Annotated in this window: 50 protein-coding genes, 3 pseudogenes and 1 riboswitch (2 of these 54 running past the window's edge); of the genes and pseudogenes, 30 read left to right on the top strand and 23 right to left on the bottom strand. The window is 67.0% G+C overall.

What is annotated here, in order from left to right; translation table 11 throughout:
* Positions 1–200, top strand: partial view of a hypothetical protein gene (locus tag CYU59_RS06210; protein WP_292980401.1) — the 3' portion only. The gene continues 727 nt to the left of window position 1, outside the view; only the last 200 of its 927 coding nucleotides appear in the window; its start codon lies off the left edge, out of view; it ends in the stop codon at positions 198–200.
* Positions 201–368: 168 nt separating this feature from the next.
* On the opposite strand, the gene metE is transcribed toward CYU59_RS06210, so the two are convergent.
* Positions 369–2,642, bottom strand: a complete 2,274-nt coding sequence (gene metE / locus CYU59_RS06205; protein WP_292980399.1) for a 5-methyltetrahydropteroyltriglutamate--homocysteine S-methyltransferase — start codon at positions 2,640–2,642, stop codon at positions 369–371.
* 126 nt (positions 2,643–2,768) lie between these two features.
* Positions 2,769–2,980, bottom strand: a riboswitch (cobalamin riboswitch).
* 65 nt (positions 2,981–3,045) lie between these two features.
* On the bottom strand, positions 3,046–3,708 hold the full coding sequence (locus CYU59_RS06200) for an NAD(P)H-binding protein (RefSeq protein ID WP_292980396.1): 663 nt from the start codon (positions 3,706–3,708) through the stop codon (positions 3,046–3,048).
* Between the two features lie 168 nt (positions 3,709–3,876).
* Here CYU59_RS06200 and CYU59_RS06195 point away from each other — a divergent pair, with 168 nt between their 5' ends.
* Both CYU59_RS06195 and CYU59_RS06190 read left to right on the top strand, forming a co-directional pair.
* Positions 3,877–5,022 carry a thiolase family protein gene (locus CYU59_RS06195; protein WP_292980393.1) on the top strand — a complete coding sequence of 382 codons (1,146 nt, stop codon included), beginning with the start codon at positions 3,877–3,879 and terminating at the stop codon, positions 5,020–5,022.
* Positions 5,019–5,810, top strand: coding sequence for an enoyl-CoA hydratase-related protein (locus tag CYU59_RS06190; RefSeq protein ID WP_292980391.1), 792 nt, complete (start codon positions 5,019–5,021; stop codon positions 5,808–5,810). Before CYU59_RS06195 ends, CYU59_RS06190 begins: the two co-directional genes overlap by 4 nt.
* Before the next feature lie 61 nt (positions 5,811–5,871).
* Here CYU59_RS06190 and CYU59_RS06185 read toward each other — a convergent pair whose 3' ends face one another.
* Both CYU59_RS06185 and CYU59_RS06180 read right to left on the bottom strand, forming a co-directional pair.
* On the bottom strand, positions 5,872–6,372 hold the full coding sequence (locus tag CYU59_RS06185; protein ID WP_292980388.1) for an isoprenylcysteine carboxyl methyltransferase family protein: 501 nt from the start codon (positions 6,370–6,372) through the stop codon (positions 5,872–5,874).
* A 3-nt stretch (positions 6,373–6,375) separates the two neighbouring features.
* Positions 6,376–7,416: a type III polyketide synthase gene (locus CYU59_RS06180; RefSeq protein ID WP_292980386.1), complete on the bottom strand. Its 1,041-nt coding sequence runs from the start codon at positions 7,414–7,416 to the stop codon at positions 6,376–6,378.
* 263 nt (positions 7,417–7,679) lie between these two features.
* On the opposite strand from CYU59_RS06180, the gene CYU59_RS06175 reads away from it, so the two are divergent.
* The gene (locus tag CYU59_RS06175; protein ID WP_292980383.1) at positions 7,680–8,837 is read left to right on the top strand and encodes an NAD(P)H-binding protein; all 1,158 of its coding nucleotides are present in this window, start codon (positions 7,680–7,682) and stop codon (positions 8,835–8,837) included.
* A 61-nt stretch (positions 8,838–8,898) separates the two neighbouring features.
* On the top strand, positions 8,899–9,618 hold the full coding sequence (locus CYU59_RS06170) for a CPBP family intramembrane glutamic endopeptidase (protein WP_292980381.1): 720 nt from the start codon (positions 8,899–8,901) through the stop codon (positions 9,616–9,618).
* Between the two features lie 10 nt (positions 9,619–9,628).
* Here the strand turns inward: CYU59_RS06170 and CYU59_RS06165 are convergent, their stop codons facing one another.
* A complete protein-coding gene (locus CYU59_RS06165) occupies positions 9,629–10,435 on the bottom strand; it encodes an enoyl-CoA hydratase (protein ID WP_292980379.1) in 807 nt (268 codons plus the stop codon).
* A gap of 96 nt (positions 10,436–10,531) precedes the next feature.
* Between CYU59_RS06165 and CYU59_RS06160 the strand changes: the two genes are divergently transcribed.
* Together CYU59_RS06160 and CYU59_RS06155 are read left to right on the top strand one after the other, a co-directional pair.
* On the top strand, positions 10,532–11,605 hold the full coding sequence (locus CYU59_RS06160; RefSeq protein WP_292980377.1) for a CaiB/BaiF CoA-transferase family protein: 1,074 nt from the start codon (positions 10,532–10,534) through the stop codon (positions 11,603–11,605).
* Positions 11,606–11,680: 75 nt separating this feature from the next.
* Positions 11,681–12,433: a 3-hydroxyacyl-CoA dehydrogenase gene (locus tag CYU59_RS06155; protein WP_292980375.1), complete on the top strand. Its 753-nt coding sequence runs from the start codon at positions 11,681–11,683 to the stop codon at positions 12,431–12,433.
* Positions 12,434–12,575: 142 nt separating this feature from the next.
* Here the strand turns inward: CYU59_RS06155 and CYU59_RS06150 are convergent, their stop codons facing one another.
* Positions 12,576–12,707 carry a hypothetical protein gene (locus tag CYU59_RS06150; protein ID WP_292980372.1) on the bottom strand — a complete coding sequence of 44 codons (132 nt, stop codon included), beginning with the start codon at positions 12,705–12,707 and terminating at the stop codon, positions 12,576–12,578.
* Between the two features lie 302 nt (positions 12,708–13,009).
* Here CYU59_RS06150 and CYU59_RS06145 point away from each other — a divergent pair, with 302 nt between their 5' ends.
* The 3 genes from CYU59_RS06145 to CYU59_RS06135 are packed head-to-tail and all read left to right on the top strand — an operon-like array spanning position 13,010 to position 16,726.
* Positions 13,010–15,385 carry an MMPL family transporter gene (locus CYU59_RS06145; RefSeq protein ID WP_292980369.1) on the top strand — a complete coding sequence of 792 codons (2,376 nt, stop codon included), beginning with the start codon at positions 13,010–13,012 and terminating at the stop codon, positions 15,383–15,385.
* Positions 15,375–16,082 carry a TetR/AcrR family transcriptional regulator gene (locus tag CYU59_RS06140; protein WP_292980366.1) on the top strand — a complete coding sequence of 236 codons (708 nt, stop codon included), beginning with the start codon at positions 15,375–15,377 and terminating at the stop codon, positions 16,080–16,082. The genes CYU59_RS06145 and CYU59_RS06140 overlap by 11 nt, the downstream gene beginning before the upstream one ends.
* On the top strand, positions 16,079–16,726 hold the full coding sequence (locus tag CYU59_RS06135) for a class I SAM-dependent methyltransferase (protein WP_292980364.1): 648 nt from the start codon (positions 16,079–16,081) through the stop codon (positions 16,724–16,726). Before CYU59_RS06140 ends, CYU59_RS06135 begins: the two co-directional genes overlap by 4 nt.
* A 27-nt stretch (positions 16,727–16,753) precedes the next feature.
* Here the strand turns inward: CYU59_RS06135 and CYU59_RS06130 are convergent, their stop codons facing one another.
* Entirely contained in the window at positions 16,754–17,467 is a 714-nt protein-coding gene (locus CYU59_RS06130; RefSeq protein WP_292980361.1) for an NAD-dependent deacylase, read from the bottom strand.
* A gap of 127 nt (positions 17,468–17,594) precedes the next feature.
* Here CYU59_RS06130 and CYU59_RS06125 point away from each other — a divergent pair, with 127 nt between their 5' ends.
* A complete protein-coding gene (locus CYU59_RS06125; RefSeq protein ID WP_292980472.1) occupies positions 17,595–17,960 on the top strand; it encodes a GntR family transcriptional regulator in 366 nt (121 codons plus the stop codon).
* Here CYU59_RS06125 and CYU59_RS06120 read toward each other — a convergent pair.
* Positions 17,945–18,490 carry a DUF1697 domain-containing protein gene (locus tag CYU59_RS06120; protein ID WP_292980358.1) on the bottom strand — a complete coding sequence of 182 codons (546 nt, stop codon included), beginning with the start codon at positions 18,488–18,490 and terminating at the stop codon, positions 17,945–17,947. The two genes, CYU59_RS06125 and CYU59_RS06120, sit on opposite strands and share 16 nt — an antisense overlap.
* Positions 18,491–18,537: 47 nt before the next feature.
* Between CYU59_RS06120 and CYU59_RS06115 the strand changes: the two genes are divergently transcribed.
* Positions 18,538–18,981 (top strand): PPOX class F420-dependent oxidoreductase, encoded by a 444-nt coding sequence (locus tag CYU59_RS06115; protein ID WP_292980355.1) that lies wholly within the window; start codon positions 18,538–18,540, stop codon positions 18,979–18,981.
* A gap of 10 nt (positions 18,982–18,991) precedes the next feature.
* Entirely contained in the window at positions 18,992–19,189 is a 198-nt protein-coding gene (locus CYU59_RS06110; RefSeq protein WP_292980352.1) for a DUF5302 domain-containing protein, read from the top strand.
* Here the strand turns inward: CYU59_RS06110 and CYU59_RS06105 are convergent.
* On the bottom strand, positions 19,186–19,605 hold the full coding sequence (locus CYU59_RS06105) for a DUF4345 domain-containing protein (RefSeq protein ID WP_292980349.1): 420 nt from the start codon (positions 19,603–19,605) through the stop codon (positions 19,186–19,188). The two genes, CYU59_RS06110 and CYU59_RS06105, sit on opposite strands and share 4 nt — an antisense overlap.
* Before the next feature lie 134 nt (positions 19,606–19,739).
* Here CYU59_RS06105 and CYU59_RS06100 point away from each other — a divergent pair, with 134 nt between their 5' ends.
* A complete protein-coding gene (locus tag CYU59_RS06100) occupies positions 19,740–20,324 on the top strand; it encodes an HhH-GPD-type base excision DNA repair protein (protein WP_292980471.1) in 585 nt (194 codons plus the stop codon).
* Positions 20,324–20,470, top strand: coding sequence for a DUF1059 domain-containing protein (locus tag CYU59_RS06095; protein WP_285190709.1), 147 nt, complete (start codon positions 20,324–20,326; stop codon positions 20,468–20,470). The genes CYU59_RS06100 and CYU59_RS06095 overlap by 1 nt, the downstream gene beginning before the upstream one ends.
* Positions 20,471–20,660: 190 nt before the next feature.
* Here CYU59_RS06095 and CYU59_RS06090 read toward each other — a convergent pair whose 3' ends face one another.
* Both CYU59_RS06090 and CYU59_RS06085 read right to left on the bottom strand, forming a co-directional pair.
* A complete protein-coding gene (locus tag CYU59_RS06090) occupies positions 20,661–21,641 on the bottom strand; it encodes a hypothetical protein (protein WP_292980340.1) in 981 nt (326 codons plus the stop codon).
* Positions 21,642–21,713: 72 nt separating this feature from the next.
* Complete coding sequence (locus CYU59_RS06085; protein ID WP_292980337.1) at positions 21,714–22,493, bottom strand: hypothetical protein; 780 nt, start codon at positions 22,491–22,493, stop codon at positions 21,714–21,716.
* A gap of 145 nt (positions 22,494–22,638) precedes the next feature.
* Between CYU59_RS06085 and CYU59_RS06080 the strand changes: the two genes are divergently transcribed.
* A complete protein-coding gene (locus CYU59_RS06080; protein WP_292980468.1) occupies positions 22,639–23,904 on the top strand; it encodes a mannosyltransferase in 1,266 nt (421 codons plus the stop codon).
* On the opposite strand, the gene CYU59_RS06075 is transcribed toward CYU59_RS06080, so the two are convergent.
* Positions 23,891–24,175 carry a 4a-hydroxytetrahydrobiopterin dehydratase gene (locus CYU59_RS06075; protein ID WP_292980334.1) on the bottom strand — a complete coding sequence of 95 codons (285 nt, stop codon included), beginning with the start codon at positions 24,173–24,175 and terminating at the stop codon, positions 23,891–23,893. The genes CYU59_RS06080 and CYU59_RS06075 overlap by 14 nt on opposite strands.
* A 26-nt stretch (positions 24,176–24,201) precedes the next feature.
* Between CYU59_RS06075 and CYU59_RS06070 the strand changes: the two genes are divergently transcribed.
* A complete protein-coding gene (locus tag CYU59_RS06070) occupies positions 24,202–24,591 on the top strand; it encodes a (deoxy)nucleoside triphosphate pyrophosphohydrolase (RefSeq protein WP_292980331.1) in 390 nt (129 codons plus the stop codon).
* Positions 24,592–24,645: 54 nt separating this feature from the next.
* Complete coding sequence (locus CYU59_RS06065; protein ID WP_292980328.1) at positions 24,646–25,716, top strand: hypothetical protein; 1,071 nt, start codon at positions 24,646–24,648, stop codon at positions 25,714–25,716.
* 6 nt (positions 25,717–25,722) lie between these two features.
* Here CYU59_RS06065 and CYU59_RS06060 read toward each other — a convergent pair whose 3' ends face one another.
* Both CYU59_RS06060 and CYU59_RS06055 read right to left on the bottom strand, forming a co-directional pair.
* Positions 25,723–26,769 (bottom strand): hypothetical protein, encoded by a 1,047-nt coding sequence (locus CYU59_RS06060; protein WP_292980326.1) that lies wholly within the window; start codon positions 26,767–26,769, stop codon positions 25,723–25,725.
* A 349-nt stretch (positions 26,770–27,118) separates the two neighbouring features.
* Positions 27,119–27,286 carry a hypothetical protein gene (locus CYU59_RS06055; RefSeq protein WP_292980323.1) on the bottom strand — a complete coding sequence of 56 codons (168 nt, stop codon included), beginning with the start codon at positions 27,284–27,286 and terminating at the stop codon, positions 27,119–27,121.
* A gap of 63 nt (positions 27,287–27,349) precedes the next feature.
* Here CYU59_RS06055 and typA point away from each other — a divergent pair, with 63 nt between their 5' ends.
* Positions 27,350–29,239, top strand: coding sequence for a translational GTPase TypA (gene typA / locus CYU59_RS06050; protein ID WP_292980321.1), 1,890 nt, complete (start codon positions 27,350–27,352; stop codon positions 29,237–29,239).
* Positions 29,240–29,460: 221 nt separating this feature from the next.
* The gene (locus CYU59_RS06045) at positions 29,461–31,320 is read left to right on the top strand and encodes an ABC transporter family substrate-binding protein (RefSeq protein ID WP_292980319.1); all 1,860 of its coding nucleotides are present in this window, start codon (positions 29,461–29,463) and stop codon (positions 31,318–31,320) included.
* Between the two features lie 195 nt (positions 31,321–31,515).
* Here the strand turns inward: CYU59_RS06045 and CYU59_RS06040 are convergent, their stop codons facing one another.
* Positions 31,516–32,112: a TetR/AcrR family transcriptional regulator gene (locus tag CYU59_RS06040; RefSeq protein WP_292980316.1), complete on the bottom strand. Its 597-nt coding sequence runs from the start codon at positions 32,110–32,112 to the stop codon at positions 31,516–31,518.
* A gap of 129 nt (positions 32,113–32,241) precedes the next feature.
* Between CYU59_RS06040 and mshB the strand changes: the two genes are divergently transcribed.
* From mshB to CYU59_RS06025, 3 genes are all read left to right on the top strand, one after another.
* Positions 32,242–33,150 carry an N-acetyl-1-D-myo-inositol-2-amino-2-deoxy-alpha-D-glucopyranoside deacetylase gene (mshB, locus tag CYU59_RS06035; protein ID WP_292980313.1) on the top strand — a complete coding sequence of 303 codons (909 nt, stop codon included), beginning with the start codon at positions 32,242–32,244 and terminating at the stop codon, positions 33,148–33,150.
* 95 nt (positions 33,151–33,245) lie between these two features.
* On the top strand, positions 33,246–33,629 hold the full coding sequence (locus CYU59_RS06030; protein ID WP_292980465.1) for a hypothetical protein: 384 nt from the start codon (positions 33,246–33,248) through the stop codon (positions 33,627–33,629).
* Between the two features lie 117 nt (positions 33,630–33,746).
* Complete coding sequence (locus CYU59_RS06025; RefSeq protein WP_292980311.1) at positions 33,747–36,326, top strand: bifunctional FO biosynthesis protein CofGH; 2,580 nt, start codon at positions 33,747–33,749, stop codon at positions 36,324–36,326.
* A gap of 78 nt (positions 36,327–36,404) precedes the next feature.
* On the opposite strand, the gene CYU59_RS06020 is transcribed toward CYU59_RS06025, so the two are convergent.
* Both CYU59_RS06020 and CYU59_RS06015 read right to left on the bottom strand, forming a co-directional pair.
* Positions 36,405–38,423, bottom strand: a complete 2,019-nt coding sequence (locus CYU59_RS06020) for an NADPH-dependent 2,4-dienoyl-CoA reductase (RefSeq protein ID WP_292980309.1) — start codon at positions 38,421–38,423, stop codon at positions 36,405–36,407.
* Positions 38,420–38,962, bottom strand: a complete 543-nt coding sequence (locus CYU59_RS06015; RefSeq protein WP_292980307.1) for a PadR family transcriptional regulator — start codon at positions 38,960–38,962, stop codon at positions 38,420–38,422. Before CYU59_RS06015 ends, CYU59_RS06020 begins: the two co-directional genes overlap by 4 nt.
* A gap of 203 nt (positions 38,963–39,165) precedes the next feature.
* Here CYU59_RS06015 and fdxA point away from each other — a divergent pair, with 203 nt between their 5' ends.
* From fdxA to CYU59_RS05985, 6 genes and pseudogenes are all read left to right on the top strand, one after another.
* Positions 39,166–39,489 carry a ferredoxin gene (fdxA, locus tag CYU59_RS06010; protein WP_292980304.1) on the top strand — a complete coding sequence of 108 codons (324 nt, stop codon included), beginning with the start codon at positions 39,166–39,168 and terminating at the stop codon, positions 39,487–39,489.
* 23 nt (positions 39,490–39,512) lie between these two features.
* A complete protein-coding gene (gene dapC, locus CYU59_RS06005; RefSeq protein WP_292980301.1) occupies positions 39,513–40,601 on the top strand; it encodes a succinyldiaminopimelate transaminase in 1,089 nt (362 codons plus the stop codon).
* Between the two features lie 9 nt (positions 40,602–40,610).
* Positions 40,611–42,446, top strand: coding sequence for an acyl-CoA dehydrogenase family protein (locus tag CYU59_RS06000; protein ID WP_292980298.1), 1,836 nt, complete (start codon positions 40,611–40,613; stop codon positions 42,444–42,446).
* Between the two features lie 154 nt (positions 42,447–42,600).
* Positions 42,601–44,520 (top strand): annotated as a pseudogene (locus tag CYU59_RS05995) (APC family permease); the annotation flags it as partial.
* A gap of 139 nt (positions 44,521–44,659) precedes the next feature.
* Positions 44,660–46,582, top strand: a pseudogene (locus CYU59_RS05990) (APC family permease); the annotation flags it as partial.
* Positions 46,583–46,644: 62 nt separating this feature from the next.
* Positions 46,645–48,975 carry an amino acid permease gene (locus CYU59_RS05985; protein ID WP_292980293.1) on the top strand — a complete coding sequence of 777 codons (2,331 nt, stop codon included), beginning with the start codon at positions 46,645–46,647 and terminating at the stop codon, positions 48,973–48,975.
* A gap of 21 nt (positions 48,976–48,996) precedes the next feature.
* On the opposite strand, the pseudogene CYU59_RS05980 reads toward CYU59_RS05985, so the two are convergent.
* Together CYU59_RS05980 and CYU59_RS05975 are read right to left on the bottom strand one after the other, a co-directional pair.
* Positions 48,997–50,450, bottom strand: a pseudogene (locus CYU59_RS05980) (NAD(P)/FAD-dependent oxidoreductase).
* A 39-nt stretch (positions 50,451–50,489) separates the two neighbouring features.
* Positions 50,490–51,848: an HNH endonuclease signature motif containing protein gene (locus CYU59_RS05975; protein ID WP_292980290.1), complete on the bottom strand. Its 1,359-nt coding sequence runs from the start codon at positions 51,846–51,848 to the stop codon at positions 50,490–50,492.
* A 133-nt stretch (positions 51,849–51,981) separates the two neighbouring features.
* Here CYU59_RS05975 and CYU59_RS05970 point away from each other — a divergent pair, with 133 nt between their 5' ends.
* Entirely contained in the window at positions 51,982–53,244 is a 1,263-nt protein-coding gene (locus CYU59_RS05970; protein WP_292980462.1) for an alpha/beta hydrolase, read from the top strand.
* Here the strand turns inward: CYU59_RS05970 and cysC are convergent.
* The 4 genes from cysC to CYU59_RS05950 form a co-directional block, all read right to left on the bottom strand.
* Positions 53,241–55,166, bottom strand: coding sequence for an adenylyl-sulfate kinase (cysC, locus tag CYU59_RS05965; RefSeq protein WP_292980287.1), 1,926 nt, complete (start codon positions 55,164–55,166; stop codon positions 53,241–53,243). The two genes, CYU59_RS05970 and cysC, sit on opposite strands and share 4 nt — an antisense overlap.
* 87 nt (positions 55,167–55,253) lie before the next feature.
* Positions 55,254–56,171 carry a sulfate adenylyltransferase subunit CysD gene (cysD, locus tag CYU59_RS05960; protein ID WP_292980285.1) on the bottom strand — a complete coding sequence of 306 codons (918 nt, stop codon included), beginning with the start codon at positions 56,169–56,171 and terminating at the stop codon, positions 55,254–55,256.
* Entirely contained in the window at positions 56,168–56,971 is an 804-nt protein-coding gene (locus CYU59_RS05955) for a Stf0 family sulfotransferase (protein WP_292980282.1), read from the bottom strand. The genes cysD and CYU59_RS05955 overlap by 4 nt, the downstream gene beginning before the upstream one ends.
* 86 nt (positions 56,972–57,057) lie before the next feature.
* Positions 57,058–57,671 carry the 3' portion of a helix-turn-helix domain-containing protein gene (locus CYU59_RS05950; protein ID WP_292980279.1) on the bottom strand. It continues 970 nt past the right edge of the window, so 614 of the gene's 1,584 nt are visible here — the last part of the coding sequence; its start codon lies beyond the right edge, outside the window; it ends in the stop codon at positions 57,058–57,060.

Raw genomic sequence — 57,671 nt, 5'->3', positions numbered from 1 at the left:
TTTCCTACGCCGGGATACTCTCGACGCTCGAAACCGGCATCAGCCCAGGCCTTCTCGACGAACTCCTGGTCCAATTGCCGCAGGAGATCGCTCAGACGCTGGCGGGCGACGGAACGCCTGCCACGCTGGCGGCCGACTGGAGCGCGCTGCTGGCCGAGTTCGCGCCCAACCTGGCGGCAGACGCGTTGGCGGGTCTGTAGCCGACGCGCCGCCGGACGCGGGCCGCCGAGCGTAACGGGCCGCCAAACACGGGCCGCCGAGCGTAACGCCACTGCGAGAAATCGATCCAAAAATCGCGCTGGCGTTACGCTCGGCGTGCTAGCCGCTCGGTCAGGCGCTACCCGCCGCTCGGCGTGCTAGCCGCTCGGTCAGGCGCTGGCCCGGACCTTCTTGGTCGCTTCGACCAGGTTGGCCAGCGACGCGTTCACCTCTTCGGAGTTACGGGTCTTGAGGCCGCAGTCCGGGTTGACCCAAAGCCGCTCTGCTGGAATCGCTTTCAGCGCTTCGTGCAGCGACTTGGTGATCTCGTCGGTGCTCGGCACTCGCGGCGAGTGGATGTCGTAGACACCCGGACCGACGCTGTTGGAGAAGCCGATCGAGTTCAGGTCGTCGAGCACCTCCATGTGCGAGCGGGCCGCCTCGATCGACGTGACGTCGGCGTCCAGGTCGGCGATCGCCCCGATCACCTCGCCGAACTCCGAGTAGCACAGGTGCGTGTGGATCTGGGTGGAGTCCGCAACGCCCGACGTCGCCAGCCGGAACGCGCCGACCGCCCAGTCCAGGTAGGCCGGCTTGTCAGAGTTGCGCAGCGGCAACAGTTCCCGCAGTGCGGGCTCGTCGACCTGGATCACCGCGATGCCGGCGTCCTGCAGATCCACCGTCTCGTCGCGGATGGCCAGCGCCACCTGATTGGCGGTGTCGGCCAGCGGTTGGTCATCGCGGACGAACGACCAGGCCAGGATCGTCACCGGACCGGTAAGCATTCCTTTCACCGGCTTGTCGGTCAGCGACTGGGCGTACTTGGCCCACTCCACCGTCATCGGCTGCTGGCGGGTGACGTCGCCGTAGAGGATCGGCGGGCGCACGCACCGGCTCCCGTAGGACTGCACCCAGCCGAGTTTGGTGGCGAAGAACCCGTCCAGTTGCTCGGCGAAGTACTGCACCATGTCGTTGCGCTCCGGCTCGCCGTGCACCAGCACGTCCAGGTCCAGCGACTCCTGCAGCTTGATCACGTCGGCGATCTCGGACTGCATCCGGCGGGTGTACTCCGACTCGTCGATCTCGCCGGCGACCAGCGCGGCACGGGCCTTGCGGATCTCCACGGTCTGCGGGAACGACCCGATCGTCGTCGTCGGCAACGGCGGCAGGTGCAGCCGCTCGATCTGCGCCTCGCGGCGTTCGGCGGCCGGGCCACGTTCTGTGCCACCGGATTCCGCGATCGAGTCGAGGCGCTCGCGCACCTGGGCGTTGTTCAGCCGCGGGTCCTTCTCGCGCGACGCGACCGCCGCGTTCGACTCGGCGACTTCGTCGGCCACCGCGTCACGGCCGTCCTTGAGCGCCTTCGCCAAGGTGGCCACCTCGTGCACCTTCTCCGCGCCGAATGCCAACCAGCTGCGCAGCGCATCGTCCAGGTCGGTCTCGGGCTCCAGCGAGTAGGGTACGTGCAACGTCGAGCACGAGGTCGAAACCGCAAGCGAGCCAACCGAACCCAGCAAGCTCGCCAGCGTCCCCAGTGCCGCCTGCAGGTCGGTGCGCCAGATGTTGCGGCCGTCGACGATGCCGGCCACCAGAGTCTTGCCGGCCAGCTCGGTCACCGAGGCGATCGCGGTGCCGGCGTCGTAGACGAGGTCGACTCCGATCGCCTCGACGGGTGTGCGGGCCAGGGCGGCCAGTGTGTCGCCGGGATCGCCGAAGTAGGTGGCCACGTGAATGGCCGGCCGGTTGTCCACTGCTCCCAGCGTGCTGTAGGCACGCTCGGCGAGCGTGGCGGCATCGGCGGAGATGTCGGTCACCAGTGCGGGCTCGTCGATCTGCACCCACGCCACACCCTTGTCGGCGAGCTGTCCGAGCAGTTCACCGTAGAGCGGAACCAGTTCGTCGAGTCGGTCGATCGGGGCGCCTGCGCCGTCGACAGCCTTGCTGAGCAACAGAAAGGTGATCGGGCCGACGATGACCGGACGGGCCGGAATGCCCTGCTCCTGGGCCTCTTTGAGCTCGGCGAGCACCTTCTCGGGGTGCAGCGAGAACTCGGTGTTGGGACCGATCTCGGGGACGATGTAGTGGTAGTTGGTGTCGAACCACTTCGTCATCTCCAGCGGGGCGATATCGCCGGTGCCTCGAGCCGCCGCGAAGTAGCGGTCCAAGTCATCGGTGACGGCCTGCACGCGGGGCGGTAGGGCGCCCAGCAGCACGGCGGTGTCCAGCACCTGGTCGTAGTAGGAGAAGGTGTTCACCGGCACCGAGTCGAGCCCGGCGTCGACCAGTTGTGACCAGGTGTCGCGGCGGATTGTCGCGGCGACCTCTTCCAGCTCGGATCGGCTGGTGTTGCCTTTCCAGTAGCTCTCGGTGGCGCGCTTGAGTTCTCGCTTCGGCCCGATGCGGGGTGAACCGGTGATGGTGGCGGTAAAGGGTGTTGCGGTCACGGTTTTCGTCTTTCATTCGACGGGGTGGTCACCGCCAACGGACGCACAACCGGTCCGGCGCAGTGCACAGCACTGCAACCATTACGGCCAGACGCCCATTCCACGAGGCGGTGAGCCGCCAGGCGCGGCGCGCCCGGCACATTCGGCAGGTCTTCGGACTCACAGGCATGCACCGGGTGGTGCTCCTACTGGCCGTCGCTTCCCGGTCTGGTGACCAGTGCTATTGACGACGTTCGTTCCTGCATACCGCTGCGGGACAGTCCCGGACTCGCACCGGGTTCCCTCTTACGAAGCAGATCTAACTTGCCTCGCTCGGTGCCGAACCCATCGCGCACGACAGGATCGGCAGACCGACTGCAAGGTGGACATTACCTGCTAGACGGCGACGATTAGGTTCGCCGTCCTAGCGGTCGCCGCTACCGGCCAGCGCTTCGGCAATCGGTGTGTCGCCGTTGTTGAAGTCGATGGTTCGGCGGATTGTCGACGGATCGGCCAGCGCCGCAGCCGCCACCAGCGCGACATCCTCCCGGGAGACCTCCGCATTGTCGGCTGCGCCCGGACCCACCGCGATCCGTCCGGTCGCGGGGGTCAGCGTCAGACGGCCCGGGCCCAACACGGTCCAGTCCAGGTCGCTCGCGCGCAGATGAGCGTCCGCGGCCGCCTTCGCCTCGGCATACGGGAAGAACGAGTTGTCCTCCGCTACACCGTGATCGGGTCCGGCGCCGAAGTAGGACACCATCACGAACCGCGGGACGCCGGCCTGCGCGGCGGCGTCGATCACCCGGATCGCGGCGTCGCGGTCGACGGCGTAGGTGCGGGCCGGATCGCCACCGCCGGCGCCCGCGGCGAACACCACCGCGTCCTGGCCTTTCACCACGTCCGCAAGGGCGACGGTGTCCAGGTGTTCGATATCGGCCTCCACCGGATGGGCGCCGGTGGCGGTGATGTCGTCGGCGTGACCGGAATTGCGGATCACCGACGTCACCTCGTCACCTTGTTCACTGAGGATCCTGGCCAGATGCAGGGCGACCTTGCCGTGGCCGCCGACGATGACGATGCGGGACATGACTTCCAAAGTACGGATTCTGAGGCTACTTACCAGTAGGGGACCCCGGCGGCGGGCCAACTAAGCGGTTGGTCAACAATCAGTCCAAGTCCGCGCGACGACGATGCAGACCACTGGGTCTGAGGAGGAGTCGGGCAAATAGGCCGGAGTATCAAAGGAGATAGTGCCATGGCTGAAGCCGTCATCGTCGAGGCAGTTCGTACACCAGTCGGGAAGCGAAACGGCGGGTTGTCCGGCGTTCACGCGGCCGACCTGTCCGCGCAGGTGCTCAACGCCCTCGTCGAGAAGGCCGGCGTCGACCCGGGCCTCGTCGACGACGTGATCTGGGGCTGCGTCATGCAGGCCGGCGAGCAGTCGATGGACATCGGCCGCACCGCGCTGTTGGCCGCGGGGTGGCCGGAGACCGTTCCCGGCGTGACCGTTGACCGGCAGTGCGGATCCAGCCAGCAGTCGATCCACTTCGCCGCCGCCGGCGTGGTTGCCGGGCATTACGACGTGGTGGTCGCCGGTGGCGTCGAGTCGATGTCGCGGACGCCGATGGGTGCCTCGCTGGCCAACGGCGGAAACCCGTTCTCGCCGGGCTTCAAGGCCCGCTACGACCGGACGCCCAACCAGGGCATCGGCGCCGAGATGATCGCCGAGCAGTGGGGATTCGACCGGACCACGGTCGACCAGTTCTCGCTCGGCTCACACGAAAAGGCGGCCGCGGCACAGGATTCCGGTGCGTTCGACGATCAGATCGCGCCGATCAAGGACCAGGATGGCAACCCGGTGCTCAAAGACGAGGGCATCCGTCGCGGCACCCCGATCGAGAAGATGGCGCAGCTGAAGCCGGCGTTCAAAGAGGACGGCGTCATCCACGCCGGTAACTCGAGCCAGATCTCCGACGGATCGGCCGCACTGCTGTTCATGTCGGCGGAGAAGGCAAAAGAGTTGGGACTCAACCCGATTGCCAAGGTGCACACCGCCGTGCTGGCCGGTGCCGACCCGGTGATCATGCTGACCGCGCCGATTCCGGCCACGCAGAAAGCACTGAAGCGTTCCGGGCTGTCGCTGGAGGACATCGGTGTCTTCGAGGTCAACGAGGCGTTCGCGCCGGTACCGCTGGTCTGGCTGAAAGACATCGGCGCCGACGAGAAGAAGCTCAACCCCAACGGCGGGGCGATCGCGCTCGGCCACCCGCTCGGCGGATCCGGTGCTCGGATCATGACCACGATGCTTTACCACATGCGGGACAAGGGAATTCGTTACGGCCTGCAGACCATGTGCGAGGGTGGCGGCCAGGCCAACGCCACCATCGTGGAGCTGCTGTGACCGAACCGGCCGCGGTGCTCACCGAGCGCCGCGACGACGTCCTCGTCATCACCATCAACCGCCCGGAAGCCCGCAACTGCGTCAACGGCGCCGTCAGCATCGGCGTGGGTGACGCGCTCGAGCAGGCACAGCACGATGCCGACGTCCGTGCGGTGGTGATCACCGGTGCCGGCGACAAATCCTTCTGTGCCGGAGCGGATCTCAAGGCCATCTCGCGCCGCGAGAATCTGTACCACCCGGACCACGGCGATTGGGGTTTTGCCGGTTACGTCCACCACTTCATCGACAAGCCGACGATCGCCGCGGTCAACGGCACGGCGCTGGGCGGTGGCACCGAGCTGGCCTTGGCCAGTGACCTGGTGGTGGCCGAGGAACGCGCGCAGTTCGGGTTGCCGGAAGTCAAGGTCGGCCTGCTCGCCGGCGCGGGCGGAGTGTTCCGCATCGCGCAGCAGCTACCCCGCAAGGTCGGCATGCAGATGCTGCTCACCGGCGAGCCGATCAGCGCCCGGGAGGCCGCCGACTGGGGGTTGATCAACGAGGTCGTCGCAGACGGCACGGTGCTGGAAGCCGCACTGGCGCTTGCCAAGCGGATCACCGTCAACGCGCCGCTGTCGGTGCAGGCCAGCAAGCGGATCGCCTGCGGTGCCGACGACGGTGTCATTCCCGACGAAGAGCCGAGTTGGGCGCGCACCACGCGTGAATTCGGCACGCTGTTGCGCACCGAGGATGCCAAGGAAGGACCGTTGGCGTTCGCCGAGAAGCGACCTCCGGTCTGGAAGGCGCGCTGAAAACCGCAATCGCGTAGCGCGCCAACATGTTCGCGGCGCGGCGATCAGCCGCCGACTCGATTCACGCGTAACCGAGCGCGGAGTTTTCCACCCGGATCCGCACGGTCAGCAGCAGCGCGTTGGCCACCGTGAAACCGATCGCGGTCAGCCATGCCGTGTGGATCAGCGGCAGCGCAAATCCCTCGACGACGACGGCGACATAGTTCGGGTGGTGCAGCCAGCGGTACGGGCCGCGCCGCACCAGCGGCGCCTCGGGCAACACGATCACCAGCGTGTTCCACCGGTGGCCCAGCGTCGCGATGCACCACCAGCGCAACACCTGAGTCGAGACCGCCAGGGCCAGCATCGGCCAGCCCAGCCACGGCAGGAACGGCCGGTGCAGCGCCCAGACCTCGGCGACGCAACCGACCAGCAGGGCGGTGTGAATGGTGACCATCACCGGGTAGTGGTTGTGCCCGAATTCCTTGCCGCCGTTGGCGAAAGCCCGCCGGGCGTTGCGCTTGGAAACGACCAGCTCCGCCACCCGCTCGACACCGACGGCAAGGATCAGCAGGTAGTACACGGCCTACCAGCCGAGCAGCACGAGTTCGGAGCAGAACGCCGGACCCATTGCGATCATCAGCCCGAACGATCCCGGCGGCGGCGGGTCGGCCATATTCCTGCGCAGCACGTCGAGCACCGACACTGACGACAGATTCGCGTTCTCGCGCAACGAGTTTCGAGTGTGGTCCATCGCCTCGGCCGGAAGGTCGAGGGTGTTCTCGATCGCCTCGATGACCTTCGGCCCGCCGGGGTGGCACACCCAGGTCGAGATGTCTTTCGGCGTCAGGCCGTGATCGCCCAGGAAGTGGCGCACATCGTCACCGACGTATTTCTCGGCGACGGTCGCGACCTCGGTGGACAGCTTGATCTTGAAGCCGTTGCTGCCGATGTCCCAACCCATGACGTCTTCGGTGTCGGGGTAGATGCGGCTGCGGGTGGCCAGGACCCTGGGCCCGGCAGCCGTGCGGGCGGACCCCTCGGCGACGACTGCCGCCGCGCCGTCCCCAAATAGGCTGGCGGCCACCAGGTTCGCCACCGAGAGGTCGTTGCGCTGCAGCGTCAGCGAGCACAGCTCCACGGCCAGCAGCACCGAGACCTGGTCCGGGAAGGCCAGGAGATAGTCGTGCATCCGAGCCACGCCCGCGGCGCCGGCCACGCATCCCAGGCCGAACAGTGGCACCCGCTTGACGTCGGGTCGCAGCCCGAGTCGGGTGGCCAGCCGGGCCTCCAGCGTGGGCACCGCCAACCCGGTCACCGTTGTCGAGAACACCACGTCGACCTCGGACGGCTGGATGCCAGCCGTGTCCAGGGCTGTCCGGATGGCGCGCTCGCCCAACCCCAGCGCCACCTCGATGAATATGTTGTTGGCTTCGGTGAAGCCACCGAGCTTGCCGTATTCGGCCAGCGGCAGCGCGATCCGGCGCCGCTGCACTCCGGCACTGGCGCCGAAGCGATCGAAATCTTTACCGCCGAAACCGGTCAGCCCGGAGATCGCTTCCGCCTGACTGACTTGGTGAGGCGGGAACTCGACAGCCACGGAAGAGACAGAGGGAGTTGATGACATGTTGGCTTTCACCCCTTGCGATTCGGGCGAAACTGGACGCGTTCGCTCACGTTAAACGTCACGGTCGGACAGCTCAATTGGTTCAGGCCGATTCATGGGATCCCGACTCGTAGCGCATTGGACAGAACGTTCAGCTCGTCGAGTGGCATGTGAGAACGGCCACTTCGGTTTGCCGGTGGGGGCGCGGGGCAACACGAGAGTCAATACGCGCGTTCATCCCGGTCGGTAGGTTGAACGTTCATTCCGATCGATAGGTTGACATTGTGCGAATACTGGTGACCGGCGCAACGGGATATGTGGGATCGCGACTGGTCACGGCTCTGCTGAGAGCAGGGCACGATGTCGTTGCGGCCACCCGCGACCCGGCCCGTCTCGCGTCCTTCGGATGGTCCGGCGACGTGACCGCGGTGAAATTGGATGCGGCCGACGCCGACTCGGCACGAGACGCGCTGACCGACGCGGGCCAGGTCGACGTCATCTACTACCTGGTGCACGCCATCGGCCAACCCGGTTTCCGCAAAGCCGACCGCGCCTCGGCCGAGAACGTCGCCGTCGCGGCCAAGGACGCCGGGGTGCGCGCGGCCAAGGACGCCGGGGTGCGCCGCATCGTGTACCTCGGTGGGTTCGTTCCCTCCGACGAAGGCCTGTCCGAGCATCTGGCCAGCCGAGCCGAGGTGGCCGAGGCGCTGAGCGTCGAGGGTGGCGCCGACGTGGTGTGGCTGGGCGCCGCGGTGATATTCGGCGCCGGTTCCACGTCGTTCGAGATGATGCGTTACGTCGCCGACCGTTTTCCGGTCATCCCGATTCCGTCCTGGATGGAAAATCCGATCGACCCGATCTCCATCACCGATGTGCTGTACTACCTCGTCGCGGCCGCCGACCCGGACCGGGTGCCGGCGGGCTCCTACGACATCGCCGGTCCGGACACCACGTCCTACCGCGACATGCTGAAGACTTACGCGCGGGTCGCCGGCGTCTGGCAGACCGGCCTACCGGTGTGGGGTATCGACACCAAGCTGGCATCCTGGGTGACCGGTATCGCCCTTCCAGTGCCCGACGGACTGGCTGCCGACCTGGTCGAGTCGCTCGACTACCCGATGCGAGCCAGCGGGTCCGGTCTCCGCGATCTGGTCCCCGATCCACCGGGTGGATTGATGACGATCGAGGATTCGATCGGCCGCGCACTCTCGAGCGGCCGGCCGCGTCCGGTCAACGCCCTCGTCGACCCCCACCACCTCGCCGACAGCGATCCCGTCTGGGCGGGCGGCGATACGTTGCGGATACGACGGCTGGCGAGCAAGGTGACCCCAGCGGTCGTGCGACCCGGCCTCGGCTTGGTGGGCGCTGTCTCGGGTCCGATCGCCGGTGCGATCCGCACCGGGCTCGATATCTTGATCACGCTCACACCGAAGGTGCATTAGACATGACCCGCGCTGCGGTGCTCCAGTGGCGCGGTCAACGAAGTCAGGAGGAGCAGCGCACGTGACAGACCTGAGTCCCCAGCCCAGCGCTCTGGAAGAGATTCGCCGCGGCATCGTCAATGTCGCTGTGCCGCACAACGAACCGCCATCGACGGTGCGGCGGCGACGGATCGTCGTCTCGGTCGTCATGGTGCTCGGTGTCGCATCGCTGGGGCTGGCACTGCGCAAGCATCCCGGAGAACAGGCCTTCTACTGGTGGTCGCTGGCGCTGACGGGCATCTGGGCGGTCGGCGCTTTCGCCTCCGGGCCGCTGCACCTCGGCGGAGCCCGCTGGCGTGGTCGCAATCAGCGGCCGGTGGTCAGTGGCACGGTCATCGGGCTGCTGCTCGGTGGTGTGTTCATCCTCGGCGGATTCGTGGTCCGCGAGATTCCGGCGATCGCCGAGTTCGTCACCCGGTTACTGGAATACAGCAACCGGGGATCGTGGCGGCTGACCCTGACGGTCGCGCTGCTGGCGGCGGTCGCCGAGGAGATGTTCTACCGCGGCGCGCTGTACACCGCGTTGGGCCGGCACCATCCGTTGCTGATCTCGACCGTCATCTACGCCCTGGCCACGCTGGGCAGCAGCCGCAACCCGATGCTCGCCTTCGCCGCGATCATCCTGGGCACCGTCTGCGCGCTCGAGCGCCGGGCCACCGGTGGGGTCCTGGCGCCGATCCTGACCCACTTCGTCTGGACGCTGGTCGTGCTGCTGGGGCTGCCGCCGCTGTTCGGTCTCTAGCCGTCGGTGCTCACATATCTGTGAAGTCCGGCGTCCGGCGCTGCTGGAAAGCCCTTGCGCCCTCCCGGAAGTCGTGCGACTGCAGCAGCAGTGACTGACCTTCCAGTTCGCGCTGCAGCGTCGGCTCCAACTCGGTCAGCGTGGCGGCGTTGATCGCCTGCTTGGTCTTGGCGAACGCCACCGCGGGGCCGGCCAGCAAGCGGGACACCACCTCGTCCACCGCGGCGTCGAAGTCGTCGGCCGGATAGACGGCGGTGATCAACCCGGCGGCCAGCGCGTCAGCGGCCGGCAGCCGCTCGGCCAGCAGAGCCATTCGCATCGCACCGATACGGCCGATGGCCGCGGCGATCAACGCCGACGCTCCGCCGTCGGGCATCAGGCCGATTTTGGTGAAAGCGAGCATGAAAAACGCTTTGTCCGAAGCCAATACGAGGTCGCAGGCCAATGCGATCGAGACGCCGATACCTGCCGCCGGACCCTGGACCACCGCGACGACCGGGCGGGGCAGCGCCGTGATCGCACGCACCAGCCGGTTGGCCGCCAGGATCAATTCCGCACCGGTGCCGTCGACATCGTCGGCGCCCATCCCGGCTCCGGAGCAGAAGCCACGGCCGGCGCCGCCGAGACGCACCACCTTCACTCGGGGGTCGTTGGCCGCTTGTTCCAGCGCATCGGCGAGCCCCTCGAACACCGGCAAATTCAGCGAATTCAAGCTGTCGGGACGGTCGATCGTCACCGACAACACGCCGTCGGCGAGACTCACCGCCAGACCGTCGACGGGTGCCAGGGCGTCGATTCCGGAATCGATGGCTGTCATGCGATCGACTGTAAGCCACCGGGGTGCAGCCTCGTTCGGCCCGACTGTCAAGATGCTTGGAATACGCGCGGGTGTCGACAGAGAGGTCGGGAGATCATGGCGGGTCCGCTGTCAGGGTTGCGAGTCATCGAGCTCGCCGGGATCGGGCCCGGCCCGCACGCGGCGATGATTTTGGGCGACCTGGGCGCTGACGTCGTGCGCGTCGATCGACCCGGTGCCAGTGGCTCCGACCCGATGCTGCGCAACCGGCGGTTCGTCATCGCCGACCTGAAGTCCGACGAGGGCCGCGACTTGGTGCTCAAGCTCGTCGCCAAGGCCGACGTGTTGATCGAGGGCTACCGGCCGGGGGTTACCGAGCGGATGGGACTGGGCCCGGACGACTGCGCCAAGATCAACGAGCGGCTGATCTACGGCCGGATGACCGGCTGGGGTCAGACCGGTCCGCGCAGCAAGCAGGCCGGTCACGACATCAACTACATTTCGCTCAACGGCGTGCTGCACGCGATCGGGCGCGCGGGCGAGCGGCCGGTTCCGCCGCTGAACCTGGTCGGCGACTTCGGCGGCGGCTCGATGTTCCTGCTGCTCGGCATCCTGTCGGCGCTCTTCGAGCGACAGACGTCCGGCAAGGGCCAGGTGGTCGACGCCGCGATGGTGGACGGGTCCTCGGTGCTGGTGCAGATGATGTGGGGGATGCGGGCGCTGGGCATGTGGACCGACGAGCGCGGCACCAACATGCTCGACACCGGAGCGCCGTACTACGACACCTACGAATGCGCCGACGGCCGTTACGTGTCGGTGGGCGCCATCGAGTCGCAGTTCTACGCGGCAATGCTGGCCGGACTCGGCCTCGACCCCAAGGACCTGCCGGAGCAGAACGACCGGAGCCGCTGGCCCGAGTTGCGCGCCGCGTTCACCGAAGCGTTCGGCAGCAAGGATCGCGACCATTGGGCCAAGGTGTTCGCGGACTCGGATGCGTGTGTGACGCCGGTGCTGGCGTTCGGCGAGGTCGAGACCGAACCCCACATCACCGAGCGCAACACCTTCTACCAAGCCGGCAACGGACTGCAGCCGCTGCCGGCGCCGCGGTTCTCCCGGTCGCAGCCGAACCAGCCGAAGCCGCCCGGCCAGCCGGGAGCCGACACCGAGACCGTCCTCAACGACTGGGTATAGTCCCGGCCACTCAGTGGGTCGAATTCGCCGACGCGGAAGCCGCCGACGTCCGACCCGACCGAAAGGAACCTCTTCGTGCAGATCACCGATGCCGTGGCGCTGGTCACGGGCGGAGCATCCGGCCTGGGCCTGGCCACCACGCGACGGCTGCTCGACGCCGGCGCTCAGGTTGTTGTGCTCGATCTCAAGGGCGAAGAGGTCGTCCGTGAGCTGGGCGACCGGGCGCGGTTCGCGCCCGCCGACGTCACCGACGAGAAGGCGGTGACCGCGGCGCTCGACATCGCCGCGTCGCTGGGACCGTTGCGCATCGTGGTCAACTGCGCCGGCACCGGCAATGCCGTCAAGACGCTGGGCAAGGACGGGCCCTTCCCGCTGGATGCGTTCCGCAAGGTCGTGGAGATCAACTTGATCGGCACCTTCAACGTGCTGCGGCTCGGCGCCGAGCGGATCGCGCAGCAGGACCTAGTCGGGGAGGAGCGCGGCGTCATCGTCAACACGGCATCGGTGGCGGCCTTCGACGGTCAGATCGGTCAGGCCGCCTACTCGGCGTCGAAGGGCGGCGTGGTCGGCATGACGCTGCCGATCGCCCGTGACCTGGCAAGCAAGGGCATCCGGGTGGTGACGATCGCCCCGGGACTGTTCGACACCCCGCTGCTGGCGGGCCTGCCGGAGCCGGCGCGCGAGTCGCTCGGTAAACAGGTGCCGCACCCCAGCCGGTTGGGCAACCCGGATGAGTACGGCGCGCTGGCGGTGCACATCATCGAGAATCCGATGCTGAACGGTGAGGTCATCCGGCTGGACGGCGCGATCCGGATGGCCCCACGCTAACTCGCCCCCGGTTCGTCGGCCACGAAAAAGCCCCCGCGCTCGGCGGGGGCTTTTTGCAAATAGGTCAACACCAAAGGTCGAAACGAGGCTTGACTTCGCCTCAACATCGTCACGCTCCGGCACGGAGCGCGCGTCGCGCGGATTAGCTCGCGTTCGGCAGCGGGTGCCAGTCGTCGAGCTGCTCCGAGCACTCACCCTCGACCAGGACGTCGCCGTGGTAGAGAGCCTCGAAATCAACTTTGATCACGTCGGCACTGGAGTCATCGATCCACATGTAACTGAGCGTATGGGCAACGTTTAAGGAATCTTTGAGTCACGATTCGGAAAATCCTGGCATTTGTTACCGCTCGGTAAGGCTCGCCGGGCCGGACGAAGCGTCCGGATGCTTGGAAGTGACCTATTGGGCAGACGTTCAACCACTTATGCTCCGCAAATGTCCTGCGTATCGGGCGCCGCGTTGAACCGCTGCGGTTCTCCGTCCCGTTCCCTCTGGTGAGGCGTTGACCGCGCTCTCGGAGGTTGCATGGGTAACTTATCGCTGATAAGTTACCCATGATATTAAGCGGAGGAACGCCTATGCTGCAGCGAATCGCCCGTCTTGCCATTGCGGCGCCTCGGCGCATACTCGCGGCTGCGGTGTTGGTCCTGGTCGCCGCCGCGGTGTTCGGCCTGCCCGTCGCCAAGAGCCTGTCCGCGGGCGGATTCCAGGACCCGGCTTCGGAGTCGGCGCAGGCGATCAAGCTGCTGACCGACAAGTTCGGCCAGAGCGATCAGCAGCTGGTCATGCTGGTGACGGCGCCGGCCGGCGCGCAAAGCGCAGCGGCTCGCCAGGTTGCCACCGATATCGTCACGCAGGTCCAGGGTTCGGACGGCGTCTACAACGTCGTCTCGGCGTGGACCGGGCCTGACCCTGCGCATCTGGTTCCGAATCTGGTCAGCAAGGACGGCAAGTCCGGCCTGATCGTCGTCAATCTCAAAGGCGGCGAGAACAACGCGCAGAACTACGCCAAGCAGATCGCCGCGCGCGTCGTCCACGATCGTGACGGCGTCACAGTCCGCGCCGGGGGTGCGGCGATGGTCTACCAACAGATCAACCGCCAGAACGAGCGCGACCTGTTGCTGATGGAGTCGCTGGCGATCCCGCTCAGCTTCCTGGTGCTGGTCTGGGTGTTCGGTGGGCTGCTGACCGCGGCCCTGCCGGTGTGTCTGGGCGGCTTGGCCATCGTCGGGTCGATGTCCGTACTGCGGCTGATCAGTTTCAGCACCGACGTGTCGACGTATGCGCTGAACCTCAGCACTGCGCTGGGCCTGGCGCTGGCCATCGACTACACGCTGCTGATCATCAGTCGCTACCGCGACGAGCTGGCCGACGGCAGCGCCCCGGACGAGGCGCTGATCCGGACCATGGCCACCGCAGGCCGCACCGTGCTGTTCTCGGCGACCACCGTTGCGCTGTCGATGGTCGTGATGGTGCTTTTCCCGATGTACTTCCTGAAGTCGTTCGCGTATGCGGGCGTGGCCACGGTCGCATTCGTCGCGGTGGCCGCGATCCTGGTGACCCCGGCTGCGATCGTGCTGCTCGGGCCGCGCCTGGATGCGCTGGACGTGCGCAAGCTCGGCCGTCGGATATTCGGCCGGCCTGACCCGGTGCCCAAACCGGTGGAGGAATTGTTCTGGTACCGGTCGACCAAGTTTGTGATGCGACGAGCCATCCCGATCGGGCTGGTCGTCGTCGCGCTGCTGCTGATACTCGGGCTGCCGTTCCTCGGGGTGAAGTGGGGCATGCCGGACGACCGGGTGCTGCCGACGACCGCCTCGGCACATGCAGTCGGTGATCAGTTGCGACACGATTTCGCCGACGACTCGGCGACCGCGGTGTCTGTTGTCGTCCCGGATGTTCGAGGGGTGCGTCCGGGCGACCTCAGCCGATACGCGGCCGACCTGTCACGGGTGGCCGATGTGTCGGCAGTCTCGGCACCGACCGGGACGTTCGTTCGCGGTAACCCAGTGGGCCCGCCGTCGGCCGCCACCGGGCTGGCGCACGACAGCGCGTTCTTGACGGTCGCCAGCGACGCGCCGCTGTTCTCGACGGCTTCTGACACCCAGCTCGACCAGTTGCACGCAGTGCCCGGTCCGGCCGGCCACTCGGTGCAGCTCTCCGGAATGGCCCAGATCAATCGCGACAGCGTGCATGCCATCACCACCCGCCTTCCGCTGGTGCTGGGTCTGATCGGCATCATCACGTTCGCTTTGCTGTTCCTGCTCACCGGCAGCGTGTTGCTGCCGGTAAAAGCGTTGGTGTGCAACGTCTTATCGCTGACGGCGGCATTCGGCGCGCTGGTGTGGATCTTCCAAGACGGTCATCTCGGGGCGATGGGCACCACCCAAAGTGGAACAGTGGTGGCCAACATCCCGGTGTTGTTGTTCTGTGTGGCGTTCGGGCTTTCGATGGACTACGAAGTGTTCCTGGTTTCCAGGATTCGTGAGTACTGGCTGACCGCGGTCGCCTCGCACCCGACGCCGCCGGACGACCGGACCAAGCGCGCCGACAACGACGAGAGCGTCGCGCTCGGGCTGGCCCGCACCGGACGGGTCGTCACGGCGGCGGCTCTGGTGATGTCGATTTCGTTCGCGGCGCTGATCGCCGCGCAGGTTTCCTTCATGCGGATGTTCGGTACCGGCCTGACACTGGCCGTGCTCGCCGACGCGACGCTGGTGCGAATGGTGTTGGTGCCGGCATTCATGCACGTTCTGGGCCATCGGAGTTGGTGGGCGCCCCCGCCGCTGGTGTGGCTGCATGAACGCTTCGGGATCAGCGAATCGGAATCCGTCGTGGTGCACAACCCGGCCGATTCGGCGAGCGGACGACACGCTCGCCGCCAGGATCAGGTCGGCGCCGCTGCGCCCCGCGCCTCGACAGCCCCGGCCACGACGGTCGCCGATGGTCGCTGATCCTTCGACAGAGCACCTTCGCAGAAGGCGGGCCCCACGGGGGTCCGGCGATCTCCTGCGTGACGAAATCCTCGATGCCGCAACCGAACTCCTGCTCGATATCGGGCACGCCAAGGCAGTCTCGATCCGCTCGGTGGCCGAACGGGTGGGAGTGACGCCGCCGTCGATCTATCTGCACTTCCAAGACAAAGACGCACTGTTGGATGCGGTGTGCGCACGCTACTTCGAGAAGCTCGACGAAGCCATGCAGCGCGTGTCGGCTGCACAGTCCAGCACTGTCGACGTGCTTCGCGCACAGGGTCTGGCCTACGTCCAATTCGCCGTCGAAAACCCCGAGCTGTACCGGATCGCGACGATGGGTGAATGGAAATCCAACAGCGATGTCGATGCGGCGCTTGCCAGTTCGGCGTTCGAGCACATGTGTGTGACGGTCAAGGAGCTGATGGCCGAGGGAGTGTTTCCCCCCGGCGACGCGACCGGGGTGGCGCTGGAATTGTGGAGCGCCGCACACGGAGTGGCCGCGTTGCTGATCGCCAAGCCGCATCTGCCGTTCGGTGATGCCGAGGCATTCACCAACCGGGTGCTGCGTGCCGTCTTCTCCGGGAATATGGTGACCGGACTGGTCGGCGCCGATGCGACACCGCAGCAGGTCGTGGAACGCTTGACGGCGCTGGGGTCGAAAGGCTGGTCGCAATGACGTCATCTACGGCGGAGACCGTTCATCATCCGTTCTTCGCGCGGCTGTGGACCACTATCGCCGCACATGAGACCGAGCAGATGCGCGAATCCCGCCGGCAGAATCTGGCCGGGTTGTCCGGCCGAATCCTGGAGGTGGGCGCTGGCACCGGCACCAATTTCGCTTTCTATCCGGACACCGTCGAGCAGGTCGTCGCGGTCGAGCCCGAGCAGCAGTTGGTCAGGCTGGCTCGCCAAGCGGCCGCCGCCGCAACGGTTCCGGTCGAGGTGACCAATCGCACCGTGGAGAGTTTTTCGGCGGACAAGCCGTTCGACGCGGTCGTCTGCTCGCTGGTGCTGTGCTCGGTGGGTGAACCCGATTCGGTTCTGCGGCAGATACTTTCGCTGCTCCGACCGGGCGGTGAGCTGCGCTACCTCGAGCATGTGGCCAGCAACGGGATACGCGGCGGCTTTCAGCGATTGGTCGACGCGACGTCGTTGTGGCCGCGACTGGCCGGCAACTGCCACGCGCATCGTCACACCGAGCAGTCGATCCGCTCAGCGGGATTCGAGATCGAGAGCACCCGCACCGACTACGCCTTGCCGGCCTGGGTACCGCTGCCGGTGTCGGAGTTCGTGGTGGGGCGCGCCCGCCGGCCGGCCTAGGTCAGCCCGGGCCTGGTTCGGCCAGGCCTAGTTCAGCAGGGCGGGCAGTCGCTGCAGCAGCGTCGGAAGTGCCGTGCTGGCTGATTCGCGCACCGTGATTGTGGCGCTGTCGGACAGCGGCGTGGGCTCGGGATTGACTTCGACGACGACGACCCCGCGGGCCAGTGCCGCCTCGGGCAGACTCGCCGCCGGATAGACGATGCTCGAGGTGCCCACCACGATCAGCACGTCCGCCGTGGTGGTCGCCTCCACGGCGTGCTGCCAGGGTCCCTGGGGCAGTGCCTCGCCGAACCAGACGATGTCGGGCCTGATCAATCCCCCGCAGACACACACCGGCGGCTCGACTTCCAGTGTGGGCTCGGTCATTTCGGGCAGGACGCCGCTGTAGGGCAAGCCGCATGTGGCGCAACGGAATTCGAACAGGCTGCCGTGCAGGTGGTGCACCGTGGAGCTGCCCGCCCGCTCGTGCAGATCGTCGACGTTTTGCGTGACGACGCTGACCTCGGCGTGGTCCTGCCAGGCGGCGACGGCGCGGTGACCGGCATTGGGCTCGACGGTGCCGACCAGGTAATGCCGCCACAGGTACCAGCCCCAGACCCGTTCGGGATTACGCTCCCAACCCTGCACGCTGGACAACTCGTAGGGATCGAACTCGGCCCACAGGCCGTTCTTGTCGTCGCGGAATGTCGGCACGCCGCTCTCCGCGGAGATTCCCGCGCCGGACAGCACCGTGATTCGCACGCTTCTACGATAGCCCGGCGACGATGCAGAGCGCGGTGCGCGATGAGGAGGAGCGGGCTGTGGATTGAGCCCGGTGACGCTGCAGCTGGCGCAGCGCGATGAGGTGGGGTTGCGGGATACTGATCGGGTGGAATTGGGCGATTGGCTGCGGGTCGACGGGCAGGCGGACCGACCGCTGTTCGATCAGCTCCGCACCCAGATCATCGAGGCGATCCGGGCGGGCACACTGGCGCCCGGCACGCGGCTCCCGACCGTCCGGGTGATGGCCGGCGAACTGGGTCTGGCCGTCAACACCGTCGCCCGCGCGTATCGCGAACTGGAGACGGCAGGCATCGTCGAAACCCGGGGTCGCTTCGGCACTTTCGTCGCTCGCGCAGATCCGGCTGACACCGCGATGGCGGGCGCGGCGGGCGCCTTCCTCGACGTCGCGCGCGGACTGGGGCTTGGAAAGGCCGACGCGCTGCGATATTTGGAGGCCTACGCCGACGACTGAGCGGCCAGGACTTTCGCCAGCGTGCGCAGGTTGCGAGTGGTGGTCGAGGACTTGTACTTCTTCTTGCCCATCGTCTTGCCGATGGTGCTGTCCAGTGTCTTGTTCTTGGCGACTTGCCAATAGATCACGCCCGCGGACTTCGGGCCACGCTTGATCTTCTCGTCAACGCCCGCGTCCCCGGTCAGGCCCGAGAGCTCGTCGAGCACGTCGGCGTCGCTGACGAAAGTGACGTAGGACTGGTAGCCGTCGACCTCGGCTTCGAACGGGTAGCCGTCGACGATCGACTTCAGCTTGGTGACCGGATAGACCAGCACCCACGCGTCGTAGCCGAACGCCTTTCGCAGCGCTTGCTCGGCCGTGACACGAACCGCGTCGACGCCGTCTGCCGAGTCCAGCGTGACGTTGCCGGTGGCCAGGATCGTCCGGACTTCGGCGAGCCCGGCGTCGGTCAACGCGGCAGCCACGTCGGCCATCTTCAGGTTGACACCGCCGACGTTGACGCCCCGCAGAAAAGCCGCGTACCGGGTCATGAATGCGATGGTAGCGACGCGATCGGGTCGCCCCGTAGGCTCATCGCATGGGCCGCCATGTGTTCGACGACAAGCTGCTGGCCGTGATCGCGGACAATTCGCTCGGCGTGCTCGCAACGCTCAAACGGGACGGACGCCCGCAGTTGTCCAACGTCTCCTACTACTTCGACGTCCGCAATGTCGCGATCCAGGTTTCGGTCACCGAGCCTCGGGCCAAGACCCGCAACCTGCGCCGCGATCCGCGGGCGTCGCTGCTCGTCAGCTCCGACGACGGCTGGTCCTACGCCGTCGCCGAGGGCACCGCCACGTTGACCCCGCCCGCGGCGGCGCCGGGCGACGACACCGTCGAGGCGCTGATTGCCTTGTATCGCAACATCGCCGGTGAACACCCGGACTGGGACGACTACCGCCAGGCGATGGTCACCGACCGTCGCGTCGTGCTGACGCTGCCCGTTTCGCACATCTACGGAATGCCGCCGGGCCTGCGCTAGGCTGCGGACCATGGCTGGATCGAAGTCGGGGGCCGAGTCGTCGTCCGCACCTGAAGACGACAACAAGCGCAAATTCCGCGAGGCGCTCGAGCGCAAGAACGCGAAGTCGTCGGGCGGAGCCGAACACCGGGACGGTGGCGGCGGCAAAGGGACCCGAGCGCACGGCGCGGCCGGCAACCACCGGGAGTTTCGCCGCAAGAGTGGCTAGCCTGCGAGGCGCTCTTCTGCATCCCGGGCGTCTGCCTTCGCGAGGCCGAAAAAGGCTGCTGGAACGGCGATTTCGACCGCCGTCAGCACTTCCTGAAACCAGTGCGGCCGGCCGTTGCTCACCAGCGAGATCACTCGCCCGACGGCGCTGACCAACATCAGCCCGGCCAGTAGGCTGATGTCGGTGGCGCGGATGGGCGATCTGCGGGCGGCGGCCAACCAGGCCAGGCCGTAGCCGGCGAAATAGGCGGAGTAGAACCGCTCGCGCGAATCGACCGTCGCATTGGCGTCCGTCGCGCCAGGGACCGAGGACACGCCGAGCGCGAAGTGATAGATCCCGATCACGACACAGGACAGTCCGGTGAACGCGGCAAGGTTTCTCAGATTGCGGCCGGTGCGAACAGTGGCGCTGGGCATGCCGCCACGGTATCTCCTGGCGGGCAGCTTTCGGCAGGATCGGCCCGTGGTCGGGGTGGCACGGGTCTTGCGTGGGGCGGGTCTAGGATCTCGATCATGGTGCCGGCCTCTACTCCTGGTGTTGACCGTTGACGATCAAGCTGTGCCTCGCACAGGACACCGACGCCGATCGATTGCTGGCCGACGATCCGCTCGCGCTGCTGATCGGCATGGTTCTGGACCAGCAGGTTCCCTTCGAAACGGCGTTTCGCGGGCCGATGAAGATCGCCGAACGGATGGGCGGACTCGGCGCGGCCGAGATCGCTGACTACAACCCGGACAAGTTCGCCGCCCTGTGCGCGGAAAAGCCTGCGATACACCGGTTTCCAGGGTCGATGGCCAAGCGGATCCAGACGTTGGCGCAGATCATCGTCGACCGCTATGACGGCGACGCCGCCGGGCTGTGGACCGCCGGCGAGCCCGACGGGCCGGAACTGCTGCGACGGCTCAAGGGCCTGCCCGGGTTCGGTGAGCAGAAGGCGCAGATCTTTCTGGCGTTGCTCGGCAAGCAGTACGCGGTAACCCCCAAAGGCTGGCGCGCCGCCGCAGGCGAATTCGGAAAGTCCGGCACGCATGTGTCGGTCGCCGACATCGCCGACGCGGGCTCGCTGGAGAAAGTCCGTTCCTACAAGAAGCAGATGAAGGCAGCCAAAAAGGCGTCTACAGGGAAGGCGACATAGTGAAGACGCATCTGAACTGTCCGTGTGGCGAGGCGATCACCGGCAAAGACGAAGACGAACTGGTCGATCTGACTCAGGAGCACCTGGCCAGCGCGCATCCCGGTCTGGAGTACGACCGGGATGCGATCCTCTTCATGGCTTACTAGCCATGAAGCGATAGCACGGCATGGCTTACTAGCCATGAAGCGATAGCACGGCATGGCTTACTAGCCATGAAGCGATAGCCCGGCATGGCTTACTAGGCCTCTGCCCCAGCGCGAGCGTGCGTGTCTGCACTGCGACACGCGGCGCATCGCGTCCAACTGTGCACGCTCGCGCCGGTAGCCGTTCGTGGGATCAGGGCACCACCGTCGAGCCGATGGTCGGCATGAACTGGCACTGCTTTTCCTTGGTGGTGACCTGGCCGAAGATCGTCGACATGATGCTGCCCGACCCGGTGTCGACCGTGGCGGTCAGCGTGGTCGGACCCTGCGGGTTGATGTCGGCCTGCGGCTTGAGCGTGGCGCTGCCCGACTTGCCGGTGGTCAGGTTCACCCAGGTCAGATTCAGCGGCAGCTTCTGCACGTCGGCCGGTCCCGGTGTACCCAATGCAGTGAAGACGTACGACGTCTGACCGGCTTTCGGGCCCGGGGCCGGAATCGTGGCCGGCCCGGCTACCGACAGCACAGGTGCGAGCACGCTGCCCCCGTCCTTCGAGCAACCGTTGCCGATCGAGGGATACATGAAATCCTGCGTCGGGGGCGCGTCCGGGCTGTAGTTCGGCGCCGCGGCACCGGGTGCGGGCGGCGCGACGGCCGCCTCCGGCGCGGGAGCCGGAACCGCCGCGGGGGCGGGCGCGCCGGGCGGTGTCGCCGCCGCCACCGGAACTGCGTTAGCCGGAGCCGGAGCCGGAGCGGCAGCAGCCTCGGGGCCGGCCGCGTGCACCGGATCGATACCGGTCGGCAGGTGTGCCTGGGCGCCGGGCTCCACTCCGGGCGGGGCCACGTGGTTGGTGGCCGGGGCATCCGGTGCCTGGACGAATTGATTCACCGACGCCGCAACGTTTTTCGAATCTTCGGACGCTGACGGGCTCTTGGCGAACGCCTGCGCCGCGGCCATCAGCAGCTGGGTGGCCTGCTCGGGGTTGCCGGCGGCCTGCTGGATGATCGGGCTGAACTCCGTCAGCGCGGGCAGCGCGGGCATGCCCGGAATCTGTTGGGCGGGAGCCGGGGCGGGCGGCGCCGGGTCGGCGGCCGCGGTGGGGGACAGGGCCACGGTGGCGCTGGCTGTGATGGCCGCGGTGGCGAAGGCGCTGATCAGGTTTCGTGCGATGTACATGGTGTCCTCCCGGTCGTCGAAGTTTGTGGTGGCCGGCTAGCGCACAGGGGCGCTAGCCGGCCGGTCGCTCGGTCAGGGCAGGGCGGAAACCGGGAACAGCGACGCGCCGGCCGTCGCGGGCAGCACAGGTGCGGTCGCCAGCGGCAGTGTTGCCGGCGCCGCCGTCAACGGCAGGGTTGCCGCGGGTGCGGCAGCCGCGGGCAGGCTGGCCGCCGACGCGAGCCCACTGCTGAACGGCGATCCGCCGCCGATCAGCGAGGTCAGGTCACCGGGCAGCGAGACCTGCTGCGGCAGCGGGAACGGCATCCCCGGAATCTGCGGCAGGTTCAGCTGGGCCTGCGGCAGCATCCCAGCCGGGGACGCGGGCGCGGCAGCGGCCGGAGCCGGAGTCAGGCCCGGAAGGCTGAGTCCCGGTGTCGTCGTCGCCGCGGGAGCCGGAGTGGTCAGACCGGGAATGCCCAGGCCGGAGGTGGACGTCGCGGCGGGAGCCGGAGTGGTCAGACCGGGAATGCCCAGGCCGGAGGTGGACGTCGCGGCCGGAGCCGGTGACGCCAGGCCGGGCAGCAGCGACGAGCCGGCGCCCGGGGTGGCGGCGGCAGGCGTCTGCGGCATCTTGATCGCGGCGCTGGCCAGGGGCGGTGGCGTGGCCGGCTGGCCACCCAGTGCGCCGGCGACGCTCTGCAGCAGCTGCGGCGCGGCGGCCGCGGTGCCGACGAGCTGCTGGCTGATGTCGGGTGCCGGCACCGGAGCCGGGTCGGCGTGGGCGGTGCCCATCAAGCCCCCCAGGAGCAACGCTGCCGACGAGCCCGCCACAACGGCGGTGGCTCGTACGAAGGTCCGAACAGTTGACATGACTCTCCCTGAATCTCGATGACAAGTCCTCGCCGCAGACGATCCGCCTAAAACTCGTGTGACTCGAGTGACACGTGTGGCATTTATGCGACCGTTATTGAACCGAGCGGTCCCGGTTACCGAGCGAGCTGATAGCGGGACGGCCCTGCGTGTCGGGCCCGGCGATAGAGTCGTGCAGATCGACACCACCTCGGCCGCTCCGGCGGCAATCCCCCGCCGCCGCCCCGCGCTCTCCGTCGAGACGGTCGGGCCGCTGATTCTGATCGTGAGCGTCCTGGCCCGGCTGGCCTGGACATATCTGGTGCCCAACGGGGCCAACTTCGTCGACCTGCACGTCTACGTCGGCGGATCAGCCATGATCGACCATCCGGGTGACCTCTACCGCTACGTCTACGCCGACCAGACGCCGGACTTCCCGCTGCCGTTCACCTACCCGCCGTTTGCCGCGGTGGTCTTCTATCCGCTGCACTTCCTGCCGTTCGGCGTGGTGGCGTTCTGTTGGACCATCGGCACAATGGCCGCGCTGTACGGGGTGGTGCGGATCAGCCAGCGGCTACTGGGTGTCGCCGCCGGCGAGGGGCACCGGCTGGCGATGTTGTGGACGGGCATCGCGATCTGGCTCGAACCGCTCCGCAGCACATTCGACTACGGGCAGATCAATGTCGTGTTGGCGCTGGCCACCTTGGCCGCGGTGTTCAGCGCCCGCTGGTGGTTGTCCGGCCTGTTGCTGGGGACGGCGGCGGGGGTGAAACTGACACCGGCGATCGGGGGACTGTATTTCGTCGGGGCCCGGCGGTGGGGGACCGCGGTGTTCTCCGGTGTCGTCTTCCTGGCCACGATTGCGTTGTCGGCGTTGGTGGTCGGCGACCAAACCCGCTACTACTTCACCGATTTGATCCGCAAGACCGATCGAGTCGGGCCGATCTGCACGATCTTCAACCAGTCGTGGCGCGGCGCGATCTGCCGGATCTACGGTCACGACTCGGGCTACAACCCGGCCGTGTTGATCGGAATCGCCATCACGGCAATACTTTCCGTGCTGGCGTGGCGGGCGATGAACGTCGACCCGGATCGGCCGGACCGGCTCGGACGGCTGCTGATCGTCGAACTGTTCGGCTTGCTGCTCTCGCCGATTTCCTGGACACATCACTGGGTGTGGCTGGTGCCCTTGATGATATGGCTTCTTCACGGTCCGCTGTCGGAGCGCCGCGGCGCGCGGATTCTCGGCTGGACCTGGTTGGTGTTACTCGTCGTCGGGGTGCCCTGGCTGCTGAGTTTCGCGCAGCCGAGCATCTGGCAGAACGGCCGTCCGTGGTACCAGGCCTGGGGCGGGCTGGTCTACATCGTCGCAACCCTGGCCACCCTGGGCTGGGTCGCGGCCAGCAGGAAGCGTTCGGCTACTCCGCGATAATCGCGTCGATGTCGTGTGCCAGCGCCAAGTCCTTCTCGGTGATGCCTCCGTCGGAGTGCGTCACCAGCGCGAAAGTCACCGTCCGCCAACGGATGTCGATGTCGGGATGATGATCTTTCTCCTCGGCGCGCTCGGCCACCCGGCGAACAGCTTCGATTCCGGCCAAAAATGCCGGAAATTCGACCGACCTGCGCAGCGCGCCGTCCTTGCGTTCCCACCCGTTGAGCTCCGGCAGTGCGGCATCTACTTGGTCATCCGATAACACAGCCATCTTTCGACCGTATACCGTCGGCCGCGATGGTCAACCAGATCGTGGTCGCCGGAGCGATCGTCGTGGACTCGAAGCTGCTGATCGCGCAGCGTGTTCGGCCGCCCGGAGTGGCCGGTCGATGGGAGCTGCCTGGTGGCAAGGTGGCAGCAGGGGAGACCGAGCCGGAGGCGCTGGCCCGCGAACTCGCCGAGGAACTCGGTGTCGACGTCGTGGTCGGCCCGCAGCTCGGCGACGTCGAGCTCAGCGAGACAATGACGTTGCGGGCGTATGCGGCCTCGCTCGTTTCCGGCGAACCACAACCGCACGATCACGCCGCGCTGCGCTGGGTGTCGGCCAATGAACTGCACGACGTCGACTGGGTGCCCGCCGACCGGGCCTTCCTGCCGACGCTGATGCAGCTTCTGAGTTCGCTTTAGAGCGAGTCGAAGTCGCACCCATGAGCGGCCGACGCAGATTATCGTGTCGGGTCCATGAGGGTGCTGCGGTTCATCTGGCAGGGCATTCTCGCGTTCGACCGCATCGGTTCGCGCATCCCTCAGCTCGTCCAGATGTGGCTCATCGAGCTGTTCTTCGTGATGCCGGTGATGTTCTTCATCTCCTCGATCATCGACGCCCGCGGCGCGTGGGGGGTGCCCGGCACTGGCGAGTCGCTCGACGGCGGCGACTGGGCGGCGTTGGCGGTCGGGGTGGTGTTCGGGTTCTTCTTCTTCAAGAGCCTGATCCGCCCGCGGGTCAAGACGGACACCTGGACACCTACCGTCCGGGCCGACATCGGCGATGCCACGGTCTACGGGGGCAACCAGGCGTGGTCGGTGCAGTACACCTACCTGACCAGCCACCCGTCCTACATTCTGCTGGGTCTGCTCACCGCCCCGATCCCGGTGGTCATGCTCTGGGCCACCGAGAACCACGGTGGCAATTCCTTCTACTTCCGCGTCGCCGGAACCGTCGGGCTGTGCCTGCTGGCGCTGATAGCGCTGGCCCGGTTGTTGTCGTGGTATGTATTCCGTTGGGGCAGAGCAGAACTCGCGGTGCAGGCCACCGACCTTAAGATGTCGCAGCAACGACTCGGGTGGGAGGTCGCGTGGAAGCCCGTGCTGATGCTGCTGATCATGATCTACGCGATCGGCGGCATCCCGATCGCGTACATGTGGTGGGACGAACTGCGCACCATCGATCGGCTGCCGGTGCTGACAGCCGACGACGGGACCGGCCACGACGGCCAGTACTTCCGACTGCGCGGCACGCTCGCCGGCCAGCCGGTGTGGTGGCCCAGGGGTGGCGGTGGACGGGGCGGCACCAATTTCTCCGGTGCCGGTGTTCTGGTGCAACTCGAAAACGGCGGTGATGCACTGCTTCTCGCGGAGTCGCTGTCAGTACCCGACCTGGTCGGTGTGCTGAAGAAGGTCCGTGACAACCACATCGAGGCCCACGGCCGGGTGGTCGAGCAGATCACCGCCAACCAGCGGCGGTACTACGGATTCAACCTCGCCGACTTCCCGGCCAGGCCGTCCGTGCTGATGTTGCTCGAATACCCCTGAGGCGCTTTAGAACAGCGCTCCGAAGTCGGTGACAAGCGTGGACCAGTCGGCGTCCAGCGCGGAGACCCAGTCGGTTGCCGCCGCCGGTGCGAAGTTGCCGGCATCGAAGACGGCGGCGGCGTCGTACAGGGTCGGAATGCTGAAGTCACCGAACGGCGTTACGAACGTGTCGGTGATCGCGTTACTGCCGTCAGGTGCCCCGCCGACGACATCGCTGTAGACGTTCTCAAAGCCCGACGAGCCGAAGTTGAATTGGTCGATGACTTGCGCCACGTCGCCGTTGTAGACCCGGTCGAACAGCACGTTGTGGTCCCCGAACATGTCGGAGAAGTAGCTGGCGTTCCCGAAGACTGCGCCCTGGTTGACGACGAAGCTGCCCTGCTCCTCGACCGTCGTATAGAAGGGCGCCAGCCCGGTGGTCGAGGTGATCTCCCACGGGCCGTCTTCCGGGTCGGGTGCGACGCTGAAACCGGGGTCCCCGGCAAGGAACGGTATGTCGGCAGCTGGAGAAGCCGCGGCGGCCTCTGCGGATACCGCTTCGGGAAGCGAGGTGCTGCCGAAGGCGGCGGCGTCAAATGCGGTGGGAACGTTGATATTTCCGAACGGAGTGACCAGCGTGTCGGTGATCTCGTTCGCGCCGTTCGTTCCGAGTCCGGGAAGGTCGACGTAGATGTTCTCGAAATTGCCGACCGTCGTTATGTCGATCACCGAGTGGCTGGGAACGACGATGTCACCATTGAGACTTCCCGGGCCACTGGCCACAAAATCCTCGTTGGTTATGCCGTCCATGTTGGTGGAGCTCAGCAAACCAGGGACATAAGCCGCTACGTAGTCTTCCGCCCCGGGCCGGTCTACCAGAAGGAATGTGCCCTGTTCGAGTACGTCCTGATACAGCGGCGGCATTCCGGCTTCCGAGATGATCTGCGCTGGAAAGTCCCCTGGACTGATCGTCCACTCATCGGCGCTGGCGAGGGCCGACGACGACACCGCGGCGAGTAACCCGCCGGCGGTGGTGGTCAGGGCGAGCAGCGTGCGACGGAGAGACCTCGACATGGGAATCCTTCGGCGGCGATGTGATCAGCTTAGAAAAAGCTGAGCGTCAGATAGCAATCATGTGTGAGCATCGCCGGCCGATCAATAAGGGTTTTTCCTACACTTTGGGATCCGGGATGCCGGCGGATGGACCGGCAGTCCGGCTCTCGGGGTGACTTGCGGCACACCCACGCCTGCCGGTCGCGTGACGCGCCCTGCAGGCAGACGCCTGGTCTGCGCCAAGCCTGTTCCGGTGTCGCCGGGCCGGTGCTAGAGCGCCGAGCCCCTCAGGCGCACTGCCGACCGCCCGGCGCGGCCCGGCGACGGTAACCGGGGCTGCTTGTTTCGGGGCCGCCAAAACCCCAGCTCGTCACGCCTTTCGGGCGCGCTTGAACACCTTCTGCAATTCCTTGCCGTCGACACCGCTGCGCTCCGCCTTCTGCACCTTGTGCAACACCAGCGGGCAGCGCTTGCAGCGTGGCTTGGAACGGCAGCACTTTTTCTTCGGCTTTGCCGTCGCGTACTTTTCGAACTTCACGTGACCTCTTGTATACAGGTCGCGTTTTCGCGATTGGTGTCCTCCGCTGCGACAATTCACGACGTGGATTTCCGAAACGTCGCCATCGTCGCTCACGTCGATCACGGCAAGACGACCCTGGTCGACGCAATGCTCCGGCAATCCGGCGCCCTGACCCATCGCGGGGACGACGCCATCGAGCGCCTGATGGACTCCGGTGACCTGGAGAAGGAAAAGGGCATCACGATCCTGGCGAAGAACACCGCCGTGCACCGCCGGCACGCAGACGGCTCGATGACCGTCATCAACGTGATCGACACCCCGGGGCACGCCGACTTCGGCGGCGAGGTCGAGCGCGGCCTGTCGATGGTCGACGGCGTGCTGCTGCTGGTCGACGCCTCCGAAGGCCCACTGCCGCAGACCCGTTTCGTGCTGCGCAAGGCACTGGCCGCCCATCTCCCGGTGATCCTCGTGGTGAACAAGACCGACCGGCCGGACGCCCGCATCGCCGAGGTGGTGTCCGAAAGCCATGACCTGCTGCTCGACGTCGCCTCGGACCTCGACGCCGAAGCGCAGGATGCCGCCGAGAAAGCGCTCGGCCTGCCGACGCTGTACGCCTCGGGCCGGGCCGGTATCGCCAGCACCTCCGAACCGGCCAACGGCGAGAACCCGGACGGCGAGAACCTCGACCCGCTGTTCGACGTGCTGCTCGAGCACATCCCACCGCCCCAGGGCGACCCCGAGGCGCCGTTGCAGGCGCTGGTGACCAACCTCGACGCGTCGGCGTTCCTCGGCCGACTCGCGCTGATCCGCATTTACAAGGGCCGGATCAAGAAGGGCCAGCAGGTGGCCTGGATGCGCGAGGTGGACGGCCACCCCGTGATCACCAACGCCAAGATCACCGAACTGCTCGTCACCGAAGGCGTCGAACGCACACCGACCGAACAGGCCATTGCCGGCGACATCGTCGCGGTGGCCGGCATTCCGGAGATCATGATCGGCGACACGCTCGCCGACGTCGAGCATGCGCACGCGCTGCCGCGCATCACGGTCGACGAGCCCGCCATTTCGGTGACGATCGGCACCAACACCTCGCCGCTGGCCGGCAAGGTGTCCGGGCACAAGCTCACCGCGCGAATGGTCAAGTCGCGCCTGGATTCCGAGCTGGTCGGCAACGTGTCGATCAAGGTCGTCGACATCGACCGGCCCGATGCCTGGGAGGTCCAGGGCCGTGGTGAGCTGGCGCTGGCCGTGCTCGTCGAACAGATGCGCCGCGAGGGCTTCGAGCTCACCGTCGGCAAGCCACAGGTGGTCACCCAGACGATCGACGGCAGGCTGCACGAGCCGTTCGAGGCGATGACCATCGACTGTCCGGACGAGTTCGTCGGCGCGATCACTCAGTTGATGGCCGCCCGCAAGGGGCGCATGGAGGAGATGGCCAACCACGCCGCCGGCTGGGTCCGGATGGACTTCATCGTGCCGAGCCGTGGCCTGATCGGCTTTCGCACCGACTTCCTGACGCTGACCCGGGGCACCGGCATCGCCAACGCGGTGTTCGACGGCTACCGGCCGTGGGCGGGTGAGATCAAGGCACGGCACACCGGGTCGCTGGTGTCCGATCGCAGCGGGTCGATCACGCCGTTCGCCATGATCCAGCTCGCCGACCGTGGGCAGTTCTTCGTCGAGCCCGGCGAGGACACCTACGAGGGCCAGGTGGTGGGCATCAACCCGCGTGCCGAGGACCTGGACGTCAACGTGACGCGGGAGAAGAAGCTGACCAACATGCGGTCGTCGACCGCGGACGTGATGGAGACCCTGGCCCGTCCGATGGATCTCGGCCTCGAGCAGGCGATGGAGTTCTGCGCCGAGGACGAGTGCGTGGAGGTGACGCCGGAGGTGGTCCGGGTGCGCAAGGTCGAGCTGACCGCGACCCTGCGCGCGCGGGCGAAGGCCCGGGCCAAGGCGCGCGGCTGACGACGATCAAGCGGCGAGGTACGAGCCGCGCTGAGGAGTCGGCCCCGAGAGCCCGGCTGACGACGATCAAGCGGCGAAGTACGAGCCGCGCTGAGGAGTCGGCCCCGAGAGCGCGGCTGACGGCTGCTGACGGCCCGCGAACGGAACGTCGCGGCGAGAAATCAACCGAGATCTCGCCGTGGCGTGACGCTCGCGGCGAATAGACCTGGGGAGCCACCGGAATGCTTGCCGATACCCTGTGGGGCGTGCCGAACCGAGTCCGCCGCGTCCGCGCGACCGCCGGCATGCTGGTTTCGCTGTTGGCAATCGGCGGTTGCGCCGTCAGTCCGCCCCCTGCGCCGCAGAGCACCGCGACCGCGCGCAGCACAGCCCCTCCGCCGCAGCGCAGGACGCAGATCATCATGGGCATCGACTCGATCGGCGCCGGCTTCAATCCCCATCTGCTGTCCGATCTTTCGGCCGTCAACGCCGCTGTGAGCGCTCTGGTGCTGCCCAGCGCCTTCCGCCCGGTGGCCGACCCGAACACGCCGACGGGATCCCGCTGGGAGATGGACCCGACGCTGCTCAAGTCGGCCGAGGTGACCAACGAGAACCCGTTCACGGTCACCTACAAGATCCGGCCGGAGGCGCAGTGGACCGACAACGCCCCGATCGCGGCCGACGACTTCTGGTACCTGTGGCGTCAGATGGTCGGTCAGCCCGGCGTGGTCGACCCGGCCGGTTATGACCTGATCACCGGGGTGCAGTCGATCGACGGCGGCAAGCAGGCCGTCGTCACCTTCGCCCGGCCCTACCCGGCCTGGCGCGAACTGTTCAACAACATCCTGCCGGCGCACATCGTCAAGGACGTACCGGGCGGCTTCCCGGCCGGGCTGGCCCGGGCCCTCCCGGTGACCGGCGGCCAGTTCCGGGTCGAGTCGATCGACCCCCAGCGCGACGAGCTCCTCCTGGCCCGTAACGACCGCTACTGGGGACCGCCCGCCAAACCGGATCTGGTGTTGTTCCGCCGGGCCGGCGCGCCCGCCGCGCTGGCCGACTCGGTCCGCAACGGCGACACCCAGGTGGCCCAGGTCCACGGCGGCTCAGCGGCTTTCGCGCAGCTGTCGGCGATCCCGGACGTGCGGACCGCCCGGATCATGACGCCGCGGGCCATGCAGCTGACACTGCGGGCCAACGTGGCGAAACTGGCCGACGGGCAGGTGCGCAAGGCGATCCTGGGGCTGCTCGACGTCGACCTGCTCGCCGCGGTCGGGGCCGGCAGCGACAACACCGTCAGCCTGGACCAGGCGCAGATCCGGTCGCCCAGCGATCCCGGGTACGTGCCGACGGCGCCGCCGGCGCTGACCCGCACCGCGGCGCTGGGTCTGCTGGAGTCGGCGGGCTACCAGATCGACAGCGACAACGCGACGCCGGAGAACAGCCGCGGCCACGTGACCAAGGACGGCAAAGAGCTGACGCTGGTGATCGGCGTCGCCGCCAACGACCCGACCTCGCAGGCCGTGGCGAACACCGCCGCCGACCAGTTGCGCAACGTCGGCATCGGAGCGACTGTGCTGGCGCTCGACCCGGTCGCGCTCTACCGCGAGGCGCTGGTCAACAACCGGGTCGACGCCCTGGTCGGCTGGAGCGAGGCCGGCGGCAACCTGGCGACGCTGCTGGCATCCCGCTTCGGCTGCCCGGCGCTGGAGGCCACCGCGGTGTCCACCGCCGCGGCGTCGACATCGTCCTCGGCGACCGCCGGCAAGCCCGCCCCCGCGACGACACCGACCGCGGCCACCTCGACACCACCCTCGCACGCACAGGACCCCGGCGCGCTGGTGCAGGCGCCGTCGAACCTGACCGGAATCTGCGACCACAGCATCCAGGCCGACATCGACGCCGCGCTGGCCGGCACCAGGGACATCAACGACGTGGTGAACGCGGCTGAGCCGCGACTCTGGGAGATGGCCACGGTTCTGCCGATCCTGCAGGACACCACGATCGTCGGGGCCGGCCCGAGCGTGCAGAACGTCAGCCTGTCCGGTGCGGTTCCGGTCGGGATCGTCGGCGACGCCGGACAATGGGTGAAGACGGCGCAATAAGCCCTGGACCAGCCCCGCAATGCCGTTTCATCTGTCGGGCAATCGTCGTGAACCTCGGTCGTTAAGAAAGCCCTCAGGTACTGTTCGACGCAACGGTTCAGCCACCAGCCGGGACGCGGAAGGCGGACCGACCAGGGGGCGGCCCGCCTTCGGCATCTCGGGCCATTCGCGCAGCAGCTTGCGTTACACCGGCAATCAGGTCGAATGCGGCAGCACGGTATCGACGATCTGGGCCAACTGCCGCTTGTTCGGCGGCGCGCCGGTCAGCAACATCTGCTGGTTGACCAGCGCGGTCCCCACCCGGGCGGTGTACGGCGTCATCGTGTCGGCGTCGATTTCACCGTTGTCCGCACCGGCCTGCAGGATCGATTCGGTGATCCGCAGCCGGGGTGCGACCACCGCGTCGGTGAAGATCGCCCGCAACTCCGGCTCGTGCAGCAGTTGTTGCAGGCTGCCCAAGCCGGGAAACGCGGTCTTGCCGGACACCACATCGCAGTGCGCGTTGAGAACGGCCAGCAAATTCTCCCGCGCCGATCGGTCCGCCCGCGGCTCGGGCAGCGGCGGTAGCGCGTACAGCAGGGCCGCCTGCACCAGGTCGTGCTTGCTGGACCACCGCCGATACAGCGCGGCCTTGCCGGTCCGCGCCCGCGCGGCAATGCCTTCCATGGTCAGACCGCCGTAGCCGACGGCCGCCAACTCAGCCAGCGTCGCATCGTAGAGGGCATCCTCGAGCTGCTTGCCTCTACGGCGGGTGCGGACTATTGCCCCGGCCGGCACCGTCTGCTGTCCCATCTCAAGATAGTAGCCAGCGTCGTGCCTTTCGCCTGGACCGGCCTTTGCCGGTCAACCCACTGTTTTCGCAGCTCAGAAGTTTCGATCGCGAAATCCTTTGCCGCGCAGCGCGCGAGTAGGGTGCGTGCCATGCTCCAGACTCCGCGGCTGCTGTTCGTGCATGCCCATCCCGACGACGAGACCATCACCAACGGTGTCACGATCGCCCACTACGTCGCGCGCGGAGCGCAGGTGCGGGTCGTCACGTGCACGCTCGGCGAGGAGGGCGAGGTCATCGGCGACCAGTGGGCGCAACTGGCCGTGGATCACGCCGACCAGCTCGGCGGCTACCGGATCGGCGAGCTGACCGCCGCGCTGCGGGAGCTCGGCCTCGAGGGCCCGGTCTACCTCGGCGGCCCGGGCCGGTGGCGTGATTCGGGCATGGTCGGCAGCGAGGCGCGCGGTCGGCAGCGGTTCAGCGACGCCGACCAGCGCGAGGCCGTCGGCGCGCTGGTCGCGATCATCCGCGAGATGCGCCCGCACGTCGTGGTGACCTACGACCCCAACGGCGGTTACGGCCACCCCGACCACATCCAGGCACACGTGGTCACGGCCGCTGCGGTGGCCGCTGCCGACAGCGGTGACGACCATCCCGGGCAGCCCTGGTCGGTGCCGAAGTTCTACTGGACAGTCATCGCCCGCAGCGCATTCGTCGCGGGCTGGGACGCGCTGGGCCCCGGCGATCTGCGCGACGAATGGATCGTCCCGCCACCGGACGGCGACTTCGGCGGGCTGGGCTATCCCGACGACGAGATCGACGCCGTGATCGACGACCCGGATGCTCTACCGGCGAAGATCGCCGCGTTGCGGGCGCACGCCACCCAGCTCACCGTGGGGCCCACCGGGCGCAGTCTGGCGTTGTCGAACAACATCGCGCTGCCGATCGTGGGGCAGGAGCACTACATCCTGGCGAGTGGCTCCGCCGGCGACCGGAACGAGCACGGCTGGGAGACCGACCTGCTCGCCGGAGTAGACCTCGCCGAGTCGGCCTCGCGGTAAGCTGCCGGAATGGACCCGGACCTGGACTACAACCAGCAGCACTGGCAGGACCGCCTGGACAACTTCCAGTGGACGGTCATGTCCATCGTTTCGCAATTGGACAGCATCCCGACCTGATCGCCTTTCGCATCGTCGTGCTGGCCCTGTTGGCGGTCGACGGGATTGTTTCGGCGGTGGTCGGCGCCCTTCTTCTACCGTCCTACATCGGTTCGGTTCCATTTCCGGTCAGCGCGCTGGTCAGTGGCCTGCTCAACGCCGGTTTGGTGTGGGCCGCCGTTCAGTGCACCGACTCGATCCGCCTGGCCGCGCTGCCGTTGTGGACCTGGCTGCTGGCAGTGTTGGTGATGTGCCTGCCCGGTCCAGGCGGCGACGTCATCTTCGCCGGCCGCGGAGTACTGGCCTACAGCCCATTGTTGCTGCTGGGGGCGGGTTTGTTGCCGCCCTTCTGGTTGCTGCTGCGGCGCCGGCCCGCCCGCTGAGGGCAGGGACTCCTTGACGCACGGCTGGAGGCTACTGTTGTCGCTCATGGCACGCGTCGGGTCGCGGATAGTTGGGGACGTGCGGATGAAATGTGCATTGCCGGAAGTTACACAAACGTGCCGTTGACTCCGGGCCAAGAGCCGACCCTGCTGCCCAGCCCGTCGGCCCCCCCTCTACCTGGCGGATCTGCGATGCGCAGGGTGCTGCGGCGGGCCCGCGACGGGGTGGCCCTGAACGTCGACGAGGCGGCGGTCGCGCTGACCGCCCGCGGCGACGATCTCGCCGACCTGTGTCGCAGCGCCGCGCGGGTGCGTGACGCCGGGCTGGAGTCGGCCGGTCGTCGCGGCGGCAACGGGCGGCTGCCGGTCAGCTACTCCCGCAAGGTCTTCATCCCGGTCACCCACCTGTGCCGGGATTCCTGCCACTACTGCACATTCGTCACGGTGCCCGGGAAACTGCGCGCCCGGGGCGCCGGCATGTACCTCGAACCCGACGAGATTCTCGACATCGCCCGTCGCGGCGCCGAACTCGGTTGCAAAGAGGCGCTGTTCACCCTCGGTGATCGCCCCGAAGACCGCTGGCCGGAGGCGCGGGAATGGCTCGACGAGCGGGGCTACGACTCGACGCTGTCCTACTTGCGCGCGATGGCCATCCGGGTGCTGGAGGAAACTGGGCTGCTGCCGCACCTGAACCCCGGCGTGATGAGCTGGTCGGAGCTGTCGCGGCTGAAGCCGGTGGCCCCGTCGATGGGGATGATGTTGGAGACGACGTCGCGGCGGTTGTTCGAGACCAAAGGCCTTGCGCACTATGGCAGTCCGGACAAAGACCCCGAGGTTCGGCTGCGCACGCTGACCGACGCGGGCCGGCTTTCCATACCGTTCACCACCGGCCTGCTGGTCGGCATCGGCGAGACACTGCTCGAGCGCGCCGAGACATTGCATGCAATTCGTAAGTCGCACAAGGAGTTCGGTCACGTCCAAGAAGTGATCGTGCAGAACTTCCGAGCCAAGCAACACACCGCGATGGCCTCGACACCCGATGCCGGTATCGACGACTTCCTGGCCACCATCGCAGTGTCGCGACTGGTCCTCGGGCCGGCGATGCGGATCCAGGCGCCGCCGAATCTGGTCTCGGAGCAGGAGTGCGTTGCCCTGATCGGTGCGGGTGTGGACGACTGGGGTGGCGTATCGCCGCTGACTCCCGACCACGTCAATCCCGAACGTCCCTGGCCCGCGCTCGACAAGCTCGCCGAGGTCACCGCGGCGGCCGGATACGACTTGGTCGAGCGACTGACCGCGCAGCCGAAATATGTACAGGCCGGCGCGGCGTGGATCGATCCGCGGGTGCGCGGTCATGTTGTGGCACTTGCCGATCCGGTCACCGGGCTGGCCCGCGACGTCAACCCGGTGGGGATGCCGTGGCAGGAGCCCGACGACGTCGCGTCCGCGGGCCGGATCGACCTCAACTCGGCGATCGACACCGAAGGCCGCAACACCGAGACCCGGAGCGACCTGGACAGCGCGTTCGGTGACTGGGAGTCGATTCGCGCCAAGGTGCACGACCTGGCCGCTCAGGGCGCCGCAGCGCCCAAGCGTCTTGCCGCCGACGTGCTCGCCGCGCTGCGCTCCGCCGAGCGCAACCCGGCCGCCTGCACCGACGCCGAATACCTCGCCTTGGCGACCGCGGACGGACCTGCACTGGATGCGGTTGCCGCACTGGCGGATTCGTTGCGCCGCGACGCCGTCGGCGACGACGTGACCTTCGTGGTGAACCGCAACATCAACTTCACCAACATCTGCTACACCGGCTGCCGGTTCTGCGCCTTCGCGCAGCGCAAGGATGACGCCGACGCCTTCTCGCTGTCGGCTGACGAGGTGGCCCAGCGGGCCTGGGAAGCACACGTGGCCGGCGCCACCGAGGTCTGCATGCAGGGCGGAATCGACCCCGAGTTGCCGGTCACCGGTTACGCCGACCTGGTTCGCGCGGTGAAGGCGCGGGTCCCGTCGATGCATGTGCACGCGTTCTCGCCGATGGAGATCGCCAACGGAGTGACCAAGAGCGGCTTGAGTATTCGCGAGTGGCTGACCAGCCTGCGTGAGGCCGGCCTGGACTCCATCCCGGGCACGGCCGCCGAGATCCTCGACGACGAAGTCCGCTGGGTGCTGACCAAGGGCAAGCTGCCCACCTCGATGTGGATCGACGTGGTGACCACCGCGCACGAAGTGGGTCTGCGTTCGTCGTCGACGATGATGTACGGCCACGTCGACGACCCGCGGCACTGGGTCGGGCATCTGAACGTGTTGCGCGGCATCCAGGACCGCACCGGCGGATTCACCGAGTTCGTGCCGCTGCCGTTCGTGCACCAGAATTCGCCGCTGTATCTCGCCGGTGCCGCTCGCCCGGGACCCAGCCACCGCGACAACCGCGCGGTACACGCGCTGGCACGGATCATGTTGCACGGCCGCATTTCTCACATCCAGACCAGCTGGGTCAAGCTCGGTGTCGAGCGCACGCAGGTGATGCTCAACGGCGGGGCCAACGATTTGGGTGGCACGCTGATGGAGGAGACCATCTCGCGGATGGCCGGCTCGGAGTTCGGGTCGGCCAAGACCGTCGCGGAGCTGATGGCGATCGCCGAGGGTATCGGTCGTCCGGCCCGTCAGCGCACCACCGACTACAACCCGCTGGCGGCGTAACCCCGGAGCCTCGCCGAGCGTGAAACGAACGTCACGTTCGGCGCCGAGCGTGAAGCCAACTTCACGTTCGGCGAGTAATCAGAGCCGGGCGGCCAGCTCGGTGCCCTGCTTGATCGCGCGCTTGGCATCCAGCTCCGCGGCGACGGCGGCCCCGCCGATGATGTGCGGATCGACTCCGGCGCCGCGCAGTTCGTCCTCGAGGTCGCGTACCGGCTCCTGGCCGGCGCAGACCACGACGTTGTCCACCTCGAGCAGCTGCGGGCGTTCGTGCTTCGAACCGAAGCTGATGTGCAGGCCCGCATCGCTGACCCGCTCGTAGTTCACACCGGAAAGCTGTTGCACACCTTTGGCTTTCAGCGAAGCCCGGTGCACCCACCCGCTCGTCTTGCCGAGGTTTCGGCCCTGGCCGCCGCTGGAGCGCTGCAGCAGGTAAACCTCTCGCGCCGGCGGGGCGGGAATCGGGGTGATCAAGGCTCCGGGCGCCTCCCAGGGATCGGCTGCACCCCACTCGGTCTTCCAGTCTTTGAGGTTCAGGGTTGGCGAGGAGTCCGTGACCAGGAACTCGCTGACGTCGAAACCGATTCCGCCGGCGCCGATTACCGCAACACGCTTGCCGAGGGGTTTGACGCCGGTGATGGCCTCGCCGTAGGTCAGCACCATTGGATGGTCGATGCCCGGTATGTCCGGGATCCGTGGGGTCACGCCGGTGGCCAGCACCACGTGGTCGAAGCCGGCGAGGTCGGCGGCCGACACCCGCGCGCCGAGCCGCACGTCGACGCCGTTCGTGTGCAGCATCGTCGTGAAGTACCGGATGGTCTCGTTGAACTCCTCTTTGCCCGGGATCCGACGTGCCATGTCGAACTGGCCGCCGATGTAGTCGTTGGCCTCGAACAGCGTCACCTGATGGCCGCGGGCGGCGGCATTGACCGCGGCGGCAAGCCCGGCCGGGCCGGCGCCGACGACGGCGATCGAGCGGGTTCGCCGGGTCGGTGCGAGCACCAGCTGCGTCTCGCGACCCGCGCGGGGGTTGAGCAGGCAGGACACCGTCTTGTGCACGAATGCGTGGTCCAGGCAGGCCTGATTGCAGGCGATGCAGGTGTTGATCTCGTCGGCCCGCGAGGCCTGCGCCTTGAGCACCCACTCCGGGTCGGCCAGCAGCGGACGGGCCATCGAAATCAGCTGCACGTGGGTGTCGGCCAGAATCTGTTCGGCCGCCTGCGGCATGTTGATCCGGTTGGATGCCACCACCGGAATGTCGACGTGCCCGGCGACGGCGTGGCTGATGTCGACGAAGGCGTTGCTCGGCACCGAGGTGACGATGGTGGGCACCCGAGCCTCGTGCCAGCCGAAGCCGGAGTTGATCATCGTCGCGCCGGCAGCCTCGACTTCGGTTGCCAGCGCCAGGATGTCGTCCCAGCTCTGGCCGCCCTCGACGTAGTCGGCCATCGACATCCGATAGCAGATGATGAAGTCGTTGCCGGTCGCGGCGCGGGCCCGCCGCACGATTTCGACCGGAAAGCGACGGCGCTTCTCGGCGGTGCCACCCCAGCCGTCCTTGCGGGTGTTGGTTCGCGGCGCCAGGAACTGGTTGAGCAGATACCCTTCGCTGCCCATGATCTCGACGCCGTCGTAACCCGCCTCGCGGGCCAGCTGCGCGCAGCGGGCGAAGTCGTCGATGGTGCTCTGCACGCCACTGGAGGAAAGCCGGCGCGGACGAAACGGGTTGATCGGCGCCTTGATCGACGATGCGCTGACCGAAAGCGGGTGATACGCGTAGCGGCCGGCGTGCAGAATCTGCAGCAGGATCTTGCCGCCACCGTCGTGCACGGCCCTGGTGATCTTGCGATGCCGACGGACCTGCGAGGACGAGGTCAGGTCCGAGGCGAACGGCAACAGCCATCCGGTCCGGTTGGGCGCGTAACCGCCGGTGATGATCAGACCGACCCCGCCGTGTGCGCGTTCGGCGAAGTACTCGGCGAGCCGGTCGGTGTTGCGGGCGCGGTCCTCCAGGCCGGTGTGCATCGAGCCCATGATCACCCGGTTGCGCAGCGTAGTGAAGCCAAGATCCAACGGGGACAACAGGTGTGGATAGGTCATCGGTTCTCCTGCTCCAGGGCTGTGGCCACTTCGTCGAGCCAGTCGACGGTGCCTTCTTCGGTGCGAATGCCGCCGCGCAAGACAAGGTATTGGTGTAATGCGCTGTCGCGCAACGACGCCGGGTCGGGAAACTGTTTCTTTTCGAAGCCCCGGTAGGCGTCCAGCAATCTGGCGCGCTCGGCGCGCAGGACGAGGACCTGCTCGCGCAGCGCGGCGCGGTCGCCAAACGCGGCGCCCCGCAGCTTGACGGCAAGCTCGCGCGACCCGCCGCCGCGGGCCATCGGCGCTGCGATCCAGCGGGCCAACTCGGCGCGGCCGGCGTCGGAGACCGTGTAGACCTTCTTGTCCGGCCGCCCCTGCTGCGCGACGACTGTCGCCGACACCCACCCGTCGGCTTCCATCGTCCGCAGCGTCCGGTAGATCTGCTGGTGGGTAGCGCTCCAGAAGTAGCCGATCGAGCGATCGAACCGGTGCGTCAGCTCGTAGCCGGACCCGGACTGCTCACAGAGTGAGACCAGGATTGCGTGGGGTAGTGCCACCTGCGCAGCATAGGAACTTCGAAGCGCCCTATGCAACTAGTTGCAGTGCACCGACGCGCATAGCAACCTGGTACTTGCGTTGTATATGCAACGTCTAGTATCAGTAACCAAGACATTCACACCGCCGGGACGTATTGCCGAGAAATGCGGCAAGCACCTACCGGCTCAGCCAGACAGCCACTGGAGACCGTGAGGAGACGTCTGTGACGTACACGATCGCCGAACCCTGCGTTGATCTCAAAGACAAGGCATGTATCGAAGAGTGCCCGGTCGACTGCATCTACGAGGGCGCTCGGATGTTGTTCATCCACCCGGACGAGTGCGTCGACTGCGGTGCGTGCGAGCCGGTCTGCCCGGTCGAGGCGATCTACTACGAGGACGACGTCCCCGAGCAGTGGAGCCAGTACACCCAGATCAACGCGGACTTCTTCGCCGAGCTCGGATCTCCGGGCGGCGCAGCCAAAGTCGGCCAGACCGACAACGACCCGCAACCGGTGAAGGACCTTCCGCCGCAGGAGAAGGACTGACCCGCTCGACTGACCGCCGGCGAGTGTCGGCGTCCCTGCCGGAGTTCCCCTGGGACACCCTGGCCGACGCGACCGCGCTGGCCAAGTCGCACCCCGGCGGCATCGTCGACCTCTCGGTCGGCACCCCCGTCGATCCGGTAGCCCCGCTGATCCGTGACGCGCTCGCCTCGGCCGCCGCCGAGCCGGGATACCCCACCACCGCCGGCACTCCGCAGCTGCGCGAATCCGCGGTCGCCGCGCTGGACCGCCGCTACGGCGTCACCGGGTTGACCGAGTCGGCCGTGCTGCCGGTGATCGGCACCAAAGAGCTGATCGCCTGGCTGCCGACGCTGCTGGGCGTGGGTCCCGACGACCTCGTCGTGGTGCCCGAATTGGCCTATCCGACCTACGACGTCGGTGCCCGTCTGGCCGGCGCGCGGGTGCTCGTCGCGGACTCGCTGACCCAGATCGGCCCGCAGGCCCCCGCGCTGCTGTTCGTGAACTCCCCGAGTAACCCGACCGGGCAGGTGCTCGGTGTGGACCATCTGCGCAAGCTGGTCGGCTGGGCCCGCGAACGCGGCGTGATCGTGGCCTCCGACGAGTGCTACCTGGGCCTCGGCTGGGACGCCGAGCCGGTGTCGGTGCTGCACCCGTCGGTGTCCGACGGCGACCACACCGGCCTGCTGGCGGTGCATTCGCTGTCCAAGAGTTCGTCGTTGGCCGGCTACCGCGCCGGATTCGTCGCCGGCGATCCGGAGCTGGTCGGCGAGCTGCTGGCGGTGCGCAAACACGCCGGGATGATGGTGTCGCGGCCGGTGCAGGCGGCCATGGTGGCCGCCCTGGACGACGACGACCACGAAACCGAGCAGCGGGAGCGCTACCGGCGGCGCCGCGATGTGCTGCTGCCCGCGTTCCAGTCGGCCGGCTTCACCGTCGACCACTCCGAGGCCGGCCTGTATCTGTGGGTCACCCGCGGCGAGCCGTGCCGCGACACCGTCGGCTGGCTCGCCGAACGTGGCATCCGCGCAGCGCCCGGCGAGTTCTACGGCTCGCGGGGCGCCCGGCACGTGCGGGTGGCGCTGACCGCAACCGACGAACGGATCGCCGCGGCGGTCGAGCGTCTCGAGGACTGAAGGAGCGGCATGCCCGACTACGCACCCGAGGCAGTCGACCGGTTACCGTTCAACACCCCGGAGAAGTCGGAGCGCTACCGGACCGAGAACTACCGCGGAGCCGTCGGCCTCAACTGGTACGACAGCGACCCCACCCTGCAGCGGACGATGGCCTACTACCTGCACCCCGACGAATTGGCGGTTGCCGAGCCACATCTGCGCGAGATCGGCGCGCTGATGGGCGGGCCGGTGGCCCGGTGGGCCGAACAGACCGACCGCAACCCGGCCCGGCTGGAGCGCTACGACCGCTGGGGCCACGACGTCAGCGAGGTGATCCAGCCGCCGTCGTTCGTCGAGTCCAAGCGCGCGGTGCTGGCCGCGCAGAAGGCGCTCAAGGACGACGCGCGTCAGGCCGGGTTCAGGTCGTCGATGCCGCTGTTCGCCGCCAACTATCTGCTCGATCAGGCCGACATCGGAATGGGCTGTGCGCTCGGCACCGGTGGCGGCATGGTCAAGGCGCTGGTTGCGGCGTATGCCCCGGCCGACATCCGGGACCACGTGCTGGCCAAGTTCGCCAGCGGCGAATGGGAGGGCGAGACCGCGCAGCTGCTGACCGAGCGGGCCGGCGGCTCCGACCTCGGCGCGCTGGAGACCACCGCTCGACGCGACAGCGGCGACAACGACGGAGCCTGGCTGCTGAACGGCTTCAAGTGGTTCGCGTCCAACTGCGACGGCCAGGTTTTCGTCGTGCTGGCCAAGCCGGAGGGCGCCCCCGACTCCAGCCGTGGCGCGGCGAGCTTCCTGGTGTTGCGCAATCGTCGCGACGGTTCCCGCAACGGCGTCCGGGTCCGGCGGCTCAAGGACAAGCTCGGCACCCGCTCGGTGGCCTCCGGCGAGATCGAGCTCGTCGACGCCGAGGCCTTCCTGTTGTCCGGTCAACCCGAAAAATCAGAGCCCGGCTCGAACTCGCAGCCGTCGGACGGCAAGGGCCTGGGCCGGATGATGGAGCTGACCAACGCCGCCCGACTCGGCATCGCCCTGTTCGCCCTGGGTAATTCGCGCCGTGCCCTGGTCGAGTCGCTGTGCTACGCGCGCCAGCGTGAGGCGTTCGGCGGCCGGCTGATCGACAAGCCGCTGATGCGCCGCAAGCTCGCCGAGATGATCGTCGACGTCGAGGCCGCCCAGGCGCTGGTATTCGACGGTGTCGGATTTCCCAACCACGTTCAGGCCCGGTCGATCCGCCAGCGCATCGCCATCCCGGTGACCAAGCTCAAGGTGTGTCGGCTGGGCATCACCCTGGCCTCCGACGCCATCGAGATCCACGGTGGCAATGGCTACATCGAAACCTGGCCAGTGGCAAGGCTTTTGCGTGATGCCCAAGTCAACACGATCTGGGAGGGCGCCGACAACATCCTGTGCCTGGACGTCCGGCGTGGCATCGAGCGAATCGGCGCGCATCAGCAACTGCTGGAACGGTTGCGCGACGCGGTCTCGGCGTCGGACGACTCCGACGCCACCACCGGACTGGTGCGCGGGCGCATCGACGACCTCGAAGCAGCGATCACGGCCTGGACCAAGTTGCCCGCCGACGTGGCCGAGGCCCGGCTGTTCCCCCTCTCGGTGTTCATGGGCGACGTCTACGCCGGTGCCCTGCTCACCGAGCAAGCCGCCTGGGAACGGGCGAGCTACGGCAGCGATCGCAAGGCGCTGGTGGCCCGGCTGTATGCCCGGCGCTACCTGGCCGATCCGGGGCCGCTGCGCGGCATCGACGACGATCTCGACGAGGGCCTCGAGCGCTTCGACGAGCTTGCTGACGGGGCGCTGACTGCCGGCTATCCCCAGCCCTCGACACTCACGACTGGCTAGCGCGCGCCACCAGCCATCAAGATTCCGTAAGGAACGTTTGCGGGAGCCCGCGATTCGCGGTTTCTGGCAGGCGAATTCCAGCCGACGACCGTAGGCTCCGTCGAGTCCAAAGCCGTTTTGGTGGAAATCCCGGAAAATCCGCGAGGTATTTGCTATGTCACAACTAGCCGACGAGCTACGAATATCGCCGTCGTTTTCCGAACGGTGTAAGCGGGCCTTCCTCGGTAGGCCGATGATCAACGACCAGCTCCAGCACGAGCGGCTGTCCAACCCCATCGCGCTCGGTGTGTTGTCGCCCGACGCGATCTCCTCGACCGCCTACGGCTCCGAGCAGGTGATGATCGAACTGCTCCCGGCGGCCGGGATGGCGGCCTTTGCGCTTCTGCTCCCGATCACCGGCGTCATTCTGCTGATCCTCGTGTTGGTGGCGGCGTCCTACCGCCAAGTTGTGAGCGTCTACACCCGGGCCGGTGGATCGTATGTGGTCGCTCGCGAAAACTTCGGTCCCAAGATCGCGCAGATCGCTGCGGCCTCGCTGCTGATCGATTACGTCGTCACGGTGGCCGTGCAGTGTGCGGCTGGGACGGTGGCGGTGGCTTCGGCGATCCCCGCTCTCGGGCCCTACAGCCTGGAAATCACCGTCGGCGTTGTTCTGTTGATGTGCTTTGCCAACCTGCGCGGATTGCGGGAGGCCGGACTTCCGTTCGCGCTGCCGACATATTTGTTTGTCGGCATGGTCGGACTGACAATCGTGGTCGGAATCATTCGCGAATTCCTGGGCGGATTACCGGTTTACGACCCGGCCCACACCGACGGCGCGGTGCCGGTCCAACACGGTAGCGGGCTGATCATGGGCGCCACGGTGCTGATCGTGCTGAGGGCCTTCGCAAACGGCGGATCGTCGCTGACCGGTGTTGAGGCGATCTCCAATACGGTCAACGCATTTCGGCCGCCGGAGAGTGTCAACGCTCGCAAGGTGCTGGTGGTCATGGCTTGCATCCTCGCGTTCCTGCTGGCCGGAGTCGCCTGGCTGGCCCACGTGACACACGCCTTCCCCTATGCCTCGGGCTACCCGTCGATGCTGAGCGAGATCGCCAGAGCAGTGTTCGGGGACGGGGTGGTCGGCAAGGTCTTCTACTTTGTGGTGCAGGCGGCCACCGCGCTGGTCCTCTATACCGGCGGCAACACCAGCTTCAACGGATTCCCGGCGCTGACGAGCTTCGTCGCCGAGGACAGCTTCCTGCCGCGCCCGCTGATGAAGCGGGGCCAGCGACTGGTGTTCTCCAACGGCATCATCACGCTGACCGTGCTGGCGGTGGCACTGCTGATCGGCACCGGCGGCTCGCTCAACGCGTTGGTGCCGTTCTACGCGATCGGGGTGTTCACCGGCTTCTCGATGGCCGGCTACGGCATGACCAAGCACTGGATCACCCACCGCGGGCCCGGCTGGCGGCACAAGCTGGTGATCAACCTGTCGGCGGGCATCCTGTCGACGGTCGTGGTGCTGATCTTCGCGATCGCCAAGTTCACCGAGGGAGCCTGGCTGGTCGTGGTGGTCTTCCCGATTCTGGTGTTCGCGCTGATGCGGGTGAACCGGCAGTACCGCGCCGAGTCGTCGGTGCTGGAGACGTCGGTCACGGTGCCGCCCGCGTCGGAGACCTACCAGCGGCACCGGGTGCTGGTCTTCGTCGATTCGATCGATCTGGCCGAGGTCGAGGCGGTGCGCTACGCGAAGGGACTCAAGGCCGACGATCTGACCGCGGTGCACTTCGTGCTGGATTCCGCGCACGCGGAGCGGCTCGAGCGGGAATGGCTGGAATTCGGGCATTCCACCACGTTGCGGATGGTCGACTGCTTCGATCGCAACCTCGCCCGGTGCGCCCACAACCTGGTGCTGGAGTTGATGGCCGAGCAGGCGCACACCAAGGTCACCGTGTTGCTGCCGCGCCGGGAGTACTCACAGCTATTGGGCCGGCTGTTGCACGACCGGACGGCAGACAAGATTGCCAAGGTCATCAGCAGGATTCCCGGAGCAAGTGCACAGATTGTCGCCTATGACATCGCTACCAGGATCGCGATGGCGGGTTCGGCCGACGCCGGATCCGCGAGGTCAGCGGACCTGCTGGTTGATCCGTTAGAGTTGCCCCGGACCGCAGCGGACCTTCGTGGATGACGTGTTGCCACAGGTCACCGACTCCGGAGGAAAGTGACACGTGGTTACACCATCTCAGCAGCAATCCACCATCCCGCCGTCGTTCAGTGACGGTTGGAAGCGGATCTTCCTCGGCAAGCCCCTGACCAGCGAGCAACTTGAGTCCGAGCGGTTGTCGAATCCAATTGCGCTGGGCGCTATTGCGCCGGACGCCATCTCCTCGACCGCCTTCGGTCCCGAGCAGGTGATGACCGAATTGCTGCCTCGTGCGGGCATGGCTGCCTTCACGCTGCTGCTGCCGATCATGGGCGTCATCCTGGTGATCCTGTTGCTGGTGTCCGCGTCGTATCGCGGTGTCGTGATGGCCTACACCCGCACCGGTGGGGCCTACATGGTGGCCCGGGACAACTTCGGGCCCCGGATCGCGCAGATCGCGGCCGCCGCGTTGCTGATCGACTACGTCGTCACCGCCGCCGTTCAGCCCGCAGCAGGCACGGTCGCGGTGGTGTCCGCGATCCCCTTGCTGCGTCCGTACCACCTGGAACTCACCATCGCCGTACTGGTCCTGATCTGCATCGCGAACCTGCGCGGGCTGCGGCAATCCGGCCGGATCTTCGCGGTCACCACCTACTGGTTCGTCGGCATGATGCTGCTGACCATCGTCACCGGGCTAATTCGCGAAGTCCTGTGGGGACTGCCGAAGTACAACCCGGCCGCTCTCGAGGGTGCGGTGCCGGTGCATCAGGGCAACGGGCTGGTGATGGGCGCGACGGTGCTCGTCGTGCTGCGCGCATTCGCCAACGGTGGTACGTCGCTGACCGGTGTCGAGGCGATCTCCAACACCGTCAACGTTTTTCGGGAGCCGCAGGGCGCCAACGCCCGCCGGGTGCTGACCTTGATGGCGTGCATCTTGGCGGTCCTGCTGGCCGGTGTCGCCTGGCTTGCCCACATCACCCACGCCACGCCGTACCTCGACGAGTACCCGTCGATGCTCTCGGAGATCGCCCGGACGGTCTTCGGTCACGGTGTGCTCGGCAATGTCCTGTACTTCTCGGTGCAGGCCTCGAGCGCCGCAATCCTGTTCGCCGGCGCCAACACCGGGTTCAACGGATTCCCGGCGCTGGCGAGTTTCGTCGCCGAGGACCGCTTCCTGCCGCGCCCGCTCACCAAGCGCGGTCACCGGCTGGTGTTCTCCAACGGCATCATCACGCTGACCGCGATCGCGGTGGCCTTGCTACTGGTGACCCGCGCCAAGCTCAGCGCGCTGGTGCCGTTCTTCGCCATCGGCGTGTTCACCGCGTTCGCGATGGCCGGTTTCGGTATGGCCAAGCATCACTACACCCGCCGGGGGCCGGGCTGGCAACGCAAGGTTGCCGTCAACTTCTCCGCAGGCCTGATGTCGACGGTGGTGGTGGGCATCTTCGTGGTGGCCAAGTTCACCGAGGGTGCCTGGCTGGTGGTGATCGTCTTCCCGATCCTGGTGTACGCCTTGATCCGGCTCAACAGGCAGTACCGGGCCGAGGCCTCGGTGCTGGAGATGTCGCGCACCGAGCGGCCCGAGCTGGCCAAGTACGCGCGGTTGCGGGTCTTCGTCTTCGTCGACTCGGTCGACCTGGCCGAGGTCGAGGCGCTGCGTTACGGCAAGGGTCTGCATGCCGACGAGCTGCTCGCGGTGCACTTCGTCGTCGACGCCGAGCACTCCGGCAAGTTGCAGGACCGCTGGCAGCATTTCGAGCACGACACCCAGTTGCGCGTGATCGATTGTCCGGACCGCAATTTGAGCCGGGTTGCCCAAGAGTTCGTTCTGCAGGTGAAGCAGAACCATCCCGAGACCAAGGTGACGGTGCTACTGCCGCGTCGTACCTACTCCGCCATGCTGGGCCGGCTGCTGCACGACCGCACCGCCGACAAGATGGCCAGGGCCGTCAGCCGTATCCCGGGCGCGACCGCGATCATCGTGCCGTATGACGTCGAGTCGCGGATCGCACGGGTTGATCCCGACGCCCTGGCGCCGGCTGGTCAAGCGTAGAACCGGCCGGACGGGTCGTGGCAGCGTCAGCGGACGACGAACGGCAGGTACCCCCGTCATTTCTAGACGTGTGCAAGCGCGTCTTCCTGGGCAAGCCGCTGATCACCAACGAGCTGTCGGGTGAGCGGCTCTCTAATCCTGTAGCGCTGGGCGCACTTTCGCCTGACGCGATCTCGTCCACCGCGTACGGCCCCGAGCAGATCCTGACCGAATTGCTGCCGCATGCCGGGCTGGCCGCGTTCGTGCTGCTGTTGCCCATCATGGGTGTGATCCTGCTGATCCTGCTGCTGGTGACCGCGTCCTACCGGCAGGTGGTGATGGCCTACACCAAGGCCGGCGGTTCTTACATCGTGGCGCGGGAGAACTTCGGGCCCAAGGTGGCTCAGGTCGCCGCCGCGGCGTTGCTGATCGACTACATCGTCACCGTCGCAGTGCAATCCGCCGCGGGCACCGTCGCGGTGGCCTCCGCGCTGCCGGCTCTCGGGCCTTACAGCCTCGGGATCACCGTCACCGTCGTGCTGTTGATCTGTTATGCCAATCTGCGCGGATTACGGGAAGCGGGAAAACCTTTCGCGTTCGCCACCTATTTCTTCGTCGTCATGGTCGTGGTGATGATCGTGACGGGCGTTGTGCGTCAGCTGGTCTGGGGCCTGCCGCAGTACGACCCGGGGCATGCCGCCGGGGCGGTGCCGGTTCATCAGGGCAGCGGCGGGCTGGTGATGGGTGCGACGGTGCTGGTGTTGCTGCGCGCGTTCGCCAACGGTGGTTCGTCGCTGACCGGTGTCGAGGCGATCTCCAACACCGTCAACGTGTTTCGCAAGCCGCAGAGTGTCAACGCGCGGCGGGTGCTCACGACGATGGCCTGCATTCTCGGGTTGCTGCTGGCCGGGGTCGGCTATCTCGCCTACGCGACGCACGCCGCGCCGTACCTGTCCGAGTACCCGTCGGTGCTGTCCCAGATCGCTCGCGCGGTGTTCGGCAACGGCGTCATCGGCGACAGCATGTACGTCCTGGTGCAGGTCGCCACCGCGGCGATCCTGTACACCGGCGCCAACACCAGCTTCAACGGCTTTCCCGCATTGGCGAGTTTCGTTGCCGAGGACCGCTTTCTGCCGCGTCAGTTGATGCAGCGCGGGTACCGGCTGGTGTTCTCCAACGGCATCATCACGCTGGCGACGTTGTCGGTGGCGCTGCTGGTGTTCACCGGCGGGTCGGTCAACGCGCTGGTGCCGTTCTATGCGATCGGGGTCTTCACCGGATTCTCGATGGCCGGTTACGGGATGTCGAAACACCATCTCACCGAACGCGAACGGGGCTGGCAGTACCGGCTGGCGATCAACTTCACCGCGGCGGTGCTCTCGACGATCGTGGTCGGAATCTTTGCGGTGGCCAAGTTCACCGAAGGCGCCTGGCTGGTGGTGATCGTCTTCCCGATCCTGGTGTTCGGGCTGATCCGGCTCAACCGCGAATACCGCGCCGAGTCGGCGATTCTCGAGGGATTCCGCAACGACCGCCCGAAGCTGACCAAATACGCGCGGCACAGCGTGTTCGTCTGCGTGAACTCACTGGACCTCGCGGTGCTCGAAGCGCTGCGTTACGGCAAGGGTTTGCGTGCCGACGAACTGGTCGCGGTGCACTTCATGATCGACTCCGATCACGCAGCGGTGCTGCGGGACAAGTGGGACGACTTCGATCTCGACACCCGCCTGCGGGTGATCGACTGCCCCGACCGCCAAATCGTGCGGGCCGTGCAGATGCTGGTGGTCAAGTGCCGCAACGAACGTCGCGACACCCATGTGACGGTGCTGCTGCCGCGACGGACCTACGCGCCGCTGCTGGGCCGGCTGCTGCACGACCAGACCGCGGACAGGATCTCCCGCGCGGTCAGCCGGGTGCCGGACGCGGCGGCCACCATCGTTCCCTACGACGTCCAGTCCCGGATCCGGCAGGCATTCCCCGACATCTTGGAGCAACGCATCGCCACCAAGATCGAGGAAATCGAGATGCGGATCTGGCGGGGCGAGGAGGAGCCCGCCGATGTCTACGAGCATCCGGAGAAGTCGCCGGCGGTGATCGAGGTGGGCAGCCTGGTTCCGGGCCGACGCGCCACTGTCGAGGGCCGCGTCAGTCAGGTCGAAGACATCACCAAGCGGGGCAAGACGTTTCGCTGGATCGTGGTCGGCGATGACAGCGGCGAGGTCCGCGTCACGTTCCAGCCCGGGAGCGGTGACGACATTGCGCCGGGCCAGGTCTTGCGCGTGACCGGGAAAGCAAGCCAGAGCGGCAACAAGCAGGTGTCGATGGATGATCCGCAGTACGCGGTGATCGAGACCCCCGAGGATTCTTAGCCCGCTACGGGGTGAGAATCCTCAAGGCGTGAGTATGTAGTCGTCGTCGTTCGGCGCAGTGAGCATGCGGGTGAGGCGCTTGCGGTCGAAAGGCCACAGGTCGATGTTGGTGTCGTCGGCGAAATACCAGGAATTGCAGCCGGTGTTCCACACCGTCGGGACCATTCCCTCGGCGATGTCGTCGGCGAAGCGGTCGGTGGCCTCGTCGGTCACTTCGACGGCGCTGATTTCACCATCGCGAAAGCGGTTCAGCCACTTGATGATGTAGCGCGCGGTCAACTCGGCGGTGTGCTGCAGCGAGATCGAGCCGGTTGGCGAGTTGGGGCCGAGCACCATGAACAGGTTGGGGAAGCCGGGGATCGCGGTCATACCCCAGGCGCGGGGCCCTTGGCCCAGGCGTCGTCGATCGACAGGCCGTCCCGCCCGCGCAGCGTCATCGGCCGCATGTAATTGTGAGCCTCGAAGCCGGTGGCGAGCACGATCGCGTCGAGGTCGTGGTGGACGCCGTCGCCGGTGCGCACACCCGTCTCGGTGATCTCGGCGATCGGGTCGGTGACGAAGCTGGCGTTCGGCCTGGTGATCCGGCGGTAGTAGTCGCCGGACAGTACTTGGCGTTTGCAGAACGGCTGGTAGTCAGGCGTCAACCGGGCGCGAAGTTTCTTGTCCCGCACCAGGGTTCGTAGGCAGATCCGTCCGTAACGCTGGGCGGCCCGGCGTCGCCAGGTCGGCCGGATGACGAGGTCGACCAGGTAGTCGGAACCGATGAACTGGGACAGCCTCACCGTCTTGTCCTGCTTGGGCAGGCGGCGCAGTATCCGGCCGACGAAGCGTGGTTGCGGCATGCGCATCGGCATCCACATCACCCATTGCGGGGTGCGGACGAAGTGGGTGATGTGCGCCGCGTCGGGCTGCAGTGCGGAAAACACCTGCACCCCAGTCGATCCCGAACCGATGACCGCGATTCTCTTGCCGTGGGTGTCGAAGTCCGTCCAGCGCGCGGTGTGCACCACCGGACCGCCGAACGATGCGAGGCCGGGAATGTCGGGAATTGACGGATGATGCAGAACCCCGGTCGCCGCGATCACGAAATCCGCATCGATCTCATCGCCGGCGGCGGTGCGCACCTGCCATCGGTCGTCGGCGTACACCGCCTCGGTGACTTCACAGTCGAGCCGGAGGTGGGCCTTCAGCTGCAGCTCGTCGACCAGGTCGCGGTGATAACGCTGAATCTCGTCGCCGGTCGCCCAGACGTGGCTCCAGTCCGGCTTGGGTGCGAACGCGAACTGGTATCCGTAGGACGGCACGTCGCATCGCAACCCGGGGTAGCGGTTCCAATGCCAGACACCACCGACGTCCGAGCCTTTCTCCAAAATGGTGAAGTTGTGAAATCCGGCCTGCCTCAGTACATGAGCGGCGGCGATCCCGGACATCCCGGCGCCGACAATGACAATCCGTGGATCCCGGCGCTGGGTCATACCGGCACGCTAATCCCGCCGCGCGCGCACCGGCAAGAGTCAGGGTGCTTCGTCGTCGTCGTCTCGGAGGAGTTTTTCGGGGTGGTGGTAGGTGTTGGTGCGGGGTTGGCCGTGGTCGAGGTGGGGTGGTGGGATCCATTCGGTTTGGCCGTGGGTGTTGTTGCGGGTGGTCCAGCCCTTCTCGGTGAGGTCGTGGTTGGGGCCGCAGGTCAGGCTCATGGTGTTGACGTCGGTTTCGGGGTGGGTGCGGTAGGGGTTGTTGTGGTGGACCTCGCACAGGTAGGCCGGCACGGTGCAGCCGGGAAACGTGCAGCCACGATCTCTGGCGTGCAACACAATCCGCTGGGCTGGGGAGGCCAGCCGTTTGGTGTGATACAGCGCGAGTGCTTTGCCGTGGTTGAAGATGGCCAGGTAGTGGTGGGCGTGGGAGGCCAGCCGGATCACATCCGACATCGGCAGCAGGGTGCCGCCGCTGGTGAGGCCGCGGCCGGCGCCGGCTTCCAACTCCTGCAAGGTGGTGGTGACGATGATCGAGGTGGGCAGCCCGTTGTGCTGACCCAACTCCCCCGACGCCAGCAGTGCGCGGGCGGCGGCGACGAGTGCGTCGTGGTGGCGCTGGCCGGCGGTGCGGGTGTCGCCCTGGATGGCGGCTTGGGATGGGGTGCCGCTGATGCAGGGTGTGTCGTCGGCGGGGTTGCACATCCCGGGTGCGGCCAACTTCGCGAACACCGCGTCGAGGGTGGCGCGGGCTTCGGGGGTGAGCCAGCCGCTGATCGGGGACATCCCGTCGATGTCCTGCTGACCAATCGTCACCCCGCGACGCCGGGCGCGGTCGGTGTCGGTGAAGTCACCGTCAGGGTTGAGGCAGTCGGTCAGGGTGTCGGCCAGTTTGGCCAACTCATCGGGGCGGTGCTCCAGACTGAGCCGGGCCAGCTGCGCCTCCGCCTTCGCGCGGGTATCCACATCGACGAAGTCGGGGATCCGATGCCAGAAACTGCGAATCACACTGACATGCCCAGCACCGAGGTCGCCGTTGCGTTGCGCGGCCGCCGTCGCCGCAAGGACCGGCGCTAAAGCCTCACCGTTGAGCGCGCGCCGCGCACCCAAGTCCGCGGCTTCGTGGACGCGTCGCGAGGCCTCACTACGGCTGATCCGTAACCGGTTGGCCAGCACCGGCGCCAACTTCCCACCCAGCACGGCCGGCTCGACAACAGCCAGCTCGTTGATCAACGCATGCTCGACGGCGGGCTGGGCGCGGCGAAACCCCTCAAACCGCTCCAGCACCCTGAGCCGTTCAGGGGTGGTCAGCGCGTTGAACGTGAGGTCCAGGGCGCGTTTGTAGGCGGCGTCGAGCGCGTCGAGGACCTCGACGACCTCCTCGCGACTACTAGAACGCATGTTCGAAGAGTAACGACGGCCACCGACAGAAGCACCCCACCCGAACCCGATTGTGGATAAACCTGCGACTGTGGATCAAGCCCACACGGACCGCAGCGAAACTGAAGTGACGCAAGTGGTTTCAGTTGAAGAAATGGGCTGTGGTTTAGTGGTGCCCGTGAAGAAATTCTCAGCCGTGCTGGCCTCGCTGGCCGGCCTCGCGGCCACCGCCAACGGCTATCGACCGGTGAGCAGACGCGGTTACCTGTCGATGTATGCGTTCTCCTTCGGGGTGTTCGCCACCGAGTTGCCCCTTCAGGTCATCGCCGCGCAATTCGCGCTTCTGGTGGCCGTGACCCGCAAGCTCCCGTTCGAGGCGCGGCGGTTCAGTTGGCTGGTCTCGGCGTTGTCCTGGCTGGGCCTGTTCGGTCTGAACCGCATCGGCCACCAGTCGAACCAGCCGCTGACCGCCGCGCTCGAGGCCGGACTGGGACCCAAGCGCCGCACCAAGTCGGCCGATCTGTGGAAGCGGCCGGACGGTGCAGGCACGGCTAAAGCGCCCGGGGTGGTCCGGATGGCCCGCATCTACGGCAACTACGCGCATGACACCGACATCAGCTACGGCGAGCACGGCGCGCGAAACCACCTCGACATCTGGCGGCGGCCCGACCTGGACCGCGGCGGGAAAGCGCCTGTGCTGCTGCAGGTTCCGGGCGGCGCATGGATGGTCGGCAGCAAACGGCAGCAGGCCTATCCGCTGATGAGCCACCTCGCCGAGCTGGGCTGGGTGTGCGTCGCGATCAACTACCGGCTCAGCCCGCGCTCGACCTGGCCGGACCAGATCATCGACGTCAAGCGTGCGCTGGCCTGGACCAAGGAACACATTGCCGAATACGGCGGCGACCCGGACTGGGTGGCGATCACCGGCGGCTCGGCTGGTGGGCACTTGAGTGCGCTGGCGGCTCTGACGGCCAACGACCCGCAGTTTCAGCCCGGCTTCGAGGACGCCGACACCAGTGTGCAGGCCGCTGTCCCGTTCTACGGCCTCTACGACTTCACCCGCAAAGAGGCCATTCACACGCTGATGGCACCCATCCTGGGGAAGTACGTCTTCAAGCTGCGCCGACCGGAATTGATCGAAGCCTTCAAGGCGGCCTCACCGATCACCTACATATCACCGGACGCGCCACCGTTTTTCGTACTGCACGGGACAAACGACTCGTTGATACCGGTCGAACAGGGCCGCGCGTTCAGCAAGCGGCTGCAGGAAGTCAGCCGCCAACCGGTCGCCTATGCCGAATTACCCTTCGCGCAACACGCTTTCGACATCTTCGGCTCGGTACGAGCGCGTCACTCCGCTCTCGCCGTCGAGCAGTTTCTCGCCGAGATCTACTCGAAACGACAGGTTGCGGTCTAGCTCGACGGGCGCGGGCTGCGCTCGTCCAGCAGGGCGATGACCTTCGCTGCTAGGTCGTCGGTGTCGGCGCCGGCGGTGTCGAGCACCAGATCGGCGTCTTCCGGCGGCTCGTAGGGTGCGTCAACACCCGTCAGGCCTTTCAGCTCACCGTCGCGGGCTCGCTTGTAAAGGCCCTTGGGATCCCGCTTTTCGCACTCCTCAAGCGACGTGGCGATGTGCACCTCGATGAAGGGCAACTTGGCCGCGTCGCTGAGCGCCCGCGCGGTCTCCCGATCCGACTTCAGCGGTGACACCAGCGAAGCCAGCGCCACCACCCCCGCGTCGGCAAGCAATCGGGTCAAATGGCCCACCCGCCTGATGTTCTCGGTGCGATCGCCAGGGGAGAAGCCCAGGTCGTCGGACAGGCCGTGGCGCAGGTTGTCGCCGTCGAGCAGATAGGCGACTCGGCCCGACTCGACCAGCGCTCGCTCGACCGCGACAGCGACAGTCGACTTGCCGGAGGCGGGCAGGCCGGTGAACCAGATGGTCGCGCCCGCTTGTCCGGTCGCTTGCTGGCGATGGCTGCGGTCCAATGCCGATGGGTGCCAACGGATGTCGCTGCGCGGGTGGGTGCCCGGCTTCACCTCGCGGGCCTCGATGATGGTGCCCGCGCCGATGGTGTCGTTGGTGACTTCGTCGATGAGGATGAATGCGCCGCTGTCGCGGTTGTCGAGATAGCTGTCGGCAATGACGACCGAACTGGTCCGCAGGGTCACGGTGCCGATGTCGTTGAGCTCCAGCTCGACTGGATTGTCGACTTCGTCGAGCGTCTCCGGATCAAGCCGCGAGTGCAGCTCCTGCACCGTCGCCCGGACGGTGGTGGTGGTCTGCTTGAGAGCCAAACGGTCACCAGCCCGCAGCGGGGAGTCGACGAACCAGCAGACATTCGCGTGCAGCTCACGGGCCAATACCGGATGCGCTGCGTTCTCGGCCCCGCTGACCAGCACGTCACCGCGGCCGATGTCGATGTCATCGGCCAACTCCACCGAAACCGACAGGGGGGCAACGCCCGTCGTGCGGTCGTCATCGAGGGTGTCCAGGGCCGTGACCGTCGACGCTGTTCCGGCGGGCAGCGAGATGATCGGGTCGCCGACGCTGAGTGTGCCGGCGGCAAGCCGTCCGGTGTAGCGGCGACGCTGGTCGTCGGTGGGCCGCGAGACCCACTGGATCGGCAACCGCAACCGGGCCGGTTCCGCTTGCGGCGCAGCGAGTTCGATGCCCTCAAGATAGTCCAACAGGGCTGGGCCGTCGTACCAGGGCGTGCGGTCGGAACGGTGCACCACGTTGTCACCGTGCTTGGCGGCGATCGGGATCACTGTGATGTCGAGCCCGCCGAGGCGCTTGCCCAACTTCCGCAGCTCAGCCTCTACTTCGGTGAACCGGGACTCGTCGAAGTCGACCAGGTCGATCTTGTTGACGGTCGCGACAAAGTGCTTGATACCCAACAGTTTTGCGATTCGGGCATGCCGGCGGGTCTGCCGCAGAACGCCGGCACGCGCATCGACCAGCAGGATCGCGACGTGGGCGTTGGACGCGCCGGTGAACATGTTGCGGGTGTAGCGCTCGTGGCCGGGCGTGTCCGCCAGGATGTAGCTGCGGGTTGCGGTGGAGAAGAACCGGTACGCGACGTCGATCGTGATGCCTTGTTCGCGTTCGGCGCGCAGACCGTCGGACAACGCGGCCAGGTCGGCGACGCCCTCTTCGTCGGTGACGGCTTCCAAGTGGTCGAGCGGCAGGCTGTCGGTGTCGTGCAGCAGGCGCCCGATCAGCGTGCTCTTGCCGTCGTCGACCGAACCCGCGGTGGTGATCCGCAGCAACTGGCGCGTGATTCCGCCGTCCGGCTGGAAGCTCGCGTCCTGCGCGGTGTCTTCGCTCACGCTCATCAGCTGAGGCCCTTTCGTTCTTCTTCGCTGCCGCTCATCAGGCCGCTCATCAGCTCAGGCTTCCTTGTTCTTCTTCGCTGCCGCTCATCAGAAGTAGCCCTCTCGCTTGCGGTCTTCCATCGCGGCGACCGAGGTGCGGTCGTCGGCCCGGGTCTCGCCCCGCTCTGACACCGTCGCCGCCGAAATCTCTTCGATCACCCCGCTGATCTCGGTGGCCCTGGATCGGACCGCGCCGGTGATCGTCAGGTCGCCGACGGTGCGGTAGCGCACCCACTCCGTGCTGGCGCTCTCGTCGTTGTGTGGTTCGGCGTACTCCGACACCGCCAGCAGGATGCCGTCGCGCTCGAACACCTCGCGCTCGTGGGCGTAGTAAATCGACGGTATTTCAAGGTTTTCCAGCTCGATGTAGCGCCACACGTCGAGCTCTGTCCAGTTGCTCAGCGGGAACACCCGAACTTGCTCACCCTTCTTGATCCGGCCGTTGTACAACGACCACGGCTCGGGCCGCTGCGCCCGCGGGTCCCACTGGCCGAACTCGTCGCGAAAGCTCAGGATGCGTTCCTTGGCGCGGGCCCGCTCCTCGTCGCGGCGGGCGCCGCCGAACGCCGCGTCGAACTCGCCGGCCTCCAGCGCGTCGAGCAACGTGCGGGTCTGCGCCCGGTTGCGCGAGGCGTTGCGGCCGGGGTCGGGAACTCGACCCTTGTCGATGGACTCCTGCACCGAAGCGACGATCAGCTTGTGACCTTCACCGTCGACCCGTCGGTCGCGAAACTCGATCACCTCGGGAAAGTTGTGGCCGGTGTCCACGTGCATCACCGGAAAGGGCAGCGGGAGTGGCCGAAAAGCCTTCTCCGCCAAGCGAAGTAGGACTATCGAGTCCTTACCGGCAGAGAACAGCAGCACCGGCCTCTCCAGCTCGGCGGCAACCTCGCGGATGATGTGCACGGCTTCGGCTTCCAGCAGCCGCAGCTCGTCGACGCGCTTGGTTTCTGTCGGTGCACTCACAGCGGCAAGCCCTCTCGTTCGGCGTCTTCGCGGTAGCGGTCTACCCACTCGTCGGAGCGTTTATCCGCCTGACGCTCCAGCACCGGCTCCGGTGCGAGTCCGCGGTCGAGTCCCAGTGACTCCAGGATGTCGCCGACGACCTGAGTCAGGTTGCGCCACAACACCGGATAAGAAATCTCCAACGGTTTGACGTTCTCTTCGGCGAACCACTTCCGCCAGCCCTCTTCCTGGCCCCGCAACATCGTGATGACGTGTGCGATGGCGCCGGCGTGATAGGTGGCACGCGCGTCACGAACCGGGTCCGGCCGACCACGCCACACCCGGGTCTGAACTGCGCGCCAGAACGACACGGCCTGCGACACCACGTCCGGGCGGTAGACGTAGACCAGGACCGGGTCCTGGCCGACCACGTCGCGGATCGCGGACAGCAGCCCGTCACCGGACCGGTCCGGCAACCCGGCCGCGCGGTCCAGCAGCAGTGACGTCTGGTTCCACATCAACTTGCCGCCCCACACGCCGTTCGGTGTCCGCCCGACGGTGCGGATGTAGTCGCGCCAGATCTCCGGCGGCGCCAGATCGGGCTTGCCCTCGTCCAGCGGATCGAGCAGGCTCAGAATCGACTCGTCGTCGACCCCGGCGAACCATTCGCGCGGCTGCGGCGACTGGCTGGTGGTCGGGAGGTACTGGAAGAACTCCTGGGGTTCACCGGCCACACCGGTCGCGCGCAGCGATTCGACCAAGAGGGTGCTGCCGCTCCGCTGGGAGGCGAGCACCAGATATGCCGACGGGCGATCTGTCACCTGAGCAGCTTAGCTGACGGAAAATTGTTGCCACTCTTCCAATTACCGTCAGGGTGAACATAACTGTTGCGCCATTGCGCGCCCAGTCAGGAGATCCGTTCGGTCGCCCGCAGTCCCAGTGAAAGTAGCAGTCGGACATCGGGATCGGCCAGCGATGTTGTGAGGATCGTCTCTATTCGACGGACGCGGTAGCGCACGGTGTTGGGGTGGACGTGCAGGTGCTGTGCCGCGGCCGCGACGTCGCCGAACGCGTCCAGGTAGACCCGCAGGGTATGCGCCAGCACCGGGTCGCGATCGCGTAGCTCCCGCACCCGCGGGTCGACCAACCGCTGGTCGTCGCCGACCATCGTCACGATCTCGTCGAGCAGCACCGTGGTCCGGGCTTCGGCCAGCGACGTCACCGCCGGGAACGAATCTGGATGGCGCTCAGCACTATCCAGCACGCGATCGACGTCTGCCCGTACCGCGGACAGGCCGGCCAGCCCGGGCAGCGGTGCGGCCACCACCGCCCGCAGCCGCAGGCCCAGTTCGGTGTGCAGTCCACTGACAGCGCCGCGAATCCAGGACTGCAACGCCGACCGCTTGGTGGCCTGCGGGAACACCACGTACACCCGCGACCCTCGCGATGCGATCTGCGCGTCGGCACGAAAAGCGTTGGCGCTCAGCGCCAGAATGTCGGCAAGTCGGTCGTGGTGCTCAG

This window comes from Mycobacterium sp. (assembly GCF_002863225.1).
In the GTDB taxonomy this organism is placed as follows: Bacteria; Actinomycetota; Actinomycetes; order Mycobacteriales; family Mycobacteriaceae; genus Mycobacterium.
This window is presented reverse-complemented; position numbering and strand designations above follow the sequence as displayed.

Excerpts from the sequence above, each read along its gene's own strand:
- CYU59_RS06150 (WP_292980372.1), bottom strand. The coding sequence starts at position 12,707 with ATGTGGATCGATGACTCCAGTGCCGACGTGATCAAAGTTGATTTCGAG.
- CYU59_RS06075 (WP_292980334.1), bottom strand. The coding sequence starts at position 24,175 with ATGGCTGTGTTATCGGATGACCAAGTAGATGCCGCACTGCCGGAGCTC.
- CYU59_RS06195 (WP_292980393.1), top strand. The coding sequence starts at position 3,877 with ATGGCTGAAGCCGTCATCGTCGAGGCAGTTCGTACACCAGTCGGGAAG.
- CYU59_RS06020 (WP_292980309.1), bottom strand. The coding sequence starts at position 38,423 with ATGACCTATCCACACCTGTTGTCCCCGTTGGATCTTGGCTTCACTACG.
- CYU59_RS06045 (WP_292980319.1), top strand. The coding sequence starts at position 29,461 with ATGCTTGCCGATACCCTGTGGGGCGTGCCGAACCGAGTCCGCCGCGTC.
- CYU59_RS06090 (WP_292980340.1), bottom strand. The coding sequence starts at position 21,641 with ATGTACATCGCACGAAACCTGATCAGCGCCTTCGCCACCGCGGCCATC.
- CYU59_RS06060 (WP_292980326.1), bottom strand. The coding sequence starts at position 26,769 with ATGTCGAGGTCTCTCCGTCGCACGCTGCTCGCCCTGACCACCACCGCC.
- CYU59_RS06145 (WP_292980369.1), top strand. The coding sequence starts at position 13,010 with ATGCTGCAGCGAATCGCCCGTCTTGCCATTGCGGCGCCTCGGCGCATA.
- CYU59_RS06165 (WP_292980379.1), bottom strand. The coding sequence starts at position 10,435 with ATGACAGCCATCGATTCCGGAATCGACGCCCTGGCACCCGTCGACGGT.
- CYU59_RS06120 (WP_292980358.1), bottom strand. The coding sequence starts at position 18,490 with ATGACCCGGTACGCGGCTTTTCTGCGGGGCGTCAACGTCGGCGGTGTC.
- CYU59_RS06065 (WP_292980328.1), top strand. The coding sequence starts at position 24,646 with ATGAGGGTGCTGCGGTTCATCTGGCAGGGCATTCTCGCGTTCGACCGC.
- CYU59_RS06040 (WP_292980316.1), bottom strand. The coding sequence starts at position 32,112 with ATGGGACAGCAGACGGTGCCGGCCGGGGCAATAGTCCGCACCCGCCGT.
- CYU59_RS06110 (WP_292980352.1), top strand. The coding sequence starts at position 18,992 with ATGGCTGGATCGAAGTCGGGGGCCGAGTCGTCGTCCGCACCTGAAGAC.
- CYU59_RS06105 (WP_292980349.1), bottom strand. The coding sequence starts at position 19,605 with ATGCCCAGCGCCACTGTTCGCACCGGCCGCAATCTGAGAAACCTTGCC.
- CYU59_RS06140 (WP_292980366.1), top strand. The coding sequence starts at position 15,375 with ATGGTCGCTGATCCTTCGACAGAGCACCTTCGCAGAAGGCGGGCCCCA.
- CYU59_RS06070 (WP_292980331.1), top strand. The coding sequence starts at position 24,202 with ATGGTCAACCAGATCGTGGTCGCCGGAGCGATCGTCGTGGACTCGAAG.
- CYU59_RS06160 (WP_292980377.1), top strand. The coding sequence starts at position 10,532 with ATGGCGGGTCCGCTGTCAGGGTTGCGAGTCATCGAGCTCGCCGGGATC.
- CYU59_RS06135 (WP_292980364.1), top strand. The coding sequence starts at position 16,079 with ATGACGTCATCTACGGCGGAGACCGTTCATCATCCGTTCTTCGCGCGG.
- CYU59_RS05970 (WP_292980462.1), top strand. The coding sequence starts at position 51,982 with ATGGGCTGTGGTTTAGTGGTGCCCGTGAAGAAATTCTCAGCCGTGCTG.
- mshB (WP_292980313.1), top strand. The coding sequence starts at position 32,242 with ATGCTCCAGACTCCGCGGCTGCTGTTCGTGCATGCCCATCCCGACGAC.
- CYU59_RS06180 (WP_292980386.1), bottom strand. The coding sequence starts at position 7,416 with ATGTCATCAACTCCCTCTGTCTCTTCCGTGGCTGTCGAGTTCCCGCCT.
- CYU59_RS06200 (WP_292980396.1), bottom strand. The coding sequence starts at position 3,708 with ATGTCCCGCATCGTCATCGTCGGCGGCCACGGCAAGGTCGCCCTGCAT.
- CYU59_RS05975 (WP_292980290.1), bottom strand. The coding sequence starts at position 51,848 with ATGCGTTCTAGTAGTCGCGAGGAGGTCGTCGAGGTCCTCGACGCGCTC.
- CYU59_RS06115 (WP_292980355.1), top strand. The coding sequence starts at position 18,538 with ATGGGCCGCCATGTGTTCGACGACAAGCTGCTGGCCGTGATCGCGGAC.
- cysC (WP_292980287.1), bottom strand. The coding sequence starts at position 55,166 with ATGAGCGTGAGCGAAGACACCGCGCAGGACGCGAGCTTCCAGCCGGAC.
- CYU59_RS06085 (WP_292980337.1), bottom strand. The coding sequence starts at position 22,493 with ATGTCAACTGTTCGGACCTTCGTACGAGCCACCGCCGTTGTGGCGGGC.
- CYU59_RS06000 (WP_292980298.1), top strand. The coding sequence starts at position 40,611 with ATGCCCGACTACGCACCCGAGGCAGTCGACCGGTTACCGTTCAACACC.